This is a genomic window from Lapidilactobacillus bayanensis, from assembly GCF_003946695.1.
In the GTDB taxonomy this organism is placed as follows: Bacteria; Bacillota; Bacilli; order Lactobacillales; family Lactobacillaceae; genus Lapidilactobacillus; species Lapidilactobacillus bayanensis.
Map to the genome: position 1 here is coordinate 1 of NZ_RHOX01000013.1, position 56,433 is coordinate 56,433.

Annotated in this window: 67 protein-coding genes and 1 other RNA gene; 13 read left to right on the forward strand and 55 right to left on the reverse strand. The window is 41.1% G+C overall.

Translation table 11 applies throughout. The annotated features are described in order from the left end of the window. The 36 genes from EKM65_RS06185 to EKM65_RS06355 form a co-directional block, all read right to left on the reverse strand. Positions 1-668, reverse strand: a 668-nt coding sequence (locus EKM65_RS06185; protein ID WP_164506847.1) for a distal tail protein Dit, incomplete at its 3' end; no start/stop codon positions are given. Between the two features lie 12 nt (positions 669-680). Next, positions 681-4,976 (reverse strand): phage tail tape measure protein, encoded by a 4,296-nt coding sequence (locus EKM65_RS06190; RefSeq protein ID WP_125606720.1) that lies wholly within the window; start codon positions 4,974-4,976, stop codon positions 681-683. After that, positions 4,969-5,283 carry a hypothetical protein gene (locus EKM65_RS06195; RefSeq protein WP_125606722.1) on the reverse strand — a complete coding sequence of 105 codons (315 nt, stop codon included), beginning with the start codon at positions 5,281-5,283 and terminating at the stop codon, positions 4,969-4,971. Before EKM65_RS06195 ends, EKM65_RS06190 begins: the two co-directional genes overlap by 8 nt. 26 nt (positions 5,284-5,309) lie before the next feature. Beyond that, positions 5,310-5,714: a tail assembly chaperone gene (locus tag EKM65_RS06200; protein WP_125606724.1), complete on the reverse strand. Its 405-nt coding sequence runs from the start codon at positions 5,712-5,714 to the stop codon at positions 5,310-5,312. A 76-nt stretch (positions 5,715-5,790) separates the two neighbouring features. After that, entirely contained in the window at positions 5,791-6,303 is a 513-nt protein-coding gene (locus EKM65_RS06205; protein ID WP_125606726.1) for a phage major tail protein, TP901-1 family, read from the reverse strand. Between the two features lie 3 nt (positions 6,304-6,306). After that, positions 6,307-6,702 carry a hypothetical protein gene (locus EKM65_RS06210; RefSeq protein WP_125606728.1) on the reverse strand — a complete coding sequence of 132 codons (396 nt, stop codon included), beginning with the start codon at positions 6,700-6,702 and terminating at the stop codon, positions 6,307-6,309. Further along, positions 6,699-7,043 carry an HK97-gp10 family putative phage morphogenesis protein gene (locus EKM65_RS06215; protein ID WP_125606730.1) on the reverse strand — a complete coding sequence of 115 codons (345 nt, stop codon included), beginning with the start codon at positions 7,041-7,043 and terminating at the stop codon, positions 6,699-6,701. Before EKM65_RS06215 ends, EKM65_RS06210 begins: the two co-directional genes overlap by 4 nt. Continuing rightward, a complete protein-coding gene (locus EKM65_RS06220) occupies positions 7,044-7,346 on the reverse strand; it encodes a hypothetical protein (protein WP_125606732.1) in 303 nt (100 codons plus the stop codon). Further along, a complete protein-coding gene (locus EKM65_RS06225) occupies positions 7,343-7,672 on the reverse strand; it encodes a phage head-tail connector protein (protein WP_125606734.1) in 330 nt (109 codons plus the stop codon). Before EKM65_RS06225 ends, EKM65_RS06220 begins: the two co-directional genes overlap by 4 nt. 171 nt (positions 7,673-7,843) lie before the next feature. Further along, on the reverse strand, positions 7,844-8,746 hold the full coding sequence (locus EKM65_RS06230) for a hypothetical protein (protein ID WP_125606736.1): 903 nt from the start codon (positions 8,744-8,746) through the stop codon (positions 7,844-7,846). Between the two features lie 13 nt (positions 8,747-8,759). Beyond that, entirely contained in the window at positions 8,760-9,368 is a 609-nt protein-coding gene (locus EKM65_RS06235; protein ID WP_125606738.1) for a capsid assembly scaffolding protein Gp46 family protein, read from the reverse strand. Between the two features lie 258 nt (positions 9,369-9,626). Next, the gene (locus tag EKM65_RS06240; RefSeq protein WP_125606740.1) at positions 9,627-9,806 is read right to left on the reverse strand and encodes a hypothetical protein; all 180 of its coding nucleotides are present in this window, start codon (positions 9,804-9,806) and stop codon (positions 9,627-9,629) included. Between the two features lie 161 nt (positions 9,807-9,967). After that, the gene (locus tag EKM65_RS06245; protein ID WP_125606742.1) at positions 9,968-10,909 is read right to left on the reverse strand and encodes a minor capsid protein; all 942 of its coding nucleotides are present in this window, start codon (positions 10,907-10,909) and stop codon (positions 9,968-9,970) included. Then, positions 10,893-12,272, reverse strand: coding sequence for a phage portal protein (locus EKM65_RS06250; protein ID WP_125606744.1), 1,380 nt, complete (start codon positions 12,270-12,272; stop codon positions 10,893-10,895). Before EKM65_RS06250 ends, EKM65_RS06245 begins: the two co-directional genes overlap by 17 nt. A 12-nt stretch (positions 12,273-12,284) precedes the next feature. Further along, entirely contained in the window at positions 12,285-13,550 is a 1,266-nt protein-coding gene (locus tag EKM65_RS06255) for a PBSX family phage terminase large subunit (RefSeq protein WP_263853613.1), read from the reverse strand. Then, positions 13,543-13,896 (reverse strand): phBC6A51 family helix-turn-helix protein, encoded by a 354-nt coding sequence (locus EKM65_RS06260; RefSeq protein WP_225420423.1) that lies wholly within the window; start codon positions 13,894-13,896, stop codon positions 13,543-13,545. The genes EKM65_RS06255 and EKM65_RS06260 overlap by 8 nt, the downstream gene beginning before the upstream one ends. 18 nt (positions 13,897-13,914) lie before the next feature. Continuing rightward, positions 13,915-14,403, reverse strand: coding sequence for an HNH endonuclease (locus EKM65_RS06265; protein ID WP_125606748.1), 489 nt, complete (start codon positions 14,401-14,403; stop codon positions 13,915-13,917). 143 nt (positions 14,404-14,546) lie between these two features. After that, positions 14,547-15,071 (reverse strand): hypothetical protein, encoded by a 525-nt coding sequence (locus EKM65_RS06270; RefSeq protein ID WP_125606750.1) that lies wholly within the window; start codon positions 15,069-15,071, stop codon positions 14,547-14,549. Continuing rightward, on the reverse strand, positions 15,031-16,428 hold the full coding sequence (locus EKM65_RS06275; protein ID WP_125606752.1) for a DEAD/DEAH box helicase: 1,398 nt from the start codon (positions 16,426-16,428) through the stop codon (positions 15,031-15,033). The genes EKM65_RS06270 and EKM65_RS06275 overlap by 41 nt, the downstream gene beginning before the upstream one ends. Continuing rightward, positions 16,388-16,699, reverse strand: a complete 312-nt coding sequence (locus EKM65_RS06280; protein ID WP_125606754.1) for a VRR-NUC domain-containing protein — start codon at positions 16,697-16,699, stop codon at positions 16,388-16,390. The genes EKM65_RS06275 and EKM65_RS06280 overlap by 41 nt, the downstream gene beginning before the upstream one ends. Before the next feature lie 375 nt (positions 16,700-17,074). Further along, complete coding sequence (locus tag EKM65_RS06285; RefSeq protein WP_404803134.1) at positions 17,075-19,495, reverse strand: DNA primase family protein; 2,421 nt, start codon at positions 19,493-19,495, stop codon at positions 17,075-17,077. A gap of 35 nt (positions 19,496-19,530) precedes the next feature. After that, positions 19,531-19,806 carry a nucleotide modification associated domain-containing protein gene (locus tag EKM65_RS06290; RefSeq protein WP_125606758.1) on the reverse strand — a complete coding sequence of 92 codons (276 nt, stop codon included), beginning with the start codon at positions 19,804-19,806 and terminating at the stop codon, positions 19,531-19,533. Then, positions 19,807-20,025 carry a hypothetical protein gene (locus EKM65_RS06295; protein WP_125606760.1) on the reverse strand — a complete coding sequence of 73 codons (219 nt, stop codon included), beginning with the start codon at positions 20,023-20,025 and terminating at the stop codon, positions 19,807-19,809. Continuing rightward, positions 20,009-20,596 (reverse strand): DUF1642 domain-containing protein, encoded by a 588-nt coding sequence (locus EKM65_RS06300; protein WP_125606762.1) that lies wholly within the window; start codon positions 20,594-20,596, stop codon positions 20,009-20,011. Before EKM65_RS06300 ends, EKM65_RS06295 begins: the two co-directional genes overlap by 17 nt. Before the next feature lie 3 nt (positions 20,597-20,599). After that, positions 20,600-20,827 (reverse strand): hypothetical protein, encoded by a 228-nt coding sequence (locus EKM65_RS06305; RefSeq protein WP_125606764.1) that lies wholly within the window; start codon positions 20,825-20,827, stop codon positions 20,600-20,602. A gap of 17 nt (positions 20,828-20,844) precedes the next feature. Then, on the reverse strand, positions 20,845-21,003 hold the full coding sequence (locus tag EKM65_RS11240) for a hypothetical protein (RefSeq protein WP_164506848.1): 159 nt from the start codon (positions 21,001-21,003) through the stop codon (positions 20,845-20,847). Positions 21,004-21,139: 136 nt separating this feature from the next. Beyond that, on the reverse strand, positions 21,140-21,604 hold the full coding sequence (locus EKM65_RS06310) for a hypothetical protein (RefSeq protein WP_125606766.1): 465 nt from the start codon (positions 21,602-21,604) through the stop codon (positions 21,140-21,142). A gap of 21 nt (positions 21,605-21,625) precedes the next feature. After that, positions 21,626-22,228: a beta clamp domain-containing protein gene (locus tag EKM65_RS06315; protein WP_125606768.1), complete on the reverse strand. Its 603-nt coding sequence runs from the start codon at positions 22,226-22,228 to the stop codon at positions 21,626-21,628. Between the two features lie 8 nt (positions 22,229-22,236). Further along, on the reverse strand, positions 22,237-24,198 hold the full coding sequence (locus EKM65_RS06320) for a DNA polymerase (protein WP_125606769.1): 1,962 nt from the start codon (positions 24,196-24,198) through the stop codon (positions 22,237-22,239). A 44-nt stretch (positions 24,199-24,242) separates the two neighbouring features. Further along, complete coding sequence (locus EKM65_RS06325; protein ID WP_125606771.1) at positions 24,243-24,806, reverse strand: DUF2815 family protein; 564 nt, start codon at positions 24,804-24,806, stop codon at positions 24,243-24,245. A gap of 2 nt (positions 24,807-24,808) precedes the next feature. Then, positions 24,809-25,066, reverse strand: a complete 258-nt coding sequence (locus tag EKM65_RS06330; RefSeq protein WP_125606773.1) for a hypothetical protein — start codon at positions 25,064-25,066, stop codon at positions 24,809-24,811. Beyond that, on the reverse strand, positions 25,063-26,232 hold the full coding sequence (locus EKM65_RS06335; protein WP_125606775.1) for a DUF2800 domain-containing protein: 1,170 nt from the start codon (positions 26,230-26,232) through the stop codon (positions 25,063-25,065). Before EKM65_RS06335 ends, EKM65_RS06330 begins: the two co-directional genes overlap by 4 nt. Further along, positions 26,232-26,600 carry a hypothetical protein gene (locus EKM65_RS06340; RefSeq protein ID WP_125606777.1) on the reverse strand — a complete coding sequence of 123 codons (369 nt, stop codon included), beginning with the start codon at positions 26,598-26,600 and terminating at the stop codon, positions 26,232-26,234. The genes EKM65_RS06335 and EKM65_RS06340 overlap by 1 nt, the downstream gene beginning before the upstream one ends. A 51-nt stretch (positions 26,601-26,651) precedes the next feature. Next, a complete protein-coding gene (locus EKM65_RS06345; protein ID WP_125606779.1) occupies positions 26,652-26,846 on the reverse strand; it encodes a hypothetical protein in 195 nt (64 codons plus the stop codon). Continuing rightward, positions 26,840-27,160 (reverse strand): DUF771 domain-containing protein, encoded by a 321-nt coding sequence (locus EKM65_RS06350; RefSeq protein WP_125606781.1) that lies wholly within the window; start codon positions 27,158-27,160, stop codon positions 26,840-26,842. The genes EKM65_RS06345 and EKM65_RS06350 overlap by 7 nt, the downstream gene beginning before the upstream one ends. Positions 27,161-27,218: 58 nt before the next feature. Further along, positions 27,219-27,434 carry a helix-turn-helix transcriptional regulator gene (locus tag EKM65_RS06355; protein ID WP_125606783.1) on the reverse strand — a complete coding sequence of 72 codons (216 nt, stop codon included), beginning with the start codon at positions 27,432-27,434 and terminating at the stop codon, positions 27,219-27,221. Positions 27,435-27,653: 219 nt separating this feature from the next. On the opposite strand from EKM65_RS06355, the gene EKM65_RS06360 reads away from it, so the two are divergent. From EKM65_RS06360 to EKM65_RS06375, 4 genes are all read left to right on the forward strand, one after another. Beyond that, positions 27,654-27,962 (forward strand): helix-turn-helix domain-containing protein, encoded by a 309-nt coding sequence (locus EKM65_RS06360; RefSeq protein ID WP_125606785.1) that lies wholly within the window; start codon positions 27,654-27,656, stop codon positions 27,960-27,962. Then, positions 27,962-28,369, forward strand: coding sequence for an ImmA/IrrE family metallo-endopeptidase (locus EKM65_RS06365; RefSeq protein WP_125606787.1), 408 nt, complete (start codon positions 27,962-27,964; stop codon positions 28,367-28,369). Before EKM65_RS06360 ends, EKM65_RS06365 begins: the two co-directional genes overlap by 1 nt. Positions 28,370-28,464: 95 nt before the next feature. Continuing rightward, complete coding sequence (locus EKM65_RS06370) at positions 28,465-28,938, forward strand: hypothetical protein (protein ID WP_125606789.1); 474 nt, start codon at positions 28,465-28,467, stop codon at positions 28,936-28,938. Between the two features lie 107 nt (positions 28,939-29,045). Continuing rightward, positions 29,046-30,143, forward strand: coding sequence for a site-specific integrase (locus EKM65_RS06375; protein ID WP_125606791.1), 1,098 nt, complete (start codon positions 29,046-29,048; stop codon positions 30,141-30,143). A gap of 124 nt (positions 30,144-30,267) precedes the next feature. Here the strand turns inward: EKM65_RS06375 and ssrA are convergent. Further along, positions 30,268-30,635: a transfer-messenger RNA gene (gene ssrA, locus EKM65_RS06380) on the reverse strand. Between the two features lie 156 nt (positions 30,636-30,791). Between ssrA and EKM65_RS06385 the strand changes: the two genes are divergently transcribed. Then, complete coding sequence (locus tag EKM65_RS06385; RefSeq protein WP_125606793.1) at positions 30,792-32,153, forward strand: amino acid permease; 1,362 nt, start codon at positions 30,792-30,794, stop codon at positions 32,151-32,153. Between the two features lie 54 nt (positions 32,154-32,207). Here the strand turns inward: EKM65_RS06385 and EKM65_RS06390 are convergent, their stop codons facing one another. Genes EKM65_RS06390 through EKM65_RS06400 form a run of 3 tightly spaced genes read right to left on the reverse strand, consistent with a single transcriptional unit; the run spans position 32,208 to position 34,912 of the window. Next, positions 32,208-32,669 (reverse strand): hypothetical protein, encoded by a 462-nt coding sequence (locus EKM65_RS06390; RefSeq protein WP_125606795.1) that lies wholly within the window; start codon positions 32,667-32,669, stop codon positions 32,208-32,210. Positions 32,670-32,687: 18 nt separating this feature from the next. Beyond that, positions 32,688-33,881: an acetate/propionate family kinase gene (locus EKM65_RS06395; RefSeq protein WP_125606797.1), complete on the reverse strand. Its 1,194-nt coding sequence runs from the start codon at positions 33,879-33,881 to the stop codon at positions 32,688-32,690. Between the two features lie 20 nt (positions 33,882-33,901). Next, a complete protein-coding gene (locus EKM65_RS06400; protein ID WP_125606799.1) occupies positions 33,902-34,912 on the reverse strand; it encodes a class I SAM-dependent methyltransferase in 1,011 nt (336 codons plus the stop codon). Between the two features lie 197 nt (positions 34,913-35,109). On the opposite strand from EKM65_RS06400, the gene comGA reads away from it, so the two are divergent. The 7 genes from comGA to EKM65_RS06435 are packed head-to-tail and all read left to right on the forward strand — an operon-like array spanning position 35,110 to position 38,720. Further along, entirely contained in the window at positions 35,110-36,090 is a 981-nt protein-coding gene (gene comGA, locus EKM65_RS06405) for a competence type IV pilus ATPase ComGA (protein WP_125606801.1), read from the forward strand. Beyond that, the gene (locus tag EKM65_RS06410) at positions 36,044-37,072 is read left to right on the forward strand and encodes a type II secretion system F family protein (protein ID WP_125606803.1); all 1,029 of its coding nucleotides are present in this window, start codon (positions 36,044-36,046) and stop codon (positions 37,070-37,072) included. The genes comGA and EKM65_RS06410 overlap by 47 nt, the downstream gene beginning before the upstream one ends. A 2-nt stretch (positions 37,073-37,074) precedes the next feature. After that, on the forward strand, positions 37,075-37,374 hold the full coding sequence (comGC, locus tag EKM65_RS06415) for a competence type IV pilus major pilin ComGC (RefSeq protein WP_125606805.1): 300 nt from the start codon (positions 37,075-37,077) through the stop codon (positions 37,372-37,374). Further along, complete coding sequence (locus tag EKM65_RS06420) at positions 37,371-37,820, forward strand: prepilin-type N-terminal cleavage/methylation domain-containing protein (protein ID WP_125606807.1); 450 nt, start codon at positions 37,371-37,373, stop codon at positions 37,818-37,820. The genes comGC and EKM65_RS06420 overlap by 4 nt, the downstream gene beginning before the upstream one ends. After that, positions 37,801-38,001 (forward strand): hypothetical protein, encoded by a 201-nt coding sequence (locus EKM65_RS06425; RefSeq protein WP_125606809.1) that lies wholly within the window; start codon positions 37,801-37,803, stop codon positions 37,999-38,001. The genes EKM65_RS06420 and EKM65_RS06425 overlap by 20 nt, the downstream gene beginning before the upstream one ends. Further along, positions 37,991-38,545 carry a hypothetical protein gene (locus tag EKM65_RS06430; protein ID WP_125606811.1) on the forward strand — a complete coding sequence of 185 codons (555 nt, stop codon included), beginning with the start codon at positions 37,991-37,993 and terminating at the stop codon, positions 38,543-38,545. The genes EKM65_RS06425 and EKM65_RS06430 overlap by 11 nt, the downstream gene beginning before the upstream one ends. Then, entirely contained in the window at positions 38,505-38,720 is a 216-nt protein-coding gene (locus tag EKM65_RS06435; RefSeq protein WP_125606813.1) for a hypothetical protein, read from the forward strand. The genes EKM65_RS06430 and EKM65_RS06435 overlap by 41 nt, the downstream gene beginning before the upstream one ends. A 40-nt stretch (positions 38,721-38,760) precedes the next feature. Here EKM65_RS06435 and EKM65_RS06440 read toward each other — a convergent pair whose 3' ends face one another. Next, positions 38,761-39,495 carry a YebC/PmpR family DNA-binding transcriptional regulator gene (locus EKM65_RS06440; RefSeq protein ID WP_125606815.1) on the reverse strand — a complete coding sequence of 245 codons (735 nt, stop codon included), beginning with the start codon at positions 39,493-39,495 and terminating at the stop codon, positions 38,761-38,763. 100 nt (positions 39,496-39,595) lie between these two features. After that, positions 39,596-40,126, reverse strand: coding sequence for a VanZ family protein (locus tag EKM65_RS06445; RefSeq protein ID WP_164506849.1), 531 nt, complete (start codon positions 40,124-40,126; stop codon positions 39,596-39,598). Positions 40,127-40,335: 209 nt separating this feature from the next. Between EKM65_RS06445 and EKM65_RS06450 the strand changes: the two genes are divergently transcribed. Then, on the forward strand, positions 40,336-41,565 hold the full coding sequence (locus EKM65_RS06450; protein ID WP_125606819.1) for a DUF4097 family beta strand repeat-containing protein: 1,230 nt from the start codon (positions 40,336-40,338) through the stop codon (positions 41,563-41,565). A gap of 90 nt (positions 41,566-41,655) precedes the next feature. Here the strand turns inward: EKM65_RS06450 and sfsA are convergent, their stop codons facing one another. From sfsA to EKM65_RS06515, 13 genes are all read right to left on the reverse strand, one after another. Continuing rightward, positions 41,656-42,363: a DNA/RNA nuclease SfsA gene (gene sfsA, locus EKM65_RS06455; protein WP_125606821.1), complete on the reverse strand. Its 708-nt coding sequence runs from the start codon at positions 42,361-42,363 to the stop codon at positions 41,656-41,658. Position 42,364: 1 nt separating this feature from the next. Continuing rightward, the gene (locus EKM65_RS06460; RefSeq protein WP_164506850.1) at positions 42,365-43,171 is read right to left on the reverse strand and encodes a Cof-type HAD-IIB family hydrolase; all 807 of its coding nucleotides are present in this window, start codon (positions 43,169-43,171) and stop codon (positions 42,365-42,367) included. A 253-nt stretch (positions 43,172-43,424) separates the two neighbouring features. Continuing rightward, the gene (locus EKM65_RS06465; protein WP_125606825.1) at positions 43,425-43,970 is read right to left on the reverse strand and encodes a GNAT family N-acetyltransferase; all 546 of its coding nucleotides are present in this window, start codon (positions 43,968-43,970) and stop codon (positions 43,425-43,427) included. A gap of 2 nt (positions 43,971-43,972) precedes the next feature. After that, positions 43,973-44,848 (reverse strand): DegV family protein, encoded by an 876-nt coding sequence (locus EKM65_RS06470; RefSeq protein WP_125606827.1) that lies wholly within the window; start codon positions 44,846-44,848, stop codon positions 43,973-43,975. Between the two features lie 347 nt (positions 44,849-45,195). Continuing rightward, entirely contained in the window at positions 45,196-47,010 is a 1,815-nt protein-coding gene (gene glmS, locus EKM65_RS06475) for a glutamine--fructose-6-phosphate transaminase (isomerizing) (protein ID WP_125606830.1), read from the reverse strand. A gap of 297 nt (positions 47,011-47,307) precedes the next feature. Further along, on the reverse strand, positions 47,308-48,678 hold the full coding sequence (gene glmM / locus EKM65_RS06480) for a phosphoglucosamine mutase (RefSeq protein ID WP_125606832.1): 1,371 nt from the start codon (positions 48,676-48,678) through the stop codon (positions 47,308-47,310). 27 nt (positions 48,679-48,705) lie between these two features. Beyond that, positions 48,706-49,857 carry a CdaR family protein gene (locus EKM65_RS06485; protein ID WP_125606834.1) on the reverse strand — a complete coding sequence of 384 codons (1,152 nt, stop codon included), beginning with the start codon at positions 49,855-49,857 and terminating at the stop codon, positions 48,706-48,708. Further along, positions 49,854-50,693: a diadenylate cyclase CdaA gene (cdaA, locus tag EKM65_RS06490; protein ID WP_125606836.1), complete on the reverse strand. Its 840-nt coding sequence runs from the start codon at positions 50,691-50,693 to the stop codon at positions 49,854-49,856. Before cdaA ends, EKM65_RS06485 begins: the two co-directional genes overlap by 4 nt. A 935-nt stretch (positions 50,694-51,628) precedes the next feature. Continuing rightward, on the reverse strand, positions 51,629-52,702 hold the full coding sequence (locus EKM65_RS06495; protein WP_125606838.1) for an ABC transporter substrate-binding protein: 1,074 nt from the start codon (positions 52,700-52,702) through the stop codon (positions 51,629-51,631). After that, positions 52,699-53,532 carry an ABC transporter permease gene (locus EKM65_RS06500; RefSeq protein WP_125606840.1) on the reverse strand — a complete coding sequence of 278 codons (834 nt, stop codon included), beginning with the start codon at positions 53,530-53,532 and terminating at the stop codon, positions 52,699-52,701. The genes EKM65_RS06495 and EKM65_RS06500 overlap by 4 nt, the downstream gene beginning before the upstream one ends. After that, positions 53,513-54,322, reverse strand: a complete 810-nt coding sequence (locus EKM65_RS06505; RefSeq protein ID WP_125606880.1) for an ABC transporter permease — start codon at positions 54,320-54,322, stop codon at positions 53,513-53,515. The genes EKM65_RS06500 and EKM65_RS06505 overlap by 20 nt, the downstream gene beginning before the upstream one ends. A 27-nt stretch (positions 54,323-54,349) precedes the next feature. Then, positions 54,350-55,441 (reverse strand): ABC transporter ATP-binding protein, encoded by a 1,092-nt coding sequence (locus EKM65_RS06510; protein ID WP_125606842.1) that lies wholly within the window; start codon positions 55,439-55,441, stop codon positions 54,350-54,352. 189 nt (positions 55,442-55,630) lie between these two features. After that, entirely contained in the window at positions 55,631-56,173 is a 543-nt protein-coding gene (locus EKM65_RS06515) for a helix-turn-helix domain-containing protein (protein WP_125606844.1), read from the reverse strand. Positions 56,174-56,433: the final 260 nt, after the last annotated feature.

Here is a 56,433-nt window from a genome sequence, read left to right on the forward strand (position 1 = left end):
CCGCAATAGAAGGCCTTATCAGACTTTTGCTTGGTTACACCATCAATCTCATCAGGATTACCAAACTCAAGCACACCGCCATTATCATTAACCATAGCAACTAAACCGTTATCGGACTTCATTTTTGTTGTGATGATCGGATAAGTTGGATACGTGCCGCGGTTGTCGATATTAATCTTGCCTGTTTCATCTACTACTGCCGTGGAGATATTGGTGGAATAAGAAACACCGTCGGGAATGAGAAAGCTAAACGTTGCGATTACCGAATTAGCACCAGGTGGTGGATCGGAAATACTTTGAAGCGTTGCAATAAAGTAGCGGGTTGGATCATCATGGAAAGAGATCTGATGGTCTTGCCCACCCAATACATCATTTAATAAATGAAAGTCCTGCCGAAAATCAGCAGGGCTTCTTGCGTTAATTAAATATTTAACTGTGATTGTTGATGGTGTTCTTCGAACGTACTGTATCTTTTCACCATCAGAGATACCGACTTTCTTGGTCGTTATTTCTTGTGACAACAACTCACGGCCAGTCACTTGAAGCGTCTGATAGTCTGCAACCAAATCCTCAAGATAGGTTCCATCAATCTTGAACGCCTCAGCGGGATAGATTTTATTCTCTCCGGTTGCTGGTGTCGTATCAGTAAACGCATATAAACCTTTCAAATATATCCCTCCTTAGACGAGCCCTAATGGTCGGCGATCAAGTCGTTGAATCCGATTGAGCTCTGACTGCATTGGCCGTGCTGTGACTTTAACGAACTCGTGACTATCAATGCTGACCGGTACTTCAATAACTAAGTTGCCTGATTGATTAATATCCATGTTCATGTTTGCTGTTGGAATAGCGGACGGTACTGCGTTGGATATAGTTTCAGCAATGTTATCAACGAAATGCAACTTTGATTGGCTGTTAATGACATCATCAATCATATTGTTCATGGCCGTGACGGCGCTACCTGCATAGTCGCTAATACCCCCAGCAACACCAAGACTCAGATATTTACCAACCTCATCGCGCATTAATCTTGATGGTGAATGAATCTTAGCAACTTTCTTCGCCTGTGCATTAACCTTGGACACTAAGCTAGCCATTGCAGAGACAGCAGCGCCTGTGTTACCACGAATACCAGCAGCAACTCCAGCAGCCATCTGAGAACCTACGGACTTGAATGAAACACCTTTGGCTCCTGATTTAGCTGCACTAGCTAATGCCTTACCAGCTGAACGGGCAGAACCACTCTGACTTTTAACACCAGAAACATAGCTCTTACCATTCGAAGTACCGGCGGACTTATGATCTGATTTCAGTTTCTTGACAGCATCAAGTCCGCCTTTACTCATGGCCTTACTTGCGGCTTTAGCAGCAGAATTCTGAGATTTAACACCTGATGTATAGCCCTTACCATTAGACTCGCCAGCATTCTTGTAGTCTGATTTCTTAGACTTGAGCCCATCTGCACCGGATTTAGCCATTTCCTGCGCGGCTACCTTGGTCTTGCTTTTGCCGTTCTTAATTTCTTTGATGTAGGCATCTGCATTATTCTTACCGGACTTCTTGTGTTTATCCCTGTCATTGGCTCCATAGGCTGACTGGGTTGCTAGATATTTACCAGCGCCCTTGAAATCTCCGGACTTCAAGGCTTGAATAAACTTATTCTTACCGTCGCTACCTTTTTTAAACATACCGGGCGGCAAGGTATTAAGCCCTGCTGTACCGTCTTTAGAAATAGCTGCAGCAACTTGACTAACTGTCGCTTTACCAGTTGATAACGCTTGGACTAAGTTAGTAACACCCTTAGTACCTGATTTTTGTAATGTTAGCGCAAAGGCTTGCATTTGTTGGCCAGTGTTACCGTTCATCTGAACAAATGAAGCATACATAGAACCCAGCTGGGTAGTTGTAACATTACCCATCTGCTCTAGACCCATTGACCAAATTTGATAATCTAACTTGCGACCATTGGCAATAACCTGGTTGGTTTGCGTACCGAAATTCTGCTGTTCGGCCAGTAATTGCTGATCTTTAGTTTGTAACGCGCTAAGCTCCTGTTGCATTTGAGCCTTAGACGTTACATCTTTTTCAGCGGCGATCTTAGCCTTGAGCTGTTTCTCTTGTTCAGCATTCTGTTGAACCATTGTAGTTTGCTGTGCAAAGTTTGACTGTAGGGTTGTTAATGTTGCTTGCCAGTCTTCAGCGTTCAGCTTTTGACCATTTTGTAGTCGTGATAATTGGGCTTGCGTATAGATTTGATTCTGTTCAAGTAACTTAGCTTTAATCTGATTGTTTTGATCAGTTAAGACCTTGACCTGATCAGCGGTCATCTTAGTACCATCAGTGAACTTCTTAGCCGCTAATTGCCGGTCAAGGTCAGCACTGATGTTAACTAGGTTCTGCCCGTTCCTTTGAGTTGCAGCTGCTAATTTCGCATTAGCTTCGTTAATAGCTTTAACTCGTTCATCACCGGTCTTTTTATCAGCAGCAGTCATTGCTTTAGAATACTTATCTGACGCCTTTTGAGCATTGTCCTGGTACTGCGTGAGCGTGTTGTTAGTGTCAGTTAAGAACTTCTTAGTCTTAGCTGAAACGCCGTCAGTGTCGATTAATTGACTGAAATCAGCCTTAGAATTCTCAAGTTCGGCCTTCATACCCTTAACCGAATTACTGACATCCTTTACAGCTACACTTGCTGCTTTAGATGACTCTTGAGCTTGCTTAGCGCCCTTACCAAACTGCTGGAAGCCTTTAACTGCGGAACTACCAGCGTCAACAAAGGCTTGCTTCATGTCGCCGATAGACTGTCCAGCATCGTCGATGGCAGCGCCAGCCTTTTTCATGGACTTCGCGCCATCGTCACCGCCGGGGATCATCTTTTTGAATAATCCATCTAGGCCATAGAAGGCCGCTTGTGCAACTTTTGCGATTGCGGCTACTGCATCAACAACTAATCGAATGGCCGTTGCTAGTCCAATAGCTGCGGCGGCTAGGGCTACAATAATACCCACGCCAACTACTTTAAAGATGTTACCAATCAGGGTGCCAATTGGTTTCAGAGCTTCGCCAATCGCATTTATTGATGGCTTCATGCTCTCGAAAATTCCTTTAATGCTTCCGACTACTGAACTGACAACACCACGAATATTGCCAAAGTTACTTGCCCATGCCGCATAAACCGCTGCGGCCGCCAATGCAACTGCGGCGGCTACAACAACCAATGGACCGAGTGCACCTGCTAAGGCCGCAGCTTGAGCTGGTGTTGCTCCCAACGTGGTTAACATTGGCTTAAGTCCAGCAGTTACTGCATTTCCAGCGGAGGCCTGCATTTTGCCCATTCCTGCTGCTAATTTACCTAATGAACCCAGTGGATGGGTTGCGGCATTAACCAAAGTTGAACCGAGTTGCTTCGCCTTGCCACCGGTGGTCGTAAACGCACCACCAAGTCGTGACATAATGCTTGGCCCACCCTTGAGACTTGTTAAAAAGCCCTTTGTGCTGACTGTTAAATTCTTTACTGCGCCCAGTGGCTTAACATAGGCCAATTTCATCAGAGAGCCAGCTTTAGTCGCCATAGAGCCTGTCATACTTAGGCCTGTTTTAACAAGTTCTAGGTCAGCCTGCATGGTCTGAAGTGTCTTGATGGTCTTACCACCAGCCGCGCCAAGGCCCTTAAAAGCTTCTAATGCAATCAACGGCGGAACAACCATCTTGAGCGCATTAGCGACTTGGTCAATAGATGGTGCCTGTTTGGCCATAGATTCAAAGCCTCTACCGACCTTTTCAGCAAAGCCACTGATTGTTCCTTGGTTAGCTGAAATAAAGTTAGTCAGCTTGCCAACCGCGTCAGTCGCAACGTCAACACCTTTTCGAAGTGAACCCGCTAAAGCTTGTTCAACCACGATTGATAAGGACTCAAGAGAACCACCAAACTGTTCAATAGAAGACTTCAAGTTGTTCTGCATTTCAGTAGCCATTTTAGCTGCTGCACCATCTGAATTTTTCAATTCATTGGTTAACTTAGACAACTTGCCTGCTTGAGCAGAAAGCAGGACGTTCATTGCACGCCCACCTTGTACACCGTAAATCTGCGCTAGGTAGAACTGCTTTTGCTTATCAGTCATACCAGACAACTTGCCACGTAACTCCTCAACTTGAGTCGCGAGTGGCTTCATCTTGCCAGCCGAGTCGTAAGCATTAAAGCCCAGTTTCTTCATAGCGGCCTGAGCCGTGTCGCTTGGGTTTTGGAGTTTAGTTAAGGCCATAGCCAAGTTGGAACCGGCCATAGAGCCTTTAATACCAGCGTCTGACATGATACCAACGGCCGCGGCAGTTTCTTCAAGACCTAAGCCAGCGGCATGAGCCTGAGGTGCAACCATCTTTAGTGCTTCACCCATATCGCCAGCTTCAGCGTTGGTCCTTGCCGCGGCTTCCGCGAATACGTCAGAAACATGACCGGCGCTACTTGCTTCTAGTCCAAAGCCACGCAAAGCCGTTGCCGCGTTTTCAGCAGCTAAGCCAACATCACCGCCAGATACGGCGGCAAGGTTCAAAACACCTGGCATGGCCTTCATAATCTCGTTAGCATTAAAACCAGCAGAACCCAAGTTCTCCATGCCTTCGGCGGCTTCTTTGGCACTAAAGGCTGTATCAGCACCCAACTGAATAGCTTGGGCGTTCAGCTCTTTCATCTGACCCTTAGTGGCACCGGAAATAGCACCAACACGACTCATTTGTGCGTCGAAGTCCATACCAGTTTTAACCGCCGCAATACCCATACTGGCTACGGCAACAGCACCAACCTTCATGGCCTTAGAGACAATCGACGAGGACTTCTCTACTGCTTTATCAGAGCCCATAGCGCTTTTTTGCATAGCTGAATTAAAGTTCTTGTACTCTTCGCGCGCTGACCTGAAACCCGCAATGAACTGGCCCACATCAGCGCTTAATTTGGCTTTAACCGAATAATCTTCACTCATTCTTTAACCTCCTTTCGTGAAATTTTCGTAGCCTCTTCGCAATGCGAACCAAGTCCTGATCCATTTCAGATTCTGGCTTAGCCTTTGTCTGATTGAGAAACTTATTCTCAAGCTCTTTATAGTCAAAGAATGATTTGAAATTGGGGTAGGTGTACGTGCCATCTTCCTCAACAGAATTAACAACATGACTAGCCCAGGCCTGTTGATGAATAATCAGCGCCTGGTCAATCTTTCGTAGACTGAAGGCTTGCATGCGAAGGTGGTACTCAACAATCGTCATCTGTTCAATCTCTTGCATGTTCGTCATGTCGAGATATCTCAGACAGTTTAGTTTTATTTCTTGGTAGGTTTCTTTGGAGCTTTCTCTTCTGCGGCTTCGTCCGGATTGGCTAAAGCTGCTAGGTTCTTCTTGTACGTAAGAACTCGCTTCTTCGTCATAGGCTGCCGCTCTAAGTTTTTTACTAATTCATCACACATGTCTGTGACATTCTTGTCGGTAAGTGTCTCAAAGTAGTTATCAAAATCGCCGTCGGTAAAAGTAATTTGAGTTGCTAATGCTGCGGCAATAACATCATTCAAAATAACTAAGTCACCAGCCTGTAATTTATACCAAGCATTTTCTAGACCCGCACCGAAGGGAACCGAGGCTTCACCAAACCAGTACTTCTTGTCTAGTTCTCGAATAAAACGAACCCCAAAATAAAGTTGATACTCCTTGCCATTTAAAGTAATTTTCATGAGATTTCTCCTTTTTTAGAAAAAATAAAAAGCCGCCCTTTCGTACTGTGTATTTCATAGGCGACTTTGTTTGGTACTATCCAGCTGGAGTTTCTACAACTTTTGTTGTGTCTTGGAATGCGTATTGAATTTCAGATTCTTGATCGGCAGTTAATGTTGCTTCGCCATCTTGTGGAATTTGATCAATATTCATTTCAGTCTTCAATTCAACCAACTTACCAACTTCGGCTGGAACTTCCCAAGATTGTAAGTAGCCCCGCATATATTTAGCAACATATTTGCCAGGCATATCTGCAACAGGTTGGCTTAAATCAATTTCCCAAACTTCCAACAATTCAGAATGTAGAACGGCTTGTTCTAGCATTTTGTTGACGGGATCAACGGAAGAAATTGCATTGATTTCAATTGTTGATACGGGCGTGGCTGGAGAGTTGATTGAACCATCTTTTGTATCTGTTGAGTCAGACTTGGCTTCATACTTCAATGTATGTGAAGTCTGTAGGGCTAACTTAGCAGCATTAGCTTGAGTTCGTTGACTGTATAAACGGAACATCAAGATCTTGTCTTTACCATAAATTGCATTTGCCATTTATTAATTACCTCTTTCATCTTGATAATAAGAAAACTCCATGGTTAAGATTCCATGGATCAGTGTTTCAGTTTGATTTGGTTTTTCTTCAATCATATCCGTGTTGACTTGATTGGCAGAATATTGACTGTCTTTCATGAAACGAGCCGCCAGCCTTATGTTTCGAAGGAGGTCCGTTGTCCCTTTACGGTCATCAGCCAAGCCATAGATATGAATTGTCTGTTGTAATGTGCCTACACTTGATAGCTTGTCCTTAGTTAGACCTGATTGGTCAAACTGTTCACCAATATAAATGAACGGATAGCCGACATCACCTGGTAGCTTCGTATAGACCTTATTAGTGAAACGTAGGCACAGCTTAAATGTGTCATCATAAATCAGTTGCGAAATGTCTTTCACTTCTTAGCCACCTCGTACATAGCTTTCCGGAACTTAGGCACCTGCTCATAATAGGCTGGTCGTAAATGGGGCTTACCAGGCTGATAACGAGTGCCATATTCTTGATATGGATCGTAGTCTGCCTCCGCACCAACCTCGCCAACAATGCTTGTTCCTTCTTGGCCTGTTTTCTGATAAATGCTACGTTTCAAGGTTCCCGTATCCACGGGAGCTCGACGTTGCGCGCCTTCCTGCAATTCTGCAATATTGGCCTTAACCACGTCCTCAACCTTGGGTAACATAGACACCTTTCGTTGTAACATCTCATCTAGTTCGCGGTTGAATTCTAGAGTTAAACCCATTTATGAATCACCTCGCATATAGATTATCTGACGGGTGCCAGAAATTGTTTGATTGATAAAGAAATACTTCTTACCATCAATCTTTGCATGATCATACTCACCTAAATAGGGCTGTTTCATATGAACAATTTTCTGGTTAACGCCTTGATCGCTGATCAAAGTTTCGCTTTTCTCCTTAACAGGCTTGGTAATCCTTGCCATTCGAACTGTTTCAACTGGCAAATCTGAAACCATTCCCCCAACGTCCGGATCATAATGATCTTTAGGCTTAGATACGAATGTAATCTTATCTGTGTATCTCATAAGAACCGCACCCTGTGAGCATTCTCCGCATTATTCTTGCTAATCCAGTCTTCAATATCAGAAGCAAAAGGCGCTAAATCATCAGTCTGCCAAGTTGCGCTTACTTCGTTTTCAGTAGCAGAAGTCTTACCCTCATCATTAATTCGATTAAAGCGACTAATGCTTGCCTCCACAACGATGTATTGCAACTCATCAGGCACATAATCTTTACCAATCTTGGACGCCAAACGCGATTCAATTAGACTAATCACTGTGTTTAGTGACGTATCTTGATCGGTATTATCAATTCCAAGCAATGTTTTGATTTGTTCTAACGATGCAGCCATTAGATCACCTCTATTCTGCTGGAACTAACGCAAGCAAGTCAGCCTTTAACGTCACACCATCATGTTTAATACTGTGCGCGTCTAACCACGCTGTAATTTCAGCAACAGTCTGTGCATCAGTCGGCTTTACATTGCCATTAGGGTCAAAGCCGCCACCCTCAGCTGGTGGCGTTACGCTTTTGGGGCTAACGTTCCTTTAAGAACACCGTCAGTTACTTCTGCGAATAAAGCAATACCAGTGTAGATTGTAGATTGATCAGATAAGTTTGTTGTGTTGTCATCCTTAACTAACGCAATTAAACCAGTTTCATCCGTAATAATTTGTTTGTTATGGAAAATCTTAGCTGACTCACCATTAACATCAATATATTGAAGATTGATATTGTCCTTAATAGTTGCATAGAAAGAACCCTTTGGCACTGAGTTATTGATCATAACAGTTACATTAGTGAAGCCAGTCAATAATGTCATACCAAAACCAACTGATTGGCCATTAGAAATAACCGCTGTACCTAAATACTCACCGGCATCTTCAGGGTTAATAAATACAATTGTGCCAGCATCTTCATCATCAAAGATTGAACCCAATTTACCCCAAGCCCTGCCGAAGCCTTCTTGCAAGCCAGAAACTGAACCTAAATCTGTTGGTGCGGATGCAAGATATTTAAAGAAGTCTCCGCGAATGTCTTTTTGAATAGCGCGGCGTACTTCATTATCTGTCTTATTAACGGCCATTTCATAACCGACACGTTGGACTTCTTCAATTGTTACGGCCTTACGATATTTACGGAAACCAACAGTAAATTCACGATCCTTTTTACGAGAAACGTGTGTTAAAGGAATGTCTTCACCTTCACCAATTGTTGAGGGGTCAATTTCCACGCCTTCAGTATTTTTCGGCTTATCTAATTCAAATTTATAAGTTTGAATTGTATTACCTTGCTTCATTGGTTGAGCGCGAGTAATTCCTAATGCTTGCTTTAATTTATCTAATGAGTAGCCGAATTGTTCAACAAAATCGACTGCATTTACTTGCCCCATATCTGGGGTCTTAATAATGTTTGTTTCTGGCATTTATATGCCCTCCTTAAGAAAATAATTGAAAATTGTCTTTAATTGCTTGCTTACGTTCGTCATCATCTTTGATCGCCATGATTTCATCTTTAGTCATGGTCTTAATCGAACTGCCTGTCACACGAGGCGTAGTTCCTTTCAAGAAGTCCTGACGAACATCTTCACGAATGCTTTGAATATAAGTAATAAGAGATTTGACATTAGCTAAAGTGTCTTTGTTATCGTCTGTTACAACAAAACTCAAGACATCTTCAGGAACATTAATCCCACCTTCAGCTAAGACACTACGAGCTTGATCAGTAATATCACGCCGTTTAATTTGTGCCTGTAATTTAGCAATTTCAGTATCGCGTTCATCAGCGGGTTCAGGCTTTTCAGGGTCTTCACCTTTTTCTAATTTAGCGATACGCTCTAATGCTTTATCTAGCTTTTCTTTATACTCATTCTTTTGAGCTACCGTTGTATCAATCCGTTTCTGCAACTTTTCAACAATCTTATCGGCTTTTTGTACATCGCTCTCGTCAGTTTGATGTTCATTAGTTTCAACTTCTTGTTGTTTAGACTCTGCAGTAGTCGTTTCTTCATTTGCATTAACGTTTTGATTTTCTAAATCATTTGGCATTGTAAAACCTCCATTTATTGTCTTGGGAGACACCTCTAGTTGTTCTTTAAGCCCTGCAAACTAGGAAAAAGGACACAATAAAAGAGCAGTTTAACGACTTATCTAGGTCGAATCATCAATTTAATTCAATGCGTTTTTTGTTTAAGCAGTAACAACGTCCAAAAAGATTGATTTGAAACCACGAAACGGCATACTTATTACCGCCTTCAATATATTTTGTGATGTAATGATGCATGATAGAATCCCCCTTCTCGAATATTATTTTGTTGGTGCTAGTGCGTAGCCAGAAGTTGACGTGTTGTTAAACGTTGCTGAGCGTTTTACACCGGTAGCTTTACCAACATACGAGAATGAAAATCCTGTTGTAGTCGGCTTAAAGTCCTCAACGTTATTGAAATAATAAGTTTGTCCGTTGTTTGTAAATACAATTAATTCCATTTTATTTTCCTCCTAAATTTTGGTATAAAAATAGCACTTAGCTTAAATTGCTAGGTGCTTAATACTCTGTTATTGTTCCATTTTTATCGGGTTTAGAGTTCATTTTATCCTGATATTCTTTAAATTCATCTTTTGCCCATTTTGGAGCGCCTTCTGTTATCTTATCCTTGCCCGGAGGCGTTCATCCTGTCAACTTCATCTTTTCGTGGCATATACGCGGATTTACTGCAACGGCAAGCTGGGTGAACTGGAATACTTGGCACTTTCTCAAGTCGATAAACACCGCCATTTTCTGCGGCGATGTCTTGACATTGTTCACACGCCGTAGGTTCAGCAATCCATATACAGTACTCATAGCCACTATCTTTGAAGCTGTCCATTTGCGCTTGGTCTTGAACTCTTGCCGTTTCAGTAATCGCTAATCGTTCAGCAACTTGCCTGCGATTATTAACTGCTGATGAAATCAAAGGTATTAACGTACTAGTCAGTGCCTTAGGGTTCAGTCCTTGTATCATTGCCCGGCTTAACAACGAATCAAGCTTATCCTTTAGCTCTGAGTGGCTGACCCACAACCGCTGTGACCAAGTAGCGCCGTGGAAAGATGCGTTGATGATTTGATCAACTTTATCAGCAATCTGATCGCCACGATACTTGCCAAGAATACCAGCTTGCCGTTTGACTTCATCTTGATATTTCTGAGTTAAGTGCGCTCTCAGTTCTTTCTCAGTAGAAGCATCGACATTGACTAATTCTTGACCTATTTGAGCTTTTAACATCTCTAGCCTATTAATTCTCATGGTTGCGTTATAAGCTCTTAGACGCTCATTTGCGTACTCTGAGAAGTCCTTATCTTCTACCATTTTTTTTGCGGTAGCTTCAAAAGCTTTAACGTCAAATCCGGCTACTTTCTTAATGGCCTCGTCCATTGAGATATGGTCACGAGAGGCGTAATTCATGTAGTACTGATTAAGATCATCATTAAGGGTCTTGATTAAACCCTCATAACGTTCTTTCAAGCTCTTAGCTAGAACCTGATCATCTTTGATATTACTTTGAATCCATTTCTTCTCGCGTTCTTCCCAGTACTTATTCTTCTTCGCCATCTACTTCACCTGACTTTTTCTCAAAGTCATAGTTAGCATTAGACGCTACTGCTTCATCTTGTTTAGCCTTATTTTCTTTTGCCATTCTATCCATTTCAGACTTAGGATCATCGACAATTGATAAGGTTTTAAGCTGCGTTTCTTGGCTGACAATACCTTCAAGATTTTTAGCAACATCAACTTCATCAGTTAAATTGCTTGGCAGGTTACGGTTAAATTGGAATTTAAGCCTTTGCCATTCATCCGTCTTAGTTTCGCCAAGTACCGTGCCGACTGAAAAGATAATACGATAGAACTCACGCAATGCTTGGCCAAACTTACGATCTTTGTTAGCTGCTAAGTTACGCATTGAAAGTAAATGGTATTCCAGCGCTTTACCACTATTTGCTGAACCAAACGTCTCGTCAGTGATATTAGCCACACTTGAAATCTGAAAAATCAAATTGTTCAACCGATTTACGAGGTTCTCCTCAGTCGTATCACCATCTGGCTTCTGCAGAAAATCAACAACGACGTCCTTCGCGCTATCGCCTTCAAGATTAATGATCCGATTATCCTTGATGTTTTTTAGGGTGTCCTCATCTAGTTTGGCACCTAATATTTTCATATAAGCATCTGCAAAGTAATCAACGTTATTGGCCTTCTGAGAGAGCACGCGATTGACTGCGTCGACAAGAGTTTCAACATTCTCAAAAGTGCCCTGACGTTCTTCATTCTCGAAGAACTCAATGGCGGGAACTTCTTTAAATGGATTAACCTGATCAGTTGCTGCCATCTTCAAGTCAAACACACCGTCAGCCTGATAAACACTACCTAGTAGGTTGTTATCTTCGTTGTAAGAATACATAACAAACGCAATCGGATTAAAGGCAACCGTGTCATCGTATATCATGAACCCACGTTCAGGGCTGATCACTGCGATTTCGGTTTGGGACTCTTCACCTTGATATGTGAAGAAGTATGATCGACCGTAAATGCTGACCTGCTTTGCCAACTCATAGAACTTATCAAATAGCGAATTAGTTGAGTTGAACTGCTGCAATAGCTCATTATCTGTGTCATCATCCAGCGTTATCTTGGGCGGAATGCCATAAGAAAAGCCGTTAAACGTATCCACAATATAACGTGGATAATTAACGACTAATCTGTTATCCGGTTTATCCAGCTCTTTAGCCTCTTGATCAAGAATAGGATGGTGGCCAGTGTAATAGTTTCTTGCTTTTACATATTTGTTTTTTAATGTTCCGTTATGAAATTTAATAAACCCCTCAAGGTCATCTGCTGTTAAAATTTCACCCTTTGGATAAATAAATAACTGGCTTGTATCAGTGATACTTCCTTTACCATTAACCTTATCAGCCAACTAATCATCTCCTTAAAATAAACTGTTCTTGTATAAATGTGCCTTAACTTTAGGCTTGCCATGAAAAGGCTCAACCGCGTATCGAATAGCATCAATAATATGGTTGTTCTTATCAACCGGTTTGTTTAACCAATTGCCTTCTTTATCCTGGTCATAAACATAAGTGTTAAATTCCTCAATCGTATGCTCACAGCTTGGATGGATATGAATCTTAAGACCTTGCAAGAAAGTAATACCTGTGTCGATTGAGTCCTTGCCTTTATTTGATGGAACTACTCGTCTAACGCCTTTAGCTTTTAATTCAGCAATCATCTGAGGCGATGCCGCGTCAGCTCGAATAGTAGCTGTCATTAAATCCCGTTTCTTAATCTCAGAAACAAGGTCATCAATTAGCGCCCCGTGCTTATATAGCTCACCATATACCCACAATTCTTTGTTCTCAGCGTCGTAAATAAGTTCTGGGAGTGTGGTGGGGTCATGACTAAAACCAAAGTCCATACCATAAGCGGTGACGCCAATCTGTTTAATCTTGCTGATAGGATCGAAGTCAACAACATCAAAGTTATCAAACACTAGACCTTCAGCAACGCCCCATTCGCCATCGGCAACGATTCTGGCACGTCTCGGGTTAGTTCTATATAAATCTAAGTATCTTTTCCGATCTTGTTCGTCAAGCCATTCATTAACCCTAAACGTCGTGGTGATTGCAAAAACATCTCTGTATCTAGTTTCTTCATCAAAGAACGCGCGCTTCAGCCAATGTCGTTCTGACCACGGGTTAAACGTCAGCGTGATCTGCTTATAAAATTCTGGATCGGGATTACTACCACGAATTGATTCAACAACAGTGTCAAATTTATCTTGGTTCTCAATCTGATAGGCTTCTTCACACCACAACCAACATAAGTTACCAACATCAACAGACACAGAAGTAATCTTCAATTCATCATCAAGGCCACGGAATAGTATCTTCTGCCCTGTTGCAATGACCGTTATTTCTGGCATTGACTCATTAAACTTAAAAAGGTGGGCTACCCTTAATTGATTGGCAGCCCATTTTAAGTCTGAATACGTTGATTGTTTATTTGTGTTTGAGTATCTTCGGATAACTAATAGATTCGCCCAGGTATATTTCAGAATGTCATGAATATAGCAGAGGGCTGTATCTTTTGACTTCTTGGAACCACGGGAACCTTTAACCACTCGATAGAAATTGCGGTTATGATAATAGCGGTTGTAGCCTTTACCTAAGGCCTTGGCAATACTGACCTTAACCATTTGTATCATCCTCTGGCACGTCGTCAACGAAGGTCACGGACTCAACGTTGAGATCAACTCTATCATTAGGTGCAAACCCCGCCCGGTCTAATAAATCCTTAGCTGCATTAAATCGCACCAGTTCTGACTTAGCTTTTAGCAATCCAATCATTGTTGATAGAGCTTTGGGAGTTGACTTAGCAATAGTTGCTTCAGTGTATTCGCTCATTGCCTTGATGAAATCTTTATCATTTTTCCACCGCGACAGGGTCGTTTCATGTATCCCGAGTTCTTTGCTAATGGCTTTTTGAGAGAGATTACCCTCAAACATTAGCTCAATAGCCTTATTCTGCTTTTTTGTTATCACGTAATCATCTCCTTTTCATTAGCGACTATTAGCAACCAAAGCACTGAACCAATCACCAGAATGCGCTTCTGTATGGCATTTTGAACATAGGGTTTTACCATTATTAACATTAATTCTATTTACGGGATCGTCTGACCAGTACGAAATATGATGTGCTACTAAATGCTCTTTACAGCCGCACTCAGCGCATTGATAATTATCGCGTTTCAGTACCTTTTCTTTCCAGCGTCTAACCAAAGGGTCGTTGCGGCTGATAACAATTGCAAAGTCCTCTATCAAATTGTTTGTTAATTTGCTTCCCAAATAGTGGTTAAGTATCATTCGGCTAGCAATTTTCTGATAAGGCGAAGTCTCAACAGACATAAGAACCGCAACACAATCAACTAGATCCGTGTATTTAATCTTTTGATTGTGGGGATATCTTTTTAGCAACATTTCGCACGCGGTTAACCGTTTCTTAACAGGATCTTTAATGTGCATTAAAAGTTGAACGTTTGGGCTATTCATAATACTTTCTCTCCTGTCTGCCTCCTCTTATGTGCACAAAAAGGTGAGAGATTTTTCTCCCACCTAAACTGGCAACCTTTTATTCTACAATACCATCATAACACCCTTAGGGTTGCATTTGGTTGCGGATTAGTTGCATGGCTTCAAGCTACCCATTCTTTTAGAAAGTCAGCTAAACCAGCCACCCCAAAAAGCATAACAGATAAATCCTGGATTGCTTTTGTTCGTTCACGGCTCACCGTGCTTTTATCAATGTTCCACTTTCGTGTCTGCTCTTGCAAACCTAATCGATTATTACTTAAGTAGCTGTCGTAAAGCAGCCACCATCGGCGTTTGTCGTTCTCGTCACCACCCAGACACCATGACTTGTACGCGCTCAAGATCAGGTCAACGTATTCCATGAGATGCTCAGTCTTGACGTGGTACTTGGCTAATTCGTGATCTTTAATCTTAACACCTGTCAGCATTTCATACTCGTCATCGTTAACGAATTTTTCTGGTTGAGACTTTGCATGTGCCTTTAATTTCGGATATTCGCGAATAAGAATTTGTGTATTTCGAAGTCGATAATCTTTCTCATTCAATACTTGCTTGTGTTTTTCACGATTGAGGCTTTTAATGACTTCATTAGTGATTACTTGCATTTGTTCTTGATTGAGTTTTTCCATCTTGCACCTCCTCTAGTCTTGCCTTAATTGCACTCATTAATGCGTCTTGGGTCTTCTCCTTGCCTTGTAGGACTTCTAGGGCTCTTTCATCAACAGTATCTTTAGCAACTAAATGGTGGACAATAACTGGCTCTGTCTGACCCTGCCGATCTAATCTGGCATTAGCCTGTTGATAAAACTCTAAGCTCCAAATCATTGAGAACCAAACGATAATATGGCCACCACGCTGTAAGTTAAGGCCATGTCCTGCTGATTGTGGGTGAGCTAACAGCAACTTTATCTTGCCGTCATTCCAATCCTTAACATCGTTGCTGGCCGGATCCAATACTCTTGCATCTGGAAAACGTTCAAGGATTCGAGATAGGTCGTGTTTATAGTTATAGAAAACTAAAACTGATTGCCCTTGCGCGTCTTCAATGATTGAGTCCAAAGCATCAAGCTTTCTGTCATGAATTTTAATAACTTCATGCTGATCATCATAGATAGCGCCATTGGCTAATTGCAGTAATTTATTACCTAAAACGGCTGCACTAGCCGCGGTAATCTCTTGATCATTAACATCTAGGATCAGGTCATGTTCTAGTTGTTCATAGGCCTTTCGTTCTCTCTTATCCAGATAAACGTTAATAATATTGTTAGTCCTTGGTGGCAATTTCAGATAGTCCTTTGACTTCATGCTGACACAGATATCACCAATAGCTTGATAGATTTGTTTCTCGGCTCCTTCATTCAAAACCCAGTTATAGACGACATGGCCGTCACTAGCTCCCGGGTGAAAGTACCGGTGTCGATATTCTGAAATTGTTCGGCCAAGTCGTTTGCCCTGATCTAATAAATAGATCTGTGGCCATAGATCCATCAGGCTATTTGGCGCTGGTGTGCCCGTTAAACCAATCACTCTATCCATCAGCGGCCTAACACGTTTTAAAGCTCTGAAACGTTTAGCGCTGCTAGACTTAAAGCTCGATAGCTCATCAATGATTACAGTCTTGAAGGGCCATTTCTTTTTATAGAACTCAACCAACCAAACCACGTTCTCGCGATTAGTGATATAGATATTGGCATCCTGCTCCAGGGCTTTTAGTCGGTTAGGCTTTGAACCAATTACAAGCGAATAGGTTAGGCCTTTTAAATGGTCCCATTTTCGCAACTCTTCAGGCCAAGTGTTCTCTGCCACCGAAAGGGGCGCTATTACTAACACCTTGCCGTCAATACCTACGAGGTCTTCTAGCAACTCGATAGCTGTTAGTGTTGTCAAGCTTTTACCTAACCCCATATCAAGTAGTAATCCGCAGTAGGGATGAGTTAAAATCCAGTCAACGCTGTAACGTTGATACTCGTGTAGCTCGACTTGCAATTTCTTCTACCAACCTTTCAGCACGTTCTTTAGTGTCGACTACTTCAACCCAGCAGCCTTGATTCCGTAATAGGGTAATTATTCTCACCTGTAAGGGTCTAGGGCGTCCTCCGGGCTTTTTCATCTCAACAAATACAATTTGTCCATCTAGGACAACAATCCTGTCAGGCACCCCGGATAAACCCGGACTAACAAATTTCATGCACAATCCGCCCCGGGCCGTTACTTTCCGTTTGAGATATGCCTCAACATCTTTTTCAATTTCTGCCATGTTTTAACCTCAAATCTTGTGCCAACTTTTTTTGAGAACAAAGTCTTTATATATAGAAGAAATACGTTTATAGTATTTCATTATTTCTATATATTTTTATTTATCTTTAATAGTTTTAGAGAGAAAAGTTGGCACATTGACACAAAAAGGCGATTAACCCTTGTTACATCAACGTTTAAGCCCGTGCCAACTTTTAACTTATTTGTGCCAACTGTGCCAACTTTTAGCTATTTTTGCGGGTGTTTCTTTTTCCGTTTTTGCAATTATCATAAGCAATTTTTTGGTGCCTTAAACTTTTCTTAATAAGTTGTTTTTGATTAATCCTCCCACCCGCCCTGTGCCAACTTTTAGTCCTCAGATGTTGGCACATAATCATTAATCAAAATCCGTAATTTTAGACCTAATTCCAATCCAAAGTCGCTTAGGGTTACCCTGCCCTTTTTCACGCTTTCGCTCTCGCTTATAGCCAAGCTCTTCGAGACGCTGGAATAATCTATACTTACCCATCGTCTTTTCGCCAGCATCAGATGCGTACTCAGTATAGGCGTTGTATAGGTCTTCACCCGTTGAGGTTAAAGCATCATCGCCAATCCGACAGCTCTCTTCAATGAACCGACCAACTTGGTCATTACCGCGAATCCATTCATTAAGTTCATGCTTAGCACTTTCGGACTCAATAAACTTACGGTCTTTCAAGGCTTGACGTAGTCCGTCCATGGCTTTGTTGAAGATACCCGGCAGCTCTTTCATGATCGCCCTTAACGGGTACTTACGCTTAACTTCATCTGTGACAACATTTCTAACCGGTATGATGATTGCCCGACGCTTAAGGCCGCCTGTAAAATCTCGCATGGCTGGCATTGAGTTCATTGCGAAGGTCAATTTAGCAAAGTTATAGAACTTAATAGGCTTCTCATATTTGATATCACCATAAATCATATCTTCACCGGTCAGTGTCTTTAGTAACGAACCATCATTCAAATATTCTGGCTTCGCATCAGCATCAAAGTTAGCTGTCTTTTGATACAGCCCACTGGTCGCAAAGCTGTTAGTCATCAAGGCTTCTAGCGTTACAGCAGAGTAGGCGTCATCTCCGACTAGCGCTCGCATTACTTCAATCAGCGTGGATTTACCAGTACCGCCAGGGCCAAGTAAGAACAACATCTTTTGAATTGGGTAGTCGCGGTAAAACAGATAGCCAATCCATTGGTACATAAAGTCCTTATTCTCTTCACCGACTGCCCACTCTAGGTATTGATCAAACGTCGGACAATCTGCTTCTGGATCATATTCAACTGGGTGATTAACTCGCGCGTGTAGCTGTGGGCTAAACTCAGATACGAACTTATTGGTCTCAACATCATAAACACCATTGGCCAAAACCAGATGGCTAATATCAGCCTGGATAAATGGTTCACCCGTCAGCGCTAGTCCTTGAATTGAAGCATTCGTTTCACGCAAGTAGTTGGTCTTGCTGAGTTTAACCAGATACTTTTTGATCATTAAGCTCTTGAGATATTCTTCAGCGTCATTCTTCCAAATCCCGACTGTTTCGTCATATCGTAAGAACTCGTTGCCGTTGTAGAAAATCGGCAGATCAGCCAATAGGTGCTGGGCTAGTAAATAGTTATTAACGACGGGCTGGCCACTATCCGTATATTCTAGCCAATCTTCAAGCTCATCTTTGGTAACTTCTTCGCCTTCTACTGGGTCACTGAAATCATCTACTGCACTGCCCGTCACACTCTTTTGCCACTCAGCTCTAACACTCTTGTCTTTCAATGCAAAGTCATTCATAGCCTTGTAACTTGGCAGCTTATTAATGACTGTACCGGGCTTGGTCTTAACATCAAGGTCGTGAAACTTCTGAATTCTCACCAGGTCAAACGCGCTACATAATTCGCCGCTAGCCGGGTCTGTCCCATGATTTGAATAAGCAAACTTGTCATCATAGAGAACTAGGCCTTCGCTGGTCGTGCCTTGGATAAACGTGTAACGATCGTCGTGTCGACCCGGGGCATATACGTCGGTCAAGAACATATCAATGGCTGTTTTAATATCATAAGTACGGTTAAAAGCGCCAATGATACCGGGCTTTGTCAAGGGGTCGCCTTGTTGCTTTGCTTCTCGTTCATGAACCTCAGTCTCTCGACTACTAATTGGCCAGAAACTTGAGTCACGCCAATCGTCATATTCACCTAGTACCTTGTCTGGGCTCAATAAGTCCCCATCTTGGTATTCGAATATGAACTGGCCGTTCTTGCTAACACTTGGCCAGAACATCAAACGTTCGGGCTGATAGGTCGTGTCGTCAAAGTTATTCATACCGAATTGCTCAGCAACTTTTCTGGCCAAAGGCACATATTCGTCAGCCGTTACCGCCCTAGCTAGTGGAATAATCAATCTCATTCGCGGATTATCTTTGGTAAAAGCGTGGGTCGAATAAACTGCTATTGACTCATCGAATAACATCTGAATATCTTCCCACAAATTGTGATTGGGGAAATCTGCATCAAGGGTTAATATACTTCTGTTCTGAACGTTCTCTGCTTTACGCCTACCCTCCTTGAGCCAGCCACCAACGAACCCACCAACATCCTTAATCTCGTGCTGTTTGTCCTTTGTCATCTTCGCCCACTGTGCTGAGGTTTCCGAAGTAATGGTCGGACTCGATAACTTACTCAGCAACTCTGACCAGTTCATCCGCTGGTTGTGCCACTTTTTTGTGTTCTTGCTCCGGGCTGTGGCTAGGTTCAGTTCCGGATTGGACCTCAGATTATATTGTGGTTTTTCCAATTGGTTCTCACCTCTAATCCTCTTCCTTTCATCAGCTACTTATTCGTTTGATTATCAATTTCATTAATAGCAAGAATTGCATAGCCAGCTAAATCAAGCAGTGTATCACGAATAGACTCATCAACTTGACTATCTGAATTAAGCAAAGTCTTTAGCCTGTTGTATTTATTTTTTAAAACAATCAGCATAGCCGTGTTACCAAATTCATTAACATTGTCATGGAACGCATTACCGTAATCGTGGTTCTTAGCAATTAACGTATCTGCTAAATCCGTTGTAATGTTGGTTATTTTTGTTTCGAATTCGTTCATTTATTCTTCCTCCCAACCGTCAATCCAAGCGTTCAGCAGATTAACTATTCGTTGATTGCGATTTGATTGGATCGGTTCATCCATGATGTAGTGGTACGTTGGGCTGTCCGTCTGCTTTAACGAATTGTAATAATACTTGTCAAAACTATCGCGATATGGATATTGTGCACGTTCCAGTTCTTCTCCAACGGCATTAGGCAACTTAATCTTCATCGTCATCAGTAACTAGCTCCTTATCAAAGTTTTCTAAATCGTACTTCTTGATTTCTTCATCTGTGAAAGCATGTGCCGAATAATCGTGATACCATTTCTTGTCTTCATCAAAATATCCAAAAGCTAATGCTCCATCGTTGATAGCATAATAAGTTGGCCGATTAAATTTACCAGGAACTTCGATATACCATGTTGGTTCTTTCTCTACCGTGTAGCCGTTGTACCAAGCATCGGACAGAATTTTGATCTTAGCGTCACGATTAGTATCACTACTAAACACATAGGTGTATGTTTTAGGCTGCCATATACGGTCAGCGCTATCGAGGTAAGCATAGAAATCGTGAAAAGTCTTTTTAGCGTCTTCAAGTTCATCAGCAACCTCTTTAGGCAATGTTGGTTTAGCTGGTGGTTCTACAAAACTATCTTCGTCTAGCCACGCATGACACATGTCAATAATTCTAGTAAAGTCACTATCGCTAAATGACACACAATATGGAAATTTACCATGACTTTCATCTGCCTGTATAATCTTACCTTTTACATAAACTGTGTCCCCTACTTTATATTCTCGTTTCATCGGTTATCCCTCCGAACTTTTATTAATTATCTTGTCAACCACCCTTTTAAAGCGCCATGACCGATATACACGAGCGAATAGTTTAGCATTATGCTTAGAAAGCTCATATTGGCGTCCATTGTTACACTGAACGAGTAAGCCGTAGCCTTTTGTAGTAATCTCTTCAACGTTTTTTAAATTCAAATGTCGCCATTTACGTGTTGTACGCCAGCTAAAAGTATTTTGTGTCATTTAATCAGCCTCCAACATTAATCAGCAGGTGACCAGCAAACGTCAATCACATGTGGATCAGTTGCTACGCGCTCACAAGCCCCACGTGCTTCTTCAACGCTATTTACTGTTTCGGTAAAACTATCAGTTAATCTTTCGCCCATAAAAACTTGCGTGTAAGTTACTTTAATTTTCATCGTCTATTCCTCCAACAATTTCCAAATAATAATAAACACAATCACTAACGTTATGATCAGCGCAACAAGGGGCAACCAGTCGCTGAAAAATAACGTTGTAATCAGTACGATAATGCTGATTATTGCTGCTACATAATCAATAGTCATGAGATACAATCCTTGTGATAATCCAGCCATCTTGTTTGGCTCGTTCAATCAATTGTTCTTTGTTTACACCGTGCGTTTTAAATCTTAAAAACTCAGCTAACTCATCATTTGTTGGGATAATCGTTCTCTGTAAGCCACGAGTTAACAACCAAACCAATTTATTAGGATTACCAAATTTTTGCCGTGCTTTTCGAATCGTTGACAATGATACGTTAATGTCTTGATTTTCTTCGATATAGCCGATAATCTTATCATCAGTAAATCCTTGTGCCCAGAGGTTTTTAATCAATTCTGAGCTGAGTGTTGGCTTGCGACCCGTTGGCAATTTATCTTCTTTATAAATCTCTCTTGGAATGTTAAATCTTGGGTCGTCATATGGTGCATTTTCGAGTGTTCCATAGTCGGATTCAATCGAACGGACAGCTTCAAGAATTGTGTCACTGTTTTCACTCATTGTTCTTTCTCCATGTACGCGCTAAAAGGTTCTAACTGGACAAATAACATAGGTCGCATCTTCTTGCTTTAAAACCATTGGTCGAATATCGCCACTAAAGCCAAGGGTTATCTGTTCTTGAGGGCGTTTGTCGTTGTAAGCCTTAAAGAACTCAACAGCGTCGAATAAATATTTTGCGTTCATCGTAATATCAAACCCAGTCAAACCATCAAATTTCGCAACTGGAATTGTTGTTGTGAGAGTCTCAGCAACAACTTGAAGCCTTGAGTCCTCTCCAGTAAATCCCAGCTGAACCAAGCCCTTGTCTGTCTTAATCTTTAGCATCTCTGAAAGACTCGCAAGCTCCCTAACTTCCACTTTCAACGTGCAAAGGAACTTAGTCGGGATTATTCGAGAAGTATCGGGATAATCCACAGCAGTCTGTGGTTTGAAGGTTTGCAGGTCCAAGGTCATCTCAGAGGTTCCTTCCTCTGCCCAGTGCTTAATTTGCAATAGCCGATGGCTGTCAGTAACTACCGCGCTACCATCGGTATTAACGTGCAAGCAACCCAGAACAGGTCGGCTCTTGGCCGCTTTTTTCGTGATTGCTTTAAATGCTTTTTCTAATTGTCCATCTTTCATCATTATTCCCTCTAATCTTTCTTGTAGTATTCAGACTCAAAGCCTGCGGCATTTAGCGGCAAGCCCTTGGCCCAATCAAGTTCTTCACACATAATATCGCGCATTTCTTCAACTGAACCAGTACCGTATGGCATTTCAGTAACAGCCTCATCATGGATATGAAAAACAACATTGTAGCCATGTTGTTCCAGCCGATACATTGCTTGTGCTAATAAATCTCTAGCAGTAGCTTGGACAATGTTCTCGACCAGCTTTCCGCCATAGGTATCTAATTTTGCAAAACCGACCCTGTCACCTTGACCCTCGTAGGTTATCGATTGGCCAAAGCCCTTGTTCTCAAGTCGTGGCCTGGCATAGGCTAAGCGGCGGCCGCTTGGTAGCTGAATGAACAGAAAGCCCTTAGCTTTAAAGAACTTCAAACCCTTTTGCAATTTGACGACACCGCCACCATTTAGGACTTGCTTGACAGTGGCCTCAACGTCGTACCAAAACTGAACGATGCGTTTATTGGCCTTACGCCACTTTGAAACCAGCTCCGGTAGTTCGTCTTCTGTAATACCCATTTTCATGGCACCCATTGTTGTTAATGCGCCAATACTACCTTGGTAGCCAAGCGCTAGGGTCGCAATCTTGCCACGCTGTCTCATGGCCTTACCACTAACTGATTTCCAGTCATAGTCCTCAACTTTTCCAAGGCCAAACATGTTGGCTGCAGTGGCTTCGTAAATCTTGCCATGGGTTCTAAAAGCGTCTAAGGTCCACTGTTCACCCGCATACCAAGCAATTACTCGAGCTTCAATAGCCGAGAAGTCACAGACGATAAAACGATTGCCGTCTTCAGTTACTAATGCGGTTCTAATTAATTGCTTTAATGTGTCTGGTACTGAGTCATAGAGCATCTCAATCGCCCAAGGGTCCTTAGCTTTCACCAGGTTCCTTGCAACGCTTAAAGGCTGTAAATAATTACGCGGTAAGTTCTGAACCTGTAATAATCGACCCGCCCAACGTCCAGTACGAGTAGCACCATAAAACTGCAATAGTCCGTGAATTCTGCCATCATTACAGCGTGCGTTTTCCATTACCAAGTATTTCTTCGTACTAGTATTGGAAAGCTTTAGACGCAATTCTAGGGCGGTTCTAACATTGTCAGGAAGCTCTTGTTCATCAAGTGCCTGCTGCACAATTGCCTTGCCAAGTTTCTCAAACGGCGTGCCTTGTTCGGTCAGCCAACCCTTAAACTGCTTAAGGCTGTTAGGATTATCTAAGCCTGTAATTTCTGTTAAAAGTTCAAGATTTTTCTTGCTGGCTGTCTCCATTAATTCAATTGCACCGTCGGCCAACTCTTGATCAATCCTCACGCCACGGTCATTAATACGTTGATCCATGGCCCAGAGTTGCCACTCGCTTGGCTTAACCTTGATAGCCGCCAATTTGTCGGCTATGGACCGTTCAGTTCGAACATCTTGCGCGTTGTAATACATATAGGTTTCCCAATCTTCGGGCTTTGACTCGGGTAAATTCCGCTTACCTTCCTTGTTAGGTTTTGAGAAATAACTAATCAGCCTAACGCCTCGTGGGTCTTTGACTTGGTCCACGTTCAAATAGTTAGCGGCTTGCTTTAAACTTGCTGGTAGTCCCAGCTCCATAGCCTCAACCATGGTGTCATGCCATTGGTCTGCGTCTAGCCATTCTTTTTCTGTGAAATACTTGTGCTGTCTGAGGTAGTGCGTGAAGCTGACTCGTTCGAACTGCGCGTTCCAAGCCTCTTTAACGTACTCGCCGTCAAGTAACCAGCTGATAAAATCCTCTGGAATGTCTTCTTTTGAAAGGTCAATTTGAATCAGCTCCTCTTCGTCAATCTGATAGGACAGCATCAGTATTCGAAATTGCTCTGAGTCTGTGTACTTATAAACGCCAACCTTTCGAAGGTCCTCATCTGAGTAAGTTTCAATATCAATTATCAATCTGGTCATTGAATTTCTCCTTCTAAAAAAGGGCGGTTACCCGCCCCAAGTTGTTAATCCAATAGGTCGTCGTCATCTTCGTCCCATTCTTCAAAGTCTGCATCAGCTGATGAACGTCCGCCAAGATAGTCACCCTTAGCAATAATTTGAACGTTGTTAAGACCAGCACTGATACCTTTATTGCCATGACTGTTATAAGCGTAGAAGTTTAGTGAGACGCGTGCGTAAACACCTGAATAAACATCGTCCTCGCTGGTAACTTCTTCCTTAAACTTGTCGATAATCCCGGGCTTTTGCTTGCTTGAAACTGCCATATAGTAGCTATCTTTTAATTCAGGGTTGCGTTCTAGGTCAGCGTCCTCATCGCCATCATGAAGTGTGGTTGAAACGCGCTCGAGTTTCATGCCTTTCAACTTGTCGCTCTTTCCTGAGTCAAAGGCGGCTTTGATCGCGTTGTTGATTTTATCCATGGTCTTGGTATCGTCTTTGGGGATGATGATTGTTGTTGAGTATTTTGGTTCGCCTTGTCCTTCTTGCGCATATGCTTCTAATAAGTGAACATAGCTGAGACGTACCTTACCTGTGATTACCTTTGTTGTGTTATTTGTGTTTACCATGATTAGTTTTCTCCTTTAATGTTGTTGTGTTCATTAGTTAGTTGTTCGATTACTGAGCTTAATATTAGGAGCTTGTCTTCTTTGTCTTCCAGCCGTTCGAGCTCTGTAATAAGACCCATAGCGAGCATTGAAACAGTGAGTACTGGACTAGCACCATTTGAATCAACGCCTGCACCCTCAAAACTTGCGCGGACATGGATATCGACGCCGTCGGCCAATTCTGCAAAGCCCTTTAATACGTCTTTATCAGTTAATTTCATTCGTCTTCCTCCGAGAAATCTGCTACTGCTTGTGCCGTGCTATTGAGTGCCGGTCGTTTGTCTGTATCGGGTACCAACGTTGGCTTGCCTGTTGGCTTAACAATCAAGCCGTTCAAAATGTCATCTAGATCTTTACCAACGAGCTTTTGTAGATTGGTTAATGTTTGAAGCTCTTTAGGCTTAAAGACATCTTTGAAGCCTGCTTCGGCTAATTCCTCCGCTGCTCTAATTGGATCAGTAATACGTCGGTTACTTCGACCTTCAACAACCTTAAAGCCTGGTACTTGCTTGCCATGGCTCATAATCTGATCAGTTGTGTAATCCTTAACTGCGTTTAGCCATTTTTCAATACGAGGGGCAACCTGTAGAATGTCGGCTAGTTCGTCATCAGTCAGAGTATTAGCTTCTTTGAATTTATACTTGCGAATCTTAAGATTCTCTTCGGCCAATCGCTTATCGAAACCAGCAGCTTTATAGAATGTCCAAGTTGCAGGGTCTTCAAAGTCCCAAGGGCCCTCACCATTTAACGCGGCGTCTGCAGCTGGTTTAACCACTTTGTCTCCCCAATCAAGCAATTCCCTCGTACTAATTTCAAAAGTATCAAGATTACCGAGTCGCGGTTGATCAATGGTCATTCGTACTGTTGTGAAGTCATACAGCATTCCTAGAAAGTCGATAGCTCCTAAGGCGTACAACATCATCTGAACGTTGTGATCAGCACGAACCTTAACGCCCTTGCCATATTTCAAGTCCCAGATTGATAACACTTGATCGTTGACCAGGATAGTGTCACTCGTACCAAAGCCACCTGGCGCCCATTTACCAAAGTCAACATGCTGTTCCAAATATGAGATAGCTTCCGGCATTGAATTGAAATCTTCTAGAACCGCATCAGTGTGTTGATCTGCGTACTCCTCCATTGACTTACCGTAAAACTCTGACTTCTTTTTTAGCTGATTAACTTGTCGGGTGTAGTAGGTTTTCTTGATTTTGCCTAGCGCTAACTTAAGTTTGAGTTCAACTAATCGATGGGCGTCGGTGCCTTCTTGGGCATAGGGACTAGTCGTGTCCGGAAGCCCCTCTTCCATCCAGAGGCTCGGCGGATTGTTAATCCACTTACCAGCTCCAGACGCTGATAATCTTGCGTGTGATGTTGGACTAGCCATTAGAGTGCCTGCACTTTCTTAAGAAACGCACTGTAATCGGTAGTTGCAAGCTCTGATAACTTATTGACCCCGAATTGTTCAAACAAATCTTGAACTTCATCGCGTTTTTCCTGTAAGATTGGAACAAGGGCTTTCTTGATGTCGTTCTTTGTGACTTCTTCAACCGGTGTTTTTGGTTCGGGTTCGGGCTTAGCCTCTTTCTTCTCTTCCGGCTTCGCTTCGGATTTTGGTTTTTGTTCTGGCTTAGCTGCACTTACTTCTGAACTTTCTGGTTTCCAAACCGGTAAGACTAGGGATTGGGTTAGCTCATTAACCGAGTCCATAACTTCTTGTGTCGTATTACCTGTTATTTTGATTTCAATTGTCATAATTGGCTCCTTCTGTGGTATACTAACCACGAATAATATTTTGTTTTGTCGCTACTTCTCACTGCCATGAGAGGTAGCTTTTTTTGTGCCGTTTCCGAAAAAGTACTCAGAGTTAAAGGCTATTGAAGCCACTAGAGCTCCTAGTAGCGCTGTACTAACTCCGAAACGAATAGCACCTGGTATGACCATGCCTACTAGCATCATTACAATTCCAAGCATTAATTTACCGTGTTTCATCTTTACCAATTGAACTCACTCCAGTGTTTGTCGATAAACTTAGCCATTTCGTATGCTTTGAATTTCCAGGGGCTTCCCTGCTTACCGTGATGAATTATCAGGCGTTCGTCTAACATACGTTGAATTTCATGGCTGTATTTGGGATTGTAGAGAATATTATCTTCAATCCATCCTTTTGACTTATTGCCCAGCCAATCTCTTAAATCAGCCATGTTCCAGGTCTTGCCGATTAATGAATCGCCATTGCCAAGTTGATCTGTATCAACAACTTTGAAATTAGATGGCAATTCAATCGTTGCGGTAGCTTTAATTGTTTGTGGCATTTTGTTTACCTCCTAACGTATATTTGTTTGCTCACCTTTTGTATTGATGATTTAATGGCTAATCCTCCTTTGATTTGTTTTTACGTCTCTTGGTGAAGATTAATTGTTCAACTGGAACTCTTAGATATTCAGCTACCTGAACAATTTGACCAATCTTTGGTTCAAACTCATTCCAGCGATTCATAGTTCCGTTAGAAAATCCCAAGTCTTTTTCCATCTTTCTAATGGATACTTTTTGTTTACTTGCTATATCTTTGATTGTGTCGTAAATCATTCCGTAACTCCTTTCTATAAAATTAATAAAACAGTTGCGTTTTGTAGAATGATATTCTACAATTAAGGCATAGAAAACAAACCAACTTTTATCTTCCATTGGCGTGGTGTATATGTTGTTGGCTTGTCTTAACTACAAGAACAAGTATATAGAATTATATTCTACAAGTCAACACTTTTGTAGTTTATTTTTCTACGTTTGTTCGTAAGGGTGATAAGAATGTCTATATATCAACGTATTAAGGACCTTGCTGGTCAAAAAAATATTTCAATTCGTGAATTGGAGCATATTTTAAACTTTTCAAACGGTACTGTAAGCAAGTGGGATGATAATGCCAATTCAGAGAAATTACAAAGTGTAGCTGATTTTTTTAATGTTTCTACCGATTACTTGTTGGGTCGAGATAAACCTGTTGATAAGCGTGTAGACCTTGCTGATGATGACGTCATTATGACTTTTGAAGGTAAAGAGATACCACCAGAAGACGTTGAATTAATGCGCCGTCTATTGCGAGGTGGAAAGAATTAATGGACGAAAATCTACGATTGGTTTTAAATTATGCAATGGATCACCAGATAGGATTTCAGTGCACTGATGTTCTATCACCTATTACACCTTGTGGTAGCAATCCTAAGCGGCGTATGATTCTGATTAACACAAATTTTCATGATAAAGCTCAGCTTCCCTATCAAGCTGCACACGAAGTAGGGCATGTTTTAAATCAAGATGAGGGCTGCTTGTATATGTTTAGCTACTCTAAAGCGTCTGCGGAAGGCGGCGCTAATAAACGAGCAATAGATATTCTTGTTCCTTTTTATTTTACCGATATTAATCAGGAAGATGCTAATGTCCAACGATTTCTTGACGCCTTTCATATTCCTGGAAAGATGACAGATTGGGCAGTTGATAGTATCGCCAACTTTTATGACAAATAAAAAAATACCCTACCCGCCGCAAACAGGTAGAGTACGTATGAATAACTTGAACAAATCTATTATACCAAATGCATTTTGGTATTGGAGGGATAGTTATGAAAAAGAAGTCATGGGTCACGGGAATAATTATTGGGTTTGTCGTGATAGTTGCTGGGTCGCTACTATATACAAATCATCAAAAGCAAGTCGATATTGCCGAACATTCTGCACCATATTATGCTGATGCAAACAAGAAAGTTGTTCTCTTAAGCGCTTCTCAAGATAAGCTCAATGATTATCAGGAAGAACAATTCTACAGCATTGCGCGCGGTACTATAGACGGCGAAGTACGTGATGGAATATCAGATAAGATGGACGACAAAAGTCTTTATGTAGAAAAGGTTAAGGGTAAGGGACGTTATTATATCGAATACGTTTCACGCTGGGACACGGGTTTCTTTAAACAAAATTTCACTACTTCTTTTGTAGCAAAACTAGAGACAGCTGACTTTCGTAAAAGCGATACCTTTACAACGTATCAATTCCAATCAGATTTAACAGATTTTGTTAACGAAAATGATCCAGATTAATAAATAAAAAGGCCATATCCCCCACTCGCCAAAGTAATGGATATAGCCAACCAAAAAGTACACGCCTTTTGTGTACCCTAATTATATCAGATTAGGAGCGTGATAGAATGGCAAGTTTTAGAAAACGTGGTAAAAAATGGGAAGCACGCATTTCATTCAAAGATAAAGATGGCGAGTTTAAAACTAAATCTAAAGGCGGCTTTGCCACTAAAAAGGAGGCACAGTTGTTTGCCAATGAAAATGAAGTCTTAGCAATCAACGGTGAGTTATCAAGCACGCAGCCTAAACTGTTTTCTGAATACTTCCAGAACTGGTATGAAGTCTATAAAGAAGCAACCATCCGTGATCGTACCAAGTCAACTTATAATAATGCTCTTATGAATTTAAAGAAACACTTCCCCACGCAAACAATTGAAGAAATCAGTCGTGAAGACTATCAACATTTTCTCAATGATTTTGGGGCAGATCACTCCAAGTCTACAATATCTAAACTCAACTCACTCTACCACGCTTGTGTTAGAAACGCTGTCTATGATGGTGTTATCAAACGTGATTTCATTCAAGGAACGCAAATTGTCTACGACCCAAAAAGAACTTGGACAATCGAATATTTAAGTATTGATGAAATCAAAAGTATCATTGCTTATATCGTTGATAATGCTAGTCATAAATATGTATCACAGTATATGATTTTAACCGCCTTAATGACCGGTATGCGCTCTGGTGAGATCGGTGGCTTAACTTGGGACAACATCAACTTTAAAGACAGCACAATAACAGTTAAACGGTCTTGGCACGATGTTAAGAAGCAATTCGAACCGCTAAAAAACGAATCATCGTATCGAACAATTCCGGTCGATAAATGGTTATTAGATATTATCGATCAGTTACCTAAGAATGACGGATTGAACCGAGTATTCGTTAATCAAGGTGCTGTCCCTACCTCCACAGCGGTAAATAAATCACTTCGTAAAATACTTAAACATCTCAATATAGGACGTAGCGGTTTTCATTTTCATAGTTGCCGTCACTCACACGTGGCCTATCTCCTATCCCAAGGAATAGATCTATACGCCATATCAAAACGTCTTGGCCATAATGACATGACAATCACCGCTCAAGTTTATGCTTATCTAATTGATGAATACAAAGCTAAGACAGACGAGCAAATAATTAAAGCGTTGGATGGATTACGACCAAATTGACCAAAATTTGTCCAAAATAATTTTATTTTCTCATGTTTTCTAATGCTAAATACAAAAATAGAAACCAGCTAAACATTGAGTTAGCAAGGTTTCTATTTTTTTAAAAACATTCTTATTGTTACTGAAATGGAGGCGAGGGGACTTGAACCCCTGTCCATAGATACTGCCACGTCAACTTCTACATTCATAGCTGTACAATTTAAGATTTAATCAACAACGCGCGCCGCACCGCATGGCTAACCGTTGTCGACGAGTTTGATCATCTCTTCTTACTTATTCAAACAGCACAAGTAAGCGTAGCCTATTCAATTTGAGACCCTAAATCTGAGTTCTAGGCTAACCCAGCAGGATCACGCTAGCTGTGTTTTAGGCAGCTAATGCGTAAGAATTTTCTTTGTTTGCAGTTATATTTAACTGTAACGTTTTAACGTAGACGTAACCTACGGAATGCGATTCACGCGCAGATACCCATGTCGAATCCGAAACGCCCCCGAATTCATTAAATATTATAGCATGACTAGACTGAAAAGAACACCAACAGTTATCGCCCTCAAAAATTGCCACAAATTGGCGACGCTCATCTCGACATGAATTATCTGCATCTTTGTCAACTACATTTTAGTTTATACTAGAATTAGGAGTGATGATATGAAAAGAGAACCGAATATTCAACTGGCGCGTAACTTGAAGAATCGTCATGTACAGTTAATTGCAATTGGAGGCACAATTGGCACCGGATTATTTCTTGGTGCGGGACAATCGATTCATTTAGCTGGACCGGCAATTCTCCTAGCCTATTTAGTGACGGGAATTATTTGTTTTATTTTAATGCGTGCGCTGGGCGATTTATTATTATCTAATCTAAATCATCGCTCATTCATTGATTTTATTCGCGATTATTTAGGACCAACTGCTGGATTTGTGGCTGGTTGGACTTACTGGGTCTGTTGGCTGGCAATCGCCATGTCTGAAGTCACCGCTATTGGTCTCTATGTCCGCTTTTGGTTACAAAACGTTCCTCAGTGGCTGCCTGGCTTAATTGTGTTAGTAATTTTGTTAGCACTAAATTCAATCACTGTCGCCCTATTTGGTGAAACGGAATTCTGGTTCTCAATGATTAAAATCGTTGCGATTGTTGCCTTAATTGCAATTGGTGCTGTTTTAATTGCAACGCATTATCAAACACCAGTTGGTCACGCTAGTTTAACTAATCTGGTTAATTACGGTGGTTTCTTTCCCACTGGCTGGCATGGTTTTCTATTAGCTTTTCAAATGGTTGTCTTTAGTTTTGTAGGGATTGAAATGGTTGGATTGACAGCATCCGAAACACAAGATCCCAAGACTGTTATTCCGAAGGCAATTAATGAGATTCCGCTGCGTGTCATTTTATTTTATCTTGGCGCCCTTTTCGTCATTATGTGTATATATCCTTGGTCAAAGATAAATCCCAACGCTAGTCCTTTCGTGACGGTTTTTAGCAGTATTGGCATTAAGTCAGCTGCCAGTATTATTAATTTCGTCGTCCTAACTGCTGCGGCTTCCGCCTGTAACAGTGCCCTATTCTCTGCAGGACGAATCCTATTCTCATTAACTCTACACCATTCTAATCATCAATTACGAAAATTGGGTAAGCTTTCTAAAACACAAGTACCGGCACCCGCGTTAGTTTTTTCTGGACTGATTATTGCCATCGCCGTCTTATTAAATCTTGTGATACCCGATGATGTTTTCACATTGGTTTCTAGCGTGGCAACGACGTGTTTCTTGTTTATCTGGGGTGCTATTATTGTGGCTCATCTACGTTATCGTAAAACTGCAGCGGGTCAGGTCAGCAAGTTTAAAGTCCCAGGCGCGCCATTCACTGACTATTTAGTCTTAGCCTTTCTCACTTTTGTCGTCATTGTCTTATTAATGAACCACAGTACTTTAATTGCACTAGTTGTTGCTGTTATCTGGATAGTCTTGTTGGCAGTTCTTGGTAAATGGTCCCAGCAACAAGCACATCATTGAAATAACAAAAGAGTCAGCGATAAAATAAATTATCGTTGACTCTTTCTATTTTATTTAGAGTTTATTTTGAGCAATTTTACTTTCAGCAAAAGCTCGAATTTCATTAACATCGCCGCGCAACATCAGAACGCGTGAACGTTTCATGAAATCTGTCGCCGTTAACTTAGCAAACTGACCATTAGGTACCGGCTCAACCGTGACTGTTTTAATATTACGCCAATCAACTAGACCATTAACACTCAATGAGATGAAGGCATAACGCTCCCCTAAGCCTTTGCGTAACAAGCCCCAAGTTAGAATCGTTAAGGCAATCGCTAACACGACCATATTACGATTAACATCGGTATGGGTGGCGCCAAGTAATAGAACAACGATTAAAGCTGCCAACACAACGCCAAGTAAAGCTCGCCAAGCTGAAAACGCAGTTCGATACTTCAATCGCGTGCTGTTTAAGATTAAAATTACCAAATCAAATAAACAAATTAAAATGGCCATGACTAAAAAGTTTGTGGACATTACTGACCTCAGTCCCTTTTAAACTAATCCAGTAAGTTGAACAGTATCCCGGACAATCATTAATTCTTCATTCGTTGGCACGATTAAAATTTTGACCTTAGAATCTGGTGCAGAAATAATACGTTCCTCTGCTTCAACCTTGTTAGCCTCTTCATCCAATTTAGCACCGATAAAGCCAAGTTTATCAATGACCATCTTGCGAATTGGAATAGAACCCTCACCAGTACCTGCAGTAAAGACGAGCGTGTCCACACCGTTCATTTCGGCAACATAACTACCAATATACTTAATCAGACGGTTAACATAAACATCAATCGCCAACTGTGACTCTGGACGTTCTTGGCGTGTCTTCAACAAGTCGCGCATATCTGGAGAGAGACCAGAAATACCCAGTAAGCCAGATTTCTGATTGAGGATGTCAATCATCTCGTTCACGTTAGTAATATTTAGTTTACTCATTAAATAAGCAACTAATGAAGCATCAATATCGCCAGAACGCGTACTCATTGTTAATCCAGCTAATGGTGTGAAGCCCATTGAAGTATCAAATGACTTGCCATCTTTGATCGCAGTAATCGAAGCACCACTTCCTAAATGCATGGTGATCATTTTTTGACTTTCTAAAGGCACCCCTAAGATTTCTGCAGCTCGTTGAGAAACATAACGGTGACTCGTACCATGAGCACCATATTTACGAGCGCCGTATTCTTTGTAATAAGCCAATGGCAGACTATATAAGTAGTTAACTTTGGGCATTGACGTATGGAATGACGTATCAAAAACTGCTACTTCTTTAGCATCTGGTAACGCTCTTTGGAAAGCCGCAATCCCTTTAGCCTCGTTGGGATTATGCAATGGCGCATAATCCGAAAGTTCAAGAATCTTTTGCATGTTCTCGGGTGTGACTTCTGCTGATTCCTTAAAGAATTCACCACCAGCAACAACACGGTGGCCTACACCCTTGATTTCATTGATGTTATCAATAATACCAGATTCAGATAAACGCTTTAATAACAAATTAACGGCGACATCTTGGTCCGGAATATCAATGTCTTCTTTAGTCTTCTTCCCGGCAAACTTAACAATGAATTTTGAACCGGGTAATCCTAAACGATCAACCATCCCTGAGGCAATTTCAGTTTCCTGAGGCATTTCAAATAATTTCCATTTTAAAGTTGAACTTCCTGCATTAATTGCTAAAACTTTTACCATGATAAACGCTCCTTGTTTTCTTAGATATGATTTTCGCTCGCCCATCCTTGTAACTTGCCGGCAAAATCACGAAGCCCGGTAATATTGTTCAAGTCTGGTACGTTGGCAATCATGACGTTCTTTGCTTGTTGCGCCGTTCCGCCATGATTTTGTAAAACTAAAATTGCTTTTTGTGCCGAATTATCCTGAAAGACATCCTTAGGTAAACTCAGTAAACCTTGAAGATAAACTTTCGTCGTCGCCCAATGCAATAAATCTGTTGCCTCGGACTGTTCAAAAAGATTAGCCGGTACAATGAATAAGCCTAAGCCGCCTGCCGCTAATGTTGTCATGCTCTGCTCAATCAACAGATAATGAGCAAAAGAGTGACCACTTTTAGCTTGCAGATCGAATTTCTCCGCACGTGAATCAACGGGATAATAACCGACAGGTAGGTCAGCAACCACCACGTCAGTACGCGCAGGCAATAACCAAGGTGTTAACGCATCTTGATGCATTAACGTCACATCAAGATGTAAATATTCGGCAAAAACTGCCGCCAACGCCAACAAATCGTCATTATTATCAATACCAAATAATGAGAGCCGTCGTCGCTCAAACGCAAATTGATGCACAATGTTAAACAACAAATTACCAGTACCAATAACTGGATCTGCTATGACGAGTGGTTGTGTTCGATCCGCTTTAAAAATATTGATCAACAAACTTAAGACCAAACCAATCGAACTTGGCGTGGCTTGCAAGTTTGTATTGAGACGATCAACTTTTTGTACGCGAACCAGCAACAATTGAAACAGTGACAACAAGTCAACCTTTGATAACTTTAACAAATCAATTTGTTGATACAACTGATTTAATTCTTGAACGGTTGCAGGCGTTGGTGCGCCGTTTTCAACATGAATATCATGTCGTCGTAAATTATCTAAAGTTTCACTCAAGGCAGATAAATAATCACTCTTTAGTGCTTGTTGTAAGAGTGTCACTGCTTGGTCAACCAATTCATAGGAACTTTGAATTTTTTTTGGATCCATAATAAAAAAGTCACTCCAATCACTAGTGCCTATGCTTTAGTTTACCGATAACTTTATCGATATGCAAGCATTTTCAAAACGATTATGACGCGGTTTATTAAATTTACAGTACTTCTGTTATTTTCAAACATTTTCTTTAAACTTGCAAGTTACTTTTCTATTTGCTCGTGTATTTAAACCATGAAGGAGGTGAAAATGTGACGATTGCAAATGATGTTCATGACCTGGTGACGACAGCATTGACGTGCAACTACAACGATTTGTTCTTCAAACCATTAGTGGATGGCTGGCAATTATTGGGACGCAACGTTCAGGCGACCACCCAGATTAAGCAGCTCTCACTTGAACAGGGTCAGACCATGATCAATTATTTAAAATTTCAAGCGCAAATGGATCTCAGTGAGCACCGCCGCCCACAAATCGGTGCTTGGCATTATCATCATGATGAGTTAGGCGTCGATTTACGTTTGGCAACCGTCGGTGATTATTTGAATCGCGAATCACTAGTGATCAGATTTCTCAGCCAAAAGATTGAACACTGCCAATTCATTAATCCAGAGCGTTATCAAGAATTACGAGCCTTATTAAATCGACGAGGTTTGCTGGTTTTTGCCGGTCCAACTGGTTCGGGTAAAACTACCCTAATGTATCACCTTGCCCAAGAGTTAAGTCAACAGGCGACGGTCTTAACCATTGAGGATCCGACAGAGATTGTTGAACCTAATTTCATTCAGTTACAGGTTAATGAAGAGGCGCAAATGACTTACACGGCCCTATTGAAAATTAGTTTGCGCTTGCGGCCAGATATTTTGGTGATCGGTGAAATTCGCGATTCAGAAACTGCCGCAATCGCAATTCAAGCAGCGCTGAGTGGCCACTTAGTTTTAGCAACCATTCATGCCCGCTCAGCCAGTGGTGTTGTTGAACGATTGTTGGATCTACAGATTAATACTTCAGCGTTAGCCAACAGCTTAACTGCCAGTTGCTACCAACGACTTCTACCGACCACCGATAATGAAACGCTCAAGCTTGCAATTGACCTACTAACACCAACAGAAATTGCCGCCGTCATTCAACAGCCAACACAGCAAACAAACAACTGGTGGACAGATTTGCAAACCGCACAAAAAAATGGTGTCATCACAGAAGAAACACTTCAAAACTACCGCTGGGGCTAGTTCAAAGGTCAAGAAACTACGCACCGATCAAGTGATTGAGCTTCTAGAATTAAGTGGTCAATTATTAGGCAATGGCTATCCGGTTCAAGACGTTATCACTTTTGCCGACCGTTTAAAGATTGTTTCAGTAGCACAGGGCGAACTAATGACGCAATCTTTAAACAACGGTGCAAGTTTGGCACAAACCCTGGCCACAATTATTGATCAACCCAACTTAATTATGCAGTTAGAAATTGCAGATCAACACGGCGATTTAGCAACCTGTTGTCAAGACAATGCGCACTTCTTACGCGAACAGCGCAAGCAACTCAAACAACTGCATAGTTTAATGGCTTATCCACTCATTCTATTAGTTATTATGAGTGGACTGGTGGTATTTATTCAGTTGGTTCTTAAACCCCAATTACAAAGTCTACTGCCCACAAAGTCACCATCTAAGTCAACTATCTGGCCTTGGGTTTTGTTGATCGTTATCATCGTGCTAATCGTGATTTACTGTTTGCAAATTTCGCGTGAAAAATGGCGTTATTTAGTTCTACACTTACCCATTTTGCAACGCCTTTTTCGCGCCTACTATAATTTTGTGTTATTCACAGACTTGGCACACTTACTAGGTAGTGGTTTATCACTTCAAGAGATTTTAAACTTCGTCAACAGTTTCAATAACCGTTCGCTCCAAACCTTCATTGCTCATCAAGTAACTGCGGAGTTGGAAAAAGGCACAACTTTAGATGTCATCATTCAACAGGAACCGCTCTTACCCCCAGAATTAGAATTACTATTAGCTAAAGGTGATACCAAAACGTTTAAAACATTGGAATTAAAAATTTTAGCACGACGGAACTTTACAGAATTAGAACGGCGCTTAAAAACATTAATTGAACAAGTGCAACCTCTTTTATTCATCGTGATTGCCTTAATTATCGGCGCCTTATATTTACAAATTTTAATCCCCATCTACGATATTATGAAAGGAATTTAGTCATGAAAATTTCCCCACTGAGAAGTAAAAAACGAAACGGCTTTACCTTAATTGAAATGAGTTTAGTACTTCTGATCATTGCCATGCTTTTGATCGTGATGTTACCCAACTTAAATCAGCAAAAAAATTCAGCGCAGAAAAGTGTCAATGCGGCTTTTGCAAAAAATATGGAGACTCAAGTGATGCTCTATGAAAGTGAAACAGGCAAATCCGCAACTTGGAGTGATTTAGAAGCCAGTGGTTATATCACCGACGAACAAGCGAAAAAAGCGGGCGATCTGAAGTTAGAAATTCCTAAATGACTGCCAGAAAATCAGGAATCAGCCCAGCCTTCACACTTGTTGAAATGTCCTTAACACTCTTTATTCTGTCTAGCTTGTTGCTGATCGGCACACATTATTATCGCCCACCTACAGCCAAACTTAGCGAAGAGCTAGCCATTAAAGCCTATAAACGGGCTTGGGATAGCGCAGTTAATTATAGTGTCACTCATCAGACCAACGTTTACATCGTCTATGACAAACCGAATAAGATTGTCCGTTTCGAAACCGGCGAAAAGGACTGGCAACGCACGGTTCAATTTCCTCCTTCTATTACGTTCGGAAGTAATGCCACATTTTTAGCTTCCATTGTTGATGGTAAAACCAAAAAACCGATGACAATTGTCTTTATGAACAATCGTGACGGTGAATACAAATTGACAGCACAACTATATTGGGGGCGCTTAAATGTTAAAACCTCATCGTAAAAATGGTTTTATTTTGGTCGAGAGTATGCTTTGTCTATTAAGTTTATCAGCAGTTAGTCTATCTCTAGCGCAAACCATTGTCAGTGGCGAAAAGTCGGTCGCGGTTTCTCAGAACAAATTAACAAAGGTGCGCCAAGAAAATCAGCGCTTAAAAGAGGAAATTGCTAATCATGAAACGTAAACGTGCTGCTTTTACCTTAATTGAAACGGTATTTGCTGTTTTTATTCTCTTGTTAATCTGTCAACTAGCCGTTTGTTCATTGAACACTGGCCTAACCATGACTCGAAAAATGACTAAACTTAAAGAAGATCCAGGAATTCCCGCGGTTCAACTTGAGCATTTCTTAAACGATGCGAGACTTCAGACAGAATTCTGCGAACCTACTAAATTAAGTCTGCGCCACCAAAATGGGAACACTTATAATCTCAGAAAGTTAGGTGGGATTTCTGGAACAGAATTGGTTTTTGGTAATGAATCTGATCTAGGTTATATGCCGCTATTTTATGAAGTGCGAACGGTAAAGTTTGACTATCACGAGCCACTTCTTTCATGTAAATTGATCACAACAAAAAGCCAAGAAGAAACATACTATTTCCTCATTGACCCCGCCACTGATGAAAAGCCTGCGGACGACACTGAAAAAGATGATTCATCAAAGGATAACGAAAATGAAGATGAGCAACATGAAACCGATGCAAAGCAAACAAATCTTAACGAAAGTTGATGGCAGTATAACCCTACTCACTTTGATGATCATGACGTTTTGTGTGCTCGTCATTGGTTATGCGCACAGTTATTATCGACAAAAGAATGATAATTTGCAGAATCAATACTATTATTATGAACAGCAAAATCAACAGTTGCGCAAACTAGTCGAAACATCATTAAAAAAGGATTGAGACAAAATCATGTCTCAATCCTCACTACATACAAATCAAATTAGTCTTCGTCTGGTAATTCTCCGGCATGATAAACATTTTGAATATCATCATCATCTTCCAGAAGATCGATCATCCGTTCAAATTGTTCAATTTTATCAGCAGGAACAGGTGTTGTATTTTCTGGAACCATTGTCAATTCAGCACTGGCAAATTGATAGCCTTTTGCTAGTAATGAATCACGAACAGCGGCAAAATCTTTAGGATCAGTGTAGATTTCAAAAACATCATCGGCCGTTTGTAAATCATCAGCACCAGCATCCATAACATCTTCCAACATTTGATCTTCATCAGCATCTGTTGTTGTCCGATCAATGGCAAAGTAACCACGACGATTGAACATATAACTGACGGAACCAGTTGAACCCAGGTTACCCCCGTTACGAGTAAATGCTACTCGAACGTTAGATGCTGTCCGATTCTTATTATCAGTAAGTCCTTCGACTAGAATAGCAACACCGCCTGGTGCGTAACCTTCATAAGTGACTTCTTCATAGCTTTCGCCATCGCCACCTTGCGCTTTTTTGATGGCGCGTTCAATATTGTCCTTAGGCATATTGGCAGCACGTGCTTTATCCATCACCAAGCGTAATGAAGGGTTATTCGCGGGATCAGGATCACCACTCTTTGCAGCCATGTAAAGTTCACGAGACAATTTCTGGAAAATTTTCCCACGTTTTGAATCTTGTGCATTTTTACGGCCTTGAATATTATGCCACTTTGAATGTCCTGACATTCGCTTCTCCTTCTTTCATTAGCAAACTTGGTTAAAACCGTTATTAATCATATCAAAATCAAGTTGCTTGCGCAAGTCCAGCAACGTAATTGTCAAGATTTTAACGTGATTTAGGAACCGAATAATGATGCTGCTTCTTTTCAGCACGACGTTCTAATATCCGCACAATAATTGACGCAAGTATCACACCACATAATACCCCAATTGAATCTAACATCACATCTTGAATCATTGGTGTCCGATCACCGGTTAACAATTGATGAAATTCATCAGTGGCCGCGTAGCCGGTACAACTTAACCAAATTAGTATGGCTCGGAACCATTTATTCGGCACCCAATTAGTAAGTCCCCAATAAGCAAATAATCCTAATAGAAAGTTACTACTAAAATGTGCTATCTTGCGCAGAATAAATTCAATCATTTCAGTGAAGCCTACCGTTTTAACTGAATAAATACGACCCCCGTAATTAATTTCAACAGGATCCAGCCACCGATGTAACCAATTCAAATTGAGATGTCCTAATTCTGGCGTTACGGTTTGTTGTTGATAGGTCATAGATGAACTAATAAAGATCAGAATCATAATGAGAATTGCTAAACAAAAATAAATCTTTTTCCACTTATGGCTCATAAACATCCTCCAACTAGATTAACCTGGGGTAATTCCTAATTGATTCATTTTAACATATCCGATTTCATCAGGATCAACAAAAGACCAATCATTGCCGTCATTTTTGCACGATTAACCGCTTTTTCTTCCGTCATTCTCCAATTTGTGCTAAATTAAAGCTGTTCAAGTTCTACACAATCCAGATTTTAATCCCTGAAAGAAGACTATCTATGTTTCCTGAATTAGAAAAAGCATTACGCAAGCATTTCGCGCCTTATCAGAACAGTGATGAAAATACGCAACTATTTACCAGCATTCTCATTGATTTAACTGAAAATACTAAAGAAAAAATCACCAATGGTGTCCCTGAAAAGCAAGCATTGGCTGAAGCTATTGCTAGTTTAAATGATTTGGACGACTTATTAAAGACGATTCAGACACAAAGTAGTGGTACAAGTATTGATAGCAAACAATTAACGCGATTTTATGACCGCTTCTTTGCGACAAAATTAGTCAATTCACTGACGGTTGATGTAGCCCAACTTAATCAAATCATTCTAAATTATCATACTGCCACAATTATTGTCACTGAAACACAACAAAAAACGCTCATCATCAATGAATACATGAACCATGATCGACCATCATTGTATGCCCAACAACACCTTGATGGTGATAAAGTTAAAATTGAACAAAGTGCGCGTGGTGGTGCATTTGCTTTTATGCGAATTCGAGTTGAAATCGCAATTCCCAAATCATTCACTGGTTTTATTTATCTCAACGATAAAAGTGGCAGCATGCTGCTCAACGATTTAACCAGTCATTATATTCTCGATTGCAGTACCGACAATGGTTCAATCATTGCGCACAATCTTGACCTGGCCCAAATTCATATTCAGGCAAAATCTGGTTCTGTTAAAACCGCCTTTTTGACCGCCGAGCAAATCGTCTTGCGCAGTACTAGTGGTTCGATTCAATTGATTCATAGTCATGGAACAACTGTGAACAGTATGGTTAGCACGAAAACGCGTAGCGGCGATATTTTATTAGAACATCTTGAGGCTAGTGAAATTAATGCTGAAAATCGCAGTGGCAATATCACGTTGAACTTTGCTAACGCTGACACCTTTAATTTGCTAGATCACAGTGGTCGTGTGGCGGGAACTGAATTATCCGGTAGTGGTCGTTTTCAGTCCACTAGCGGAACAGTAACATTACGCTTCAAACAGGTCAATCGCGATATTTCAGCTATTTCCAAAAGTGGTTCGATCAGAATCGGTTTACCGTTTGATAGTGAATATAGCTTTAAAGCTAATACTACTAATGGCAATGTTTTTCTACCCTATGACACGCAATACAATGCCGGCAGTAACCGCCGGCAAAAGAGCGGCCAACATGGTAATAAGCCAAGCTTTAATCTAACCAGCAAAACTGTTAGTGGTAACATTCAGATCAACTAAATTCTCGATAATTCTTAATTTAAATGAAGGCACAAAGATGATAACGACTTTTTAAGTGGTCGATTATCATCTTTGTGCTCTTCTTTTCGTTTAAAAAATTTGCTCTAAGTCAAATTTAACCGGTTGTCGTAGTGTAATTGTTGCGGGCGTTACATCACAATCGTAGGCTAGAACTTGTACGCCGGCTTGTTGAGCAGTTTTAATTGTTGCAGCCAATTCCGATTGTAGCTTAGCGTTAATCGTCAGTGCGTCTATTCCGATCATTTGGACAATAAAGAGCAAAAATGCCTGATAACCTGATCTTTGTGCGGTAGTTAGGGTATGAACATGCTTCAAGCCCCGCGTGGTAACAGCATCAGGAAATGCGGCCAAACCATTGCGTTCAAGTGTCACACCTTTAACTTCTACGAAAAATTTGCGATCATCAACAAAACTACCAGCGATATCTAACCGCGAATCCAGATAAACAACCTCTCGTTGCACCGTCTTAATTTTTGGAACACCAGGTAATGTGATGAGGCCACTTTGCAATCCATTAGCTGCTAAATCATTAGGAATTTGCGAATCAATATTAATCCAATTACCATTTTTATTAACAGCGATTAAATCGTAGGCCGTCTTGCGCTGAGGGTTATGATTATGGGTTATGGCCACAGTAACACCGGGAATTAACAACTCACGACATTTACCGGTATTCTTAACATGAACCGTAACTTGCTGATCAGCCAGCTGACAAATGGCAATAAAACGATTTGGACGTTCTTGAAAAATTGCTAGACTCACTTCAGGATATTCCATGTTAGTCACCGAAAACTTTCAGCAAAGCTTGGGCAACGCCACCCTCATCATTAGTCGCTGTGACAAATTTAGCGATCGACTTAACTTCAGGGATACCATTTCCCATTGCTACTGGTAAACCGACATAATTCAACATGGCTAAATCATTCTTCTGATCACCAATTGCCATAATTTCAGAAGCGTCGATCTTCAATTGAGCCGCTAATTTTGCTAGACCAGACGCTTTAGTGGCAGATTTAGGCATCACATCAATATAACCACGATCTGACAATAAAAAGTTGTAGCGATTGGTCATTTCGACTGGCAATTCCTTTAAGAAGTGGTCAATTTTATCAGGTTCATCAATAAACATACACTTAGGAATTAACAAATCCTGCGGTAATTCAGCCACACGACGAATTTTAATTGGTAGGTTCAACAAATACGACTCGGTTGTTACAACCGTACTAATGTCATGACTCGTCGTATAAATTGCTTGATCATTTTCGATATCCAAATTAACCGCGTATTGCTGGGCCAATTTTTCCAAAACTAAATAGTCGGCAAAGCTAAAAGATGTCCGTGATAGAATTTTCCCGGTCACACTCTGAACTAAGGAACCGTTGAAGGCCACTACATATTGATCAGCACCAGTTAAATCTAATGCCGCCAATTCTGACTGTAGGCCTGACAAAGGTCTTCCAGAGGCAAGAACGACTTTAACACCGCTAGCACTAATTTTTTTGATAACCGGAATATTCTGTGGTGCGATCACATGCTGAGAATTTAATAAGGTGCCATCTAGATCGATTGCGACTAACTTAATCATTTCAAAAATACACTCCATTTTCAGAAAAATAAAAGGACACGTCCATTATAGCAGGAACGGTCCTTTTTGTAGAATATCGTTATGAAAGCCGAGACAAAAATCTCAGCTGCTTTGCTGCAGTGCATTGTCAGAAGAAAACATGAGGTCAACCTTCTTCAAACTTCAAATCACCATCTGCTCCACCAAAAATTTAGTCAAGCAGAGCGATTAGATTCAGCGGCGGACTTAAACTAATTTTCACACCATCTCTGCATTATTGCACGTGCCATTCACTGCGTAACATTGAGTAAACATTCAAATCAAGCCATTGATCATGAATTTGCTCGGCGTGTCGCTCAACCCCATCAAAGTGAAACCCAGCATGTTGAATAACTTGATTACTAGGACGATTACCCACGGCGGCTTTAAGCACAATTTTTTCTAAATCATATTCAGTAAAGCCAATTTTCAACAATGCGGTAACACAACGATGCATGATACCGCGATGTTGAAAATCTTGTCCCAATAAATAACCAATATCTGCCGAACGCGTTCTCTGATCAAATTTGTTAAAGCTGATATTGCCGGCATATTGATCGTGGTACCAAATACAGAGATTTAAACTCTGACCAAGTCCAAAGTGTTCCAGAGAAGTTTCAATAAATTGCCGCTCTTCTTCCGCTGACTTCATACTATCAACCCACGGTAACCACTCACTAAGATAGTCGGCATCCTTTTGAATCATTGCAAAAATAGTCTCGGCATCTTTTAAACGTGGCAAAGCTAATTTAATTTCAGCATCCACTTGATAACTAAACATGATTACAACTCCTTCAGTTCACGGCGCCAATCACGCGACCACAGCAAGCCCATGACACCCTCACCAGTATGAACGCCTAAGGTTGGTCCTAAATGACTCTGCACGATTGTCAAATCAGCATCGCGTTGCTGTAATTGTGCGACCCATTCAGTAGCTGTTTCTGGAACATTACCATCAATCACGGTAATTTGTAATGGATAGTCAACAGCAGCTTGTGCTTCATCAAAATCACGCAACGCATGGGCAAAAGCGCGCCGCATTGTCCGCTCCTTACCAGCAACAACAATTTTACCAGCGTCGTCGAACGTTAACATCGGCTTCACCTGCAATAAGTTACCAATCAATGCACTCGTGTTAGAAATTCGGCCCGTCCGTAACAGGTGCGATAAATTGTCCACAATAAAATCAAGGCCAATCGTCTGGCGTAGCGCCGCAAGTTTGGGCAGAATTTCGGCAGCGTGTTCTCCTTGGGTTACTAAATAAGCAGCGTACCGCACCAAATCTGCCTCGCCGGCACTGGCAATCTTAGTATCAAAGGGATAAACCTTAATATTGGTAACGGAAGGTGCGTATGCGCAAAGGTTTTCATAAAATGTCGTAATACCACTGGATAAATTAATACAGAGAACTTCATCGTAACCAGCTGCACTTAGCTGATCAAACGCACCTTGCATTTGATGCATGGTAATCTGTGCAGTTGTTGGTAATTGCTCTTCTTCATGTAACCGTTGGTAGAATTCTGGCGCCGAAATCGTAACGTTCTCTAAATATTCTTGTTCACCGAAAATAACGGTGATTGGCAACATCGTGACATTCATGGCCTCCGCTTCTGCAGGTGTAAATGAAGAGGCACTATCTGTTAGTACAGCCGTTTTCATGTTTTTTCTCCCAGTGTTCGTCTTTATGTTTATTTTACTGGATTACTCTGAAATGTACAGCGTAATATTGAAAATAGCTGAAAACCATGCTGAAGTCCTAGTAGTTATTGCAACTAACAAACGATTCTCAACACTGCTACAGTGTTGTAAATGACATACAGTTAGCCCTGACTCGAAGCAATTAAAAACAATTTTTTTAGATATGAATCTTGAGGTCAGTAATCAATCACTAAGATCAACCTCAACACTGCCGATAACGCTCTGCCAATGCAAGATGGTAGCGTATTTACGCGCGACTAATAAATAACCGGTCAATTTTTTTAGCCATGGTGTTATTAATACCTTGTTTATTCTACGGTGACACTCTTTGCGAGATTACGGGGTTGATCAACATTCAAACCGCGCTGTAAGGTGGCGTAGTAAGCCAACAATTGACCACAGACACCAGTTAACAACGGCATTAATTCTGTTGCTAATGTCGGCAGAATAATTTGATCTTGTACTTCCTGACAATCTTGATTGGCAATCACCAAAACTTTTGCGCCCCGTGCAACAACCTCCTGAACATTACCACGCGTGTGCGCCGCCGTTGATTTTTCAGTAATAAAAGCAATCACTGGTATCCCTGGTTCAATTAACGCAATGGTACCATGCTTCAATTCGCCGGCAGCAAAGCCTTCTGTATGAACATAAGAAATTTCCTTTAATTTCAAGGCTGCTTCTAAGCTAACGTCATAATCAACGCCGCGACCAATATAAAAGGCATCATTAATTCCACTTAAATAATTTTCTGCTAATTGGGACCAAGTTTCTTTTTCAGAGACCAAGGTTTCCATCCCGTTAGCCGCTAAACCTAATTGGGTCAATAAATCAAAATTTTGTGCCGCTTTGATGCCTAACTTCTCGCCAAGCGCCTTGGCCAACGTGGCCTCAACTGCAATTTGTGCTGTATATGCTTTCGTTGAAGCTACCGCAATCTCTGGTCCAGCATGCAGTAATAACGTGTAATTAGCTTCACGAGCTAAAGTCGAATTTGCTGAATTGGTTATCACTAGAACCGGTAAATGGCGACGTTTAGCCTCAACCAACACTTGGCGACTATCTGCAGTTTCACCACTTTGCGATAAGAAAATAAAGAATGGTTTTTCAGAGAGAATTGGCCAATGGTAACCAAACTCGCTGGCCACGCCAACCTCAGTCGGAATTTTCGTATAGCTTTCAAATAATCGTTTGCCAACGAGGCTCGCATGATAACTCGTTCCTGCAGCCACGAAGTAAACGCGATCGGTATGACTTAATGCGTTCAATAATTCCGGATCAATAATTGCTTGACGGTGGTCATCGAAATATTCCTGACCAATTCGGCGCATCACGACTGGCTGTTCATCAATTTCTTTAAGCATAAAAGTTGGGTAACTACCTTTAGAAACGGCAGAATGATCGATCGTTATTTGTGTCATCTCACGTTGCTGCAATTGACCGTCAAGATTATAAATTTTAACATCATCTTGGCGAACAACCGCCATTTCTTGATCATGAAGTTCTAAATAGTCTTCAGTTTGATCGTAAGTGGCAAGTGCGTCGGAACTAACGAGATTAAAGTTTGCACCAATGCCAATTAACAGCGGACTTTTATTTTTCCCGACAAAAATTTGATCGGGCTGTTCTTGATCAACTAGCAAAATTGCGTAAGAACCGTCAAGTAATTGTAACGTCTTTTGAAACGCAGCAAACGTACTCATGTCATCATGTTCAACGAAATGCGCGACTAATTGCACGATAACCTCAGTATCAGTTTGACTAGCAAAATCAACGTCACTTAAATAGTCACTTCGTAATTGATGATAATTATTAAGCACACCATTATGCACTAAATAAAAGCGTTTAGAGTCAGAAAATTGCGGATGAGCGTTGGCCACACTAGGCTGGCCGTGCGTGGCCCAACGCGTATGGGCAATACCGACTGTTCCTTGCACGTCACTTGTCAATGCTGCCTCTAATTGAGAAATCTTACCGACCGTTTTCACTAAATAATCATGACCAGACTGATCGTTTACATAAAGGCCAGCTGAGTCATAGCCACGATATTCCAAACGTTTTAATCCTGTTAATAAAATATCCGTTGTTGAAGTTGAACCTATTACACCGACAATTCCACACATTATTAATCACCTTTTCATAATTGGTATATATCAATATTTTTTATTTTAAAAATTGGTACATCTGCAATTCTATTGTTTTGAAATGGCTATGTCAACATAAAAACACTAATTGGTCTATTTTTATTTCAAATATTGGTACACTTTTATTTTGACTTGAATTTCACGATCACAATTCAGCACAACGAGTTGGTCGCATTAAAAAGACGCAATCAAAATTATGATTGCGTCTAATAAATCTATTTAATTAGTTAGTTAATCTCTGAAAAAACAAGGTTATTTTTCAGGCTATTTCAAAGACTACTCAACGCCGATTTCGTTGCGCACAACATCGGCAATCTGATCAACATACTTCTCGACCAGGTCAACAGTCGAAGCTTCAGCCATTACACGTAATAATGATTGTGTGCCACTAGGTCGTACCAAAATACGGCCATCACCAGCCATCTCTTTTTCAACTGTATCGATTGCTTCAACAATTGCTGGATGATCACGCCAATGCTTTTTGTCACTCACTTTGACGTTAACTAATTTCTGGGGATAGGTTTTAACGGGAGCAGCCAATTCAGACAACTTTTTGCCTGTTTGTTTCATGATATTTAATAATTGGATCCCGGTTAACATGCCGTCGCCGGTATTATGATAATCAAAGATGACAATATGACCAGATTGTTCGCCACCTAAATTATAATCATGCGCACGCATTTCTTCAACAACATAGCGGTCCCCAACTTGTGTTTGCACTGACTTCAAGCCTGCCTGTTCAATGGCCTTATATAAGCCCATGTTGCTCATAACAGTGGTCACAATCGTATCGTTCTTTAAACGCCCACGTTGTGCAAAATAAGTACCTAAGACGTACAAGATCTTGTCGCCATCGATAATATTACCCTGTTCATCAACGGCGATACAACGATCCCCGTCGCCGTCAAAAGCTAATCCGACGTCGGCGCCGCTCTCAACGACTTTGGCTGCTAATTGCTCCGGGTGAGTTGAACCAACATGATCGTTAATATTTAGACCATTAGGATTCGTGGCAATTGTCTGGAAGTCCGTATCTAAATCAGCAAATAAACGATTAACTAATTTACTAGTCGAACCGTTGGCACCATCAACAACAACTTTGATATCGGTTAAGTCATCTGAAACGGTCTGTTCGATGAATTGAAGATACTTTTGGGCAGCCTCTGGATAATCATCAACTGTTCCTAAACCAGCAGCTGCAGGACGAGGTAATGTATCTTCCGGTGTGTCTAAATACTTTTCAATTTCTTCCTCTTCTTCATCTGACAACTTGTAGCCATCAGGTCCGAAGAATTTAATACCATTGTCTGCGGCGGGGTTGTGAGAAGCAGAGATCATGACGCCTGCATCTGCTCCTTGCGCCTTAACCAAGTAGGCGACAGCAGGAGTTGTGATGACCCCTAGCTTTAATACCTCAATTCCCACGGATAACAAGCCCGAGATTAAGGCGTACTCTAACAATTGACCAGAAGCACGCGTGTCACGCGCAACTAAAACACGTGGAACCGCGTTTTCTCGATCTTCACCTTCTTGAGCATGCTGAGTCAATACATAACCACCACAACGGCCTAATTTAAATGCCAATTCAGGGGTTAATTCTTGATTTGCAATTCCCCGAACACCGTCAGTACCAAAATATTTAACCATTATTATCTCTCCTAACATTTACCAACATTATTCAGAATCATCGCTTGTTGATGGCGATGTACTATTACCCACTGAAGAAGATGAAGAACTACTACTTGTGGTTGAATCATTAGAACTATTGCCATCTGAATCTGATGAATCAGTTGAACTATCACCAGAACTTGAACTACTAGATGAAGTAGTGTGGCTCGACTCGCTAAAGCTTGAAGATGTTTCAGAATTAGATTGAATGACCTGAATATTTACCGCAATCGAGCTAGGATTAGTTCGTATCACACCCTTAGGCTTGACTACTTTAACCGTCTTTTGCGTGTTGTTGCTAATCCCTTTCACATTGACGTCTACTTCAAGCGTCTTGCCCAGTTTATCCAACACCGATTGCGGTGCATAAACCGTTACTGAATTGACGGAACTAGTCAATGAGTAACTCTTACTCGAATCACTCGAAGAACTTGGTTCAAAATCAAGCTTCATCTTTTTGCTAGGTAAATAAACGGGTAATTCCACGTGGGCCGTTTGTGGTGTCAATAAGACATCCACCGTGTTACCATTTTTATCTAATGCTTCCAACAAGACTTCTTGTTCAAAATTGGTTGTGGTATGATCGCTTAAATTCAGATTGGCTACAACTTGCTTGACGCGCGCAACTTCACTTTTAGCACCGGAAACTCGAACTGTTGAAGGTGTAATATCCGGCGTATTGGTTAAGTAGCCATCCGCAATTTTACTCGACTTATAGTTAACCTGGATTGGAAAAGTCTTATCAGCACGCGTGGCAATTTTCACTTTGACTGTTGCTGGCTTAATAACGTAGGTTAATGATTGATTAAGCCCGGTCTGTTTAATTCGAACAGTGTGAGTCCCAACTTTCAGATGGCGCACATCAATATAAACGCGAAAATTCCGCGTATTCTTAGCGGCGATAACATTTGCCTTTGAACCAGCAATCGTAATGGCAACTTTTTCTGGATAACCAGTAACATAATAGGTGTCAAGATCAGCATCAACTTGTAGATTCTCACTGAATGTTTCTTTCGTGTTGGCTACTGCAGTTTGTTCAGGACTTTGACTGGAACGTGTCGAACCAAGATTTTGGTTAGTCACATAAACAAACAACAATACTGCTAAGCCTAACGACAAGACGCGGTAGACCCAAGGCCGGTTAAAAAAATCTTTCATTTTTTAGACCCACCTTTCGTAAAAACATCGCGAACTTGTTGTAGAAAATTCTTCTGTTCTTCCGTACTATCCAAATGAGCGTGTAAATATTTCAGATAATCTTCGCGACTTAACCCTTGAATTAATTGACTATTCTTGGTGATGGTCACTTCACCAGTCTCTTCAGAAACAACAATCGTTAAGGCATCGGTTACTTCACTAATCCCGACTGCAGCACGATGTCGTGTTCCCAACGACTTAGGAATCATATTGCTATCAGAAAGAGGCAAGTAAGCTGCAGCAACCGCAATTTTATTATCCCGAATGATAACGGCGCCATCATGCAACGGCGTGTTAGGGATGAAAATATTAATCAGTAATTCGCCGGAAACATCAGCTTCCAAAGGAATTCCTGTTTCAATGTAATCCTCTAAGCCAGTATTCATTTGAATTGTCATCAAGGCACCAATTCGCCGTTTAGACATATATTGAATTGCTTTATCCAATGAATTAATAAACTTATCAATTTCCTCTTGCGCATGATGAGTCCCACCACCGAAAACCTGACTACGCCCTATTCGCTCCAAGGCGCGCCGAATCTCCGGCTGAAAAATCACAACTAAAACCACGACTCCCCAGTTAATGACCATGTCCATAATGTAAGAAACAGCATGTAAGTTCAGGAAATAACTGATGGCTTTAATTGCAATAATGACGATAATACCATTGAATAACTGCACAGCTTTAGTGCCCCGCACAATCATAATCAACTTATAAATGAAATACCAAACGACCAGAATATCGATTAAATTAGTAAAGTTCTGCAGCGAGATCAATTGACCCCAATTAATACTCATATGAAGACTCCCCTCACAAAAGGATACAAACCCGCGTGTCCGAAATTAACCCATCATCTTCAACTGATCTAACTGCTTCCAAGTCGTTAACAACAACCGCAGTTAGTCTTCAAGATTATTCGATTATTTTAACGAACACAACCATATTGTTAGTTTATTACAACGGGCCCATTTTAACAAATTATCACTAAACCAATTTAGTGTAAATGCGAAGTGGCTGGCCCTAGAACTGTTTTGTTGTGATTCTTCGCGCTTACACAAAGGTTACATACGAAGTGTAGCGAGTGCCATGAGGAAAAATAAATACTTTCGCTGGAACGTGGTGGGCACTGCTTGAAGCCAATTTTTTCAAAATTGTCTCCAAGACAGGACTTGTTGTAACAGCTAAAGCTGCAACAACAATCTCACCACTGAGCGGTATTTATTTTTCCTCACTAGACAAGCAAGATGGCAACCTTTGCGCAAGCGCTGAATTGACGAGTGATTGAATCACCTTCAATTTTGAGAAGTAAAAACTTTGAGAAGTAAAAGCTTGAAGTTTAGTTGCACTAACGCACTCTAGTCAGTGCCGGAGGAAAATCGCGGTTAGCCGCGGCATTCTTGTTAGTGGTTTACCACTTACAAGAAAGTTTGCATTTGAGACAAATCAGTTTTTGATTTGGCTCAAATCAAGCTCGCAGCGTTCCACCAGCGTATTTCCCGCAGGCACGAAGAAGCACAACATAGCAGTTTTAGGGTTTGCCGCTCTCAATAAAGCACACATTCAAACTAAATTGGGCTTTGATTTGGCTCAAATCAAGCTCGCAGCGTTCCACCAGCGCATTTCTCGTAGGCACGGAGGACCGCAGCATAACAGTTCTAGGGTTTAGAACGGCAATACCATAGTTTTCGTTCACACTATTCTTGATTAGCAATGGTAAAAGAAGCAACCATGATCAGCGATACATCTTAAATTTTAAGAATAGATCATTATATTCTTCGACTTTTTTAGCACCGAGATCCGCGTAGACTTCCAATTTCTTAATCGTACTTTCTGGCGGATAGAATTGCTTATCATTGCGAACACTAGCCGGCAATAATTTCTTAGCGGCTTTATTTGGTGTGGCGTAACCGACATATTCTGCGTTCTGAGCTGCATTTTCCGGACGGAGCATGAAGTTGATGAAGGCATACGCGGCCTTTTTATTCTTCGCAGTCTTCGGAATGACCATGTTATCAAACCACAAGTTGCCGCCCTCACTAGGAACCACATAGTGTAGATGCGAATTACCGGCTAGCATTTCGCTTGCTTCACCGGACCAAGTTACTGCAATCGGCGCTTCGTTTTGAATCATATACAATTTAATTTCGTCGGCGACAACGGCTTTAACGTTACCGGACAACTTATTGAGTTTACTTTGCGCAGCAACCATCTCGCTAGTATTGGTGGTGTTGACCGAATGACCTTGAGAAATCAAAGCAAGTCCCATAATATCTCGTGCTGAATCAACCAACATAATACTATCTTTCCATTTAGGATTCCATAAATCATCCCAGTGTTGCATTTCGCTGGCCTTAACCTTTTGATCGTTATAAATAATTCCTAACGTCCCCCAGAAATATGGAATGGAATAACGATTGTTTTTATCAAAACTCTTATGCAGAAACATCGGGTCTAAATTGTTAAAGTGAGTTAACTTGTTTTTATCAATTGGTAAGAGCAAATTAGCTTTGCGCATTTTCTCAATCATATAATCACTAGGAACGGCCAAATCATAGCTAGTACCGCCCTGTTTGATCTTCGTGTACATTGCCTCATTACTATCAAAAGTTTCATATTGAACGTGATACCCTGTTTCTCGCTCAAACTTTTTAATAAGCGCTGGGTCGAGATAGTCACCCCAATTAAACAAATTCAAAGTATTCTTGGTGGTGACACTCCCTTGACTTTCAGATAATTGATGACTGGCAAAAAACAAAATACCACAAAGTCCTAAAATTCCCAGCAACATTGAAAGTAACTTCTTCATGGCAGCATCACCTCAGTTCCCAAGGTGGCTTTGCCTGATTTCTTTTTATGACGCCGTGATTGTGAGTATTGCTCGATGAAATAGTAGCCGACGACTAGAATCAAAGCGAAAACAAACATCACTGCAGACAAGGCATTAATCTCCAAACTAATCCCTTGACGCGCCCGTGAATAAATTTCCACAGCCAAGGTTGCAAAACCGTTGCCAGTCACGAAGAAAGTCACCGCAAAATCATCCAACGAATAAGTAAAGGCCATGAAAAAGCCAGAGAAAATTCCTGGAGCGATAAACGGTACGATTACACGACTAAATGTTTGCCAGCGCGTTGCGCCTAAATCCATGGCCGCATTGATCAATGAGGAATCCATCTCGTTAACTTTAGGTAAGACGAGTAAAACAACAATTGGAATGGAAAAAGCAATATGAGAAATCAAGACGGACCCAAAGCCTAAACTAATACCAAGTGCTGTAAATAAAATCAAAAAACTCGCACCAATGATGACATCAGGAGAGACCATTAAAACGTTGTTTAAGGTCAGCAAGGCTGATTTAACTTTCCGCTGCCGCCGGGCCGAAATGCCGATTGCGCCCATCGTTCCCACAAGCGTTGCAATTAGTGAAGACAATAAAGCCACCAACAACGTGTTTAAGACAATAATAATCATCCGTTTGTCAGCAAATAATTCAGCGTAATGTTGCCAAGTAAAGCCGGTAAAGTGATTCATATCACCGCCTTTGTTAAACGAGTAAAAGATTAAATAGAAAATCGGAATGTAGAGCAACAAGAAAACGAAGACTAAATAAATTGTGCTAAAGTGTTTCTTTTTCATCTACAATTACCTCCCGATGTTTCTTCTTACGATCGTTCGTTAACAACATGATAATGAACATCATCACGATTAAAATCACACCAATGGTTGAGCCCATTCCCCAATTCATGGTTGTCATGAAATGTTCCTCAATCGCCGTACCCAAAGTAATCACCCGATTACCGCCAATTAAGCGGGTAATCATAAAGAGCGACAGTGATGGAATAAAGACCGCCTGAATGCCTGCCTTTACACCACTAAGCGTGAGCGGAAAAATAACTTTACTAAAAGTTTGAAAATTAGTCGCCCCTAAATCACGACTAGCGTTAACTAAAGCCGGATCCAATTGCACAATTGCATTATAAATCGGCAAGATCATAAACGGTATTTCAATATAGCTGGCGACTAACAAGAAACTCGAATTTGAGAATAGTAGCTGTTGCGGGCCAATGCCGATAAACGTTAAAAATTGATTAACGGAACCAGTTTGTGAGAGTAAACCAATAAAGGCGTAAGTCTTCAACAACAAGTTGATCCAAGTTGGCAAGATAATTAATAGTAGCCATAATTGTTGACGCTTAGTTTTGCTTAAGAAATAAGCCGTCGGATAACTAATTAACAAGGTCACCACTGTGATTAATAAAGCGTACCAAAATGAATTTAACGACATTTTGAGGTAAACCCAAGAAGTTCCGTAGGTCACATAATTTTGGAACGTAAATTGACCAGCACTATTCGTGAAAGATTGATACAAAATCAAGATCAACGGCGTGATGACGAATAATAAGATCCAAGCAAGATAAGGAACCATAAAGAATGAACGTGTTTTTTTCAACCTTTAATCCTCCTCGTACTGTTCTAGACGCGCATCGAAATCTGCCTCTTTCTCGCCAAAACGCATGACATGAATGTCTTCTGGTTCAAAAGTTAAACCGATTTTTTTGCCATCTCTAACTGGGTTAGTGGAATGAATCAGCCATTCATTGCCGTCTTCGTCATAACCAACAATCTCGAAATGATCGCCGCGAAACAATTGTGTATCAACTTCAACTACTAGTTTACCTTGTTCAGGTTTCGTAATATCCAAATCCTCTGGCCGCAAAACCACTTCAACTTTTTCACCGTGACGCATCCCGGCATCGGCACATTCGAAAGTCTTGCCGACAAATTCAACTTGAAAATCATCAATCATTTTACCAGGCACAATGTTACTCTCACCAATGAAATTAGCAACGAAGTGGTTAATGGGCTCATCATAAATATCTACCGGGGTCCCACTTTGTAAAACCTTGCCATCATTCATGACGAAAATTTCATCACTCATGGCTAATGCTTCTTCTTGGTCATGGGTCACAAAAATAAAAGTGATTTTCAAACGCTGCTGTAATTCGCGCAACTCATACTGCATATCCTTACGTAATTTCATATCCAATGCTGATAAAGGTTCATCCAGCAATAAAACTTTTGGTTCGTTGACAATGGCCCGCGCAATTGCGACCCGTTGTTGTTGACCACCAGACAGCTCGCTTATTTCGCGGTTAGCATAGCCTGGTAGTTGGACTGTTTTAAGTGCGTTCAACACTCGTTCGCGAATTTCTTTTACTGGTTTCTTTTTCAAGGTGAGGCCAAACGCCACGTTATCAAAAACATCCATGTGTGGAAACAGCGCATAATTTTGAAAAACCGTATTTACTTTGCGACGATTGGCAGGCAGGTCGTTAATCTTCTGATCTTCAAAAATCACCGTGCCTTCCGTTGCATCCGTAAAACCGGCAATGATCCGCAAAATTGTCGTCTTGCCCGAACCCGATGGTCCCAGTAACGAATAAAACTTGCCCGGTTCAATTGTCATGTTGATATTCTCTAAGGCTGTAAAACCATCATCATAGCGTTTCGTAATATTCTTTAATTCAATAATTGGTTTAACCATGATAACCTCCAATAATTGCACTGCTCGATAAAGTAAGGAGGAACAAAATTCCAGCTTTTTTATTGACTGCTCTCGTGAAACAAAACTCTGGTGCAAGTGCCCTAACAACACCAGTTGACGCAACTAAAAATCTGTCCCAGCAAATTGACTGGTTAATTGACAAATCCAATTTAGTTCTTGTTTGACTGCTTACAAATAAGATTCAGTTGCCACTAACAATAAGGTTACTGGCTTACTAAACGGATTACTTAATTGGTGCGGTTGCGTCGCTGGGAAGTATAAACTCTCGTGTAAATGAGCCAACACTTCTTTATCGCCCCAAGTTAACTTCACGCTACCTTTAAGAACATAAATGAAGCTTTCTGAAGGTGACGGCGCAAAACTTTTAAAGGCACCGCTTGGCTGAATCGTCAATAAGACCGGCTCCATGTCATGTTCATTCGACTCTGTCACCAACCAATTCAAATCGTAACCCAAATCTTCATCTTGATATTTAACCTGATCGTCAATTTTAAAAAGCACTTGTGAATCGGGCTGCTTATCTGAGAAGAAATCAGCCAAAGACACTCCGAGAACCGTCAAAATATCTTGCAACGTTTCAACAGTTGGCGATGATTGATTGTTCTCTAACTGCGAAATATAACCCTTGGTCAAATCCGTTCGTTCGCCCAATTCTTCTTGAGTTAGATTTTTCAAAATTCGCAGTGATCTTAATTTCTGTCCAAACTCCATTAATTCATCCTCAAATTTCTGCTAAACTTTTTGTCAGATAACTTTTTGTTTACTAAACCGCTCAATTATAACGTAACTTAATCCGACTGCCAAGCCTATCTCACCATCGAAATCATTAATTTAATCTAAATGTCATCTTAATAAGTCAGACTGCTAGCTTTCGCAAACAACAATCAAAATAAAGCGAATACATTCTTTCTTGGTTTTACGCGGCGAAGCAGATATAATAGACTCATCACTTAATCATTGGAGATGTCTTC

Bases quoted from the DNA above. Each gene is read 5' to 3' on its own strand.
- EKM65_RS06190 (WP_125606720.1), bottom strand. From the start codon at position 4,976: ATGAGTGAAGATTATTCGGTTAAAGCCAAATTAAGCGCTGATGTGGGC.
- EKM65_RS06195 (WP_125606722.1), bottom strand. From the start codon at position 5,283: ATGACGAACATGCAAGAGATTGAACAGATGACGATTGTTGAGTACCAC.
- EKM65_RS06200 (WP_125606724.1), bottom strand. From the start codon at position 5,714: ATGAAAATTACTTTAAATGGCAAGGAGTATCAACTTTATTTTGGGGTT.
- EKM65_RS06205 (WP_125606726.1), bottom strand. From the start codon at position 6,303: ATGGCAAATGCAATTTATGGTAAAGACAAGATCTTGATGTTCCGTTTA.
- EKM65_RS06215 (WP_125606730.1), bottom strand. From the start codon at position 7,043: ATGGGTTTAACTCTAGAATTCAACCGCGAACTAGATGAGATGTTACAA.
- EKM65_RS06220 (WP_125606732.1), bottom strand. From the start codon at position 7,346: ATGAGATACACAGATAAGATTACATTCGTATCTAAGCCTAAAGATCAT.
- EKM65_RS06225 (WP_125606734.1), bottom strand. From the start codon at position 7,672: ATGGCTGCATCGTTAGAACAAATCAAAACATTGCTTGGAATTGATAAT.
- EKM65_RS06230 (WP_125606736.1), bottom strand. From the start codon at position 8,746: ATGCCAGAAACAAACATTATTAAGACCCCAGATATGGGGCAAGTAAAT.
- EKM65_RS06235 (WP_125606738.1), bottom strand. From the start codon at position 9,368: ATGCCAAATGATTTAGAAAATCAAAACGTTAATGCAAATGAAGAAACG.
- EKM65_RS06240 (WP_125606740.1), bottom strand. From the start codon at position 9,806: ATGGAATTAATTGTATTTACAAACAACGGACAAACTTATTATTTCAAT.
- EKM65_RS06245 (WP_125606742.1), bottom strand. From the start codon at position 10,909: ATGGCGAAGAAGAATAAGTACTGGGAAGAACGCGAGAAGAAATGGATT.
- EKM65_RS06255 (WP_263853613.1), bottom strand. From the start codon at position 13,550: ATGGTTAAGGTCAGTATTGCCAAGGCCTTAGGTAAAGGCTACAACCGC.
- EKM65_RS06265 (WP_125606748.1), bottom strand. From the start codon at position 14,403: ATGAATAGCCCAAACGTTCAACTTTTAATGCACATTAAAGATCCTGTT.
- EKM65_RS06270 (WP_125606750.1), bottom strand. From the start codon at position 15,071: ATGGAAAAACTCAATCAAGAACAAATGCAAGTAATCACTAATGAAGTC.
- EKM65_RS06280 (WP_125606754.1), bottom strand. From the start codon at position 16,699: ATGGCAGAAATTGAAAAAGATGTTGAGGCATATCTCAAACGGAAAGTA.
- EKM65_RS06290 (WP_125606758.1), bottom strand. From the start codon at position 19,806: ATGAACGAATTCGAAACAAAAATAACCAACATTACAACGGATTTAGCA.
- EKM65_RS06295 (WP_125606760.1), bottom strand. From the start codon at position 20,025: ATGACGATGAAGATTAAGTTGCCTAATGCCGTTGGAGAAGAACTGGAA.
- EKM65_RS06300 (WP_125606762.1), bottom strand. From the start codon at position 20,596: ATGAAACGAGAATATAAAGTAGGGGACACAGTTTATGTAAAAGGTAAG.
- EKM65_RS06305 (WP_125606764.1), bottom strand. From the start codon at position 20,827: ATGACACAAAATACTTTTAGCTGGCGTACAACACGTAAATGGCGACAT.
- EKM65_RS11240 (WP_164506848.1), bottom strand. From the start codon at position 21,003: ATGAAAATTAAAGTAACTTACACGCAAGTTTTTATGGGCGAAAGATTA.
- EKM65_RS06310 (WP_125606766.1), bottom strand. From the start codon at position 21,604: ATGAGTGAAAACAGTGACACAATTCTTGAAGCTGTCCGTTCGATTGAA.
- EKM65_RS06315 (WP_125606768.1), bottom strand. From the start codon at position 22,228: ATGATGAAAGATGGACAATTAGAAAAAGCATTTAAAGCAATCACGAAA.
- EKM65_RS06320 (WP_125606769.1), bottom strand. From the start codon at position 24,198: ATGACCAGATTGATAATTGATATTGAAACTTACTCAGATGAGGACCTT.
- EKM65_RS06325 (WP_125606771.1), bottom strand. From the start codon at position 24,806: ATGGTAAACACAAATAACACAACAAAGGTAATCACAGGTAAGGTACGT.
- EKM65_RS06330 (WP_125606773.1), bottom strand. From the start codon at position 25,066: ATGAAATTAACTGATAAAGACGTATTAAAGGGCTTTGCAGAATTGGCC.
- EKM65_RS06335 (WP_125606775.1), bottom strand. From the start codon at position 26,232: ATGGCTAGTCCAACATCACACGCAAGATTATCAGCGTCTGGAGCTGGT.
- EKM65_RS06340 (WP_125606777.1), bottom strand. From the start codon at position 26,600: ATGACAATTGAAATCAAAATAACAGGTAATACGACACAAGAAGTTATG.
- EKM65_RS06350 (WP_125606781.1), bottom strand. From the start codon at position 27,160: ATGCCACAAACAATTAAAGCTACCGCAACGATTGAATTGCCATCTAAT.
- EKM65_RS06355 (WP_125606783.1), bottom strand. From the start codon at position 27,434: ATGATTTACGACACAATCAAAGATATAGCAAGTAAACAAAAAGTATCC.
- EKM65_RS06360 (WP_125606785.1), top strand. From the start codon at position 27,654: ATGTCTATATATCAACGTATTAAGGACCTTGCTGGTCAAAAAAATATT.
- EKM65_RS06365 (WP_125606787.1), top strand. From the start codon at position 27,962: ATGGACGAAAATCTACGATTGGTTTTAAATTATGCAATGGATCACCAG.
- EKM65_RS06370 (WP_125606789.1), top strand. From the start codon at position 28,465: ATGAAAAAGAAGTCATGGGTCACGGGAATAATTATTGGGTTTGTCGTG.
- EKM65_RS06375 (WP_125606791.1), top strand. From the start codon at position 29,046: ATGGCAAGTTTTAGAAAACGTGGTAAAAAATGGGAAGCACGCATTTCA.
- EKM65_RS06385 (WP_125606793.1), top strand. From the start codon at position 30,792: ATGAAAAGAGAACCGAATATTCAACTGGCGCGTAACTTGAAGAATCGT.
- EKM65_RS06390 (WP_125606795.1), bottom strand. From the start codon at position 32,669: ATGTCCACAAACTTTTTAGTCATGGCCATTTTAATTTGTTTATTTGAT.
- EKM65_RS06395 (WP_125606797.1), bottom strand. From the start codon at position 33,881: ATGGTAAAAGTTTTAGCAATTAATGCAGGAAGTTCAACTTTAAAATGG.
- EKM65_RS06400 (WP_125606799.1), bottom strand. From the start codon at position 34,912: ATGGATCCAAAAAAAATTCAAAGTTCCTATGAATTGGTTGACCAAGCA.
- EKM65_RS06410 (WP_125606803.1), top strand. From the start codon at position 36,044: ATGGTGTCATCACAGAAGAAACACTTCAAAACTACCGCTGGGGCTAGT.
- comGC (WP_125606805.1), top strand. From the start codon at position 37,075: ATGAAAATTTCCCCACTGAGAAGTAAAAAACGAAACGGCTTTACCTTA.
- EKM65_RS06420 (WP_125606807.1), top strand. From the start codon at position 37,371: ATGACTGCCAGAAAATCAGGAATCAGCCCAGCCTTCACACTTGTTGAA.
- EKM65_RS06425 (WP_125606809.1), top strand. From the start codon at position 37,801: ATGTTAAAACCTCATCGTAAAAATGGTTTTATTTTGGTCGAGAGTATG.
- EKM65_RS06430 (WP_125606811.1), top strand. From the start codon at position 37,991: ATGAAACGTAAACGTGCTGCTTTTACCTTAATTGAAACGGTATTTGCT.
- EKM65_RS06435 (WP_125606813.1), top strand. From the start codon at position 38,505: ATGAAACCGATGCAAAGCAAACAAATCTTAACGAAAGTTGATGGCAGT.
- EKM65_RS06440 (WP_125606815.1), bottom strand. From the start codon at position 39,495: ATGTCAGGACATTCAAAGTGGCATAATATTCAAGGCCGTAAAAATGCA.
- EKM65_RS06445 (WP_164506849.1), bottom strand. From the start codon at position 40,126: ATGAGCCATAAGTGGAAAAAGATTTATTTTTGTTTAGCAATTCTCATT.
- EKM65_RS06450 (WP_125606819.1), top strand. From the start codon at position 40,336: ATGTTTCCTGAATTAGAAAAAGCATTACGCAAGCATTTCGCGCCTTAT.
- sfsA (WP_125606821.1), bottom strand. From the start codon at position 42,363: ATGGAATATCCTGAAGTGAGTCTAGCAATTTTTCAAGAACGTCCAAAT.
- EKM65_RS06460 (WP_164506850.1), bottom strand. From the start codon at position 43,171: ATGATTAAGTTAGTCGCAATCGATCTAGATGGCACCTTATTAAATTCT.
- EKM65_RS06465 (WP_125606825.1), bottom strand. From the start codon at position 43,970: ATGTTTAGTTATCAAGTGGATGCTGAAATTAAATTAGCTTTGCCACGT.
- EKM65_RS06470 (WP_125606827.1), bottom strand. From the start codon at position 44,848: ATGAAAACGGCTGTACTAACAGATAGTGCCTCTTCATTTACACCTGCA.
- glmS (WP_125606830.1), bottom strand. From the start codon at position 47,010: ATGTGTGGAATTGTCGGTGTAATAGGTTCAACTTCAACAACGGATATT.
- glmM (WP_125606832.1), bottom strand. From the start codon at position 48,678: ATGGTTAAATATTTTGGTACTGACGGTGTTCGGGGAATTGCAAATCAA.
- EKM65_RS06485 (WP_125606834.1), bottom strand. From the start codon at position 49,857: ATGAAAGATTTTTTTAACCGGCCTTGGGTCTACCGCGTCTTGTCGTTA.
- cdaA (WP_125606836.1), bottom strand. From the start codon at position 50,693: ATGAGTATTAATTGGGGTCAATTGATCTCGCTGCAGAACTTTACTAAT.
- EKM65_RS06495 (WP_125606838.1), bottom strand. From the start codon at position 52,702: ATGAAGAAGTTACTTTCAATGTTGCTGGGAATTTTAGGACTTTGTGGT.
- EKM65_RS06500 (WP_125606840.1), bottom strand. From the start codon at position 53,532: ATGAAAAAGAAACACTTTAGCACAATTTATTTAGTCTTCGTTTTCTTG.
- EKM65_RS06505 (WP_125606880.1), bottom strand. From the start codon at position 54,322: ATGGTTCCTTATCTTGCTTGGATCTTATTATTCGTCATCACGCCGTTG.
- EKM65_RS06510 (WP_125606842.1), bottom strand. From the start codon at position 55,441: ATGGTTAAACCAATTATTGAATTAAAGAATATTACGAAACGCTATGAT.
- EKM65_RS06515 (WP_125606844.1), bottom strand. From the start codon at position 56,173: ATGGAGTTTGGACAGAAATTAAGATCACTGCGAATTTTGAAAAATCTA.